Below are 54,292 nucleotides of genomic sequence, written 5' to 3' on the forward strand. Positions count from 1 at the left end.
GGCGGCGGCGACGAATGCCAGGCCGATGCCGGTGTTGCCGGAGGTGGGTTCGACAATGGTCATGCCCGGCTTGAGTTTACCGGTGCTTTCAGCGTCCCAGATCATGTTTGCGCCAATGCGGCATTTCACCGAGTAGCCTGGGTTACGCCCTTCGATCTTGGCCAGGATGGTCACACCACGCGGTGCGATCCGGTTGATCTGAACCAGGGGCGTGTTACCGATGGAGTGCGCGTTGTCTGCAAAGATGCGGCTCATGACGGGTCCTATGGGTCGATTCAAGGAAGGCAACAAGGGTATGCCTCGTGCCGCAAAGCGTCCAGTCGGAGGAACGTTGCGCCCTTCGCAACAGTCCATCCCCTATACGGACAGAGGACCCTACCCATGAAACGTCGCTACAGCTGGCCACTATGGACCGTCGCCGGATTGCTGGTGGTACTGGTCGCCCTGAGCATCGCCCTGCCCTACCTGGTGCGTAACTACTTGAATGACAAGCTCGCCAACATGGGCGACTACCGCGGCCACGTCACGGATGTAGACCTGGCCCTGTGGCGCGGCGCGTACAAGATCAACGGCCTGGAGATCATCAAGGTCGACGGCAAGGTGCCCGTACCGTTCGTCAAGGCGCCGCTGATCGACCTCGCGGTGAGCTGGCACTCGTTGTGGTACGACCATGCGGTGGTGGCCAAGGTGCTGTTTATCAACCCCGAGGTGAACTTCGTCGACGGCGGCGCCAACAAGCAGGCGTCCCAGACCGGTAAAGGCACCGACTGGCGCGAGCAATTGAGCAAGCTGGCCCCTATCACCCTCGACGAAGTGCGCATCGAAGACGGCAAGATCGCCTTCCATAACTTCAGCTCCAAACCACCGGTCAACATCAATGCCACCGAGGTCAACGCCAGTTTCTACAACCTGACCAACGTGGTCGATGTCAAAGGCAAGCGCGACGCCCGCTTCGAGGGCAAGGCGCTGCTGCAAGGCCAGGCGCCGCTGGAAGCCACAGCCACCTTTGACCCGCTGAGCAATTTCGAGAACTTCGAATTCCGTTTCCGCGCCAAAGACTTGCAGCTCAAGCGCATGAATGACTTCGCCTCGGCCTACGGCAAATTCGACTTCAAGGCCGGCACCGGCGACGTGGTGATCGAAGCCCAGGCGGAAAAAGGCCAGTTGACCGGCTATATCAAACCGCTGCTGCGCGACGTCGAAGTGTTCGACTGGCAGCAGGACGTGGAAAACAAAGACAAGAACATCTTCCGCTCGATCTGGGAGGCGGTGGTCGGCGCCAGCGAGACCGTGCTGAAAAACCAGGCGAAAAACCAGTTCGCCACCCGGGTCGAACTCAGTGGCAGCGTGCACCAGCAAAATGTCAGCGCGTTTTCCGCGTTTTTGGCGATTTTGCGCAACGGCTTCATCCAGGCGTTCAATGCGCGCTATGAACAACCCAAGCCCTCGGCGGACTGAAGGTGACTGGTCATTCAGAGACTGAATGAGCCGCCTGCGTTCACAGTCGCCGGGGCTGCGCGGTATAGTCCAGGCATTGATGAATGCGAGGAAACACCGATGAAGTTCGAAGGCACCCAGGCCTATGTGGCTACCGATGACCTGAAACTGGCCGTCAACGCCGCGATCACCCTGGAGCGGCCGTTGCTGGTCAAGGGCGAGCCCGGCACCGGCAAGACCATGCTCGCCGAGCAATTGGCCGAGTCCTTCGGTGCCAAGCTGATCACCTGGCACATCAAGTCCACCACCAAGGCGCATCAGGGCCTGTACGAGTACGACGCGGTCAGCCGCCTGCGCGACTCGCAGTTGGGCGTGGACAAGGTGCACGACGTGCGCAACTACCTGAAAAAGGGCAAGCTCTGGGAAGCCTTCGAATCCGAAGAGCGGGTGATCCTGCTGATCGATGAAATCGACAAGGCCGATATTGAGTTCCCCAACGACCTGCTGCAAGAACTCGACAAGATGGAGTTCTACGTCTACGAAATCGACGAGACCATCAAGGCCAAGAAACGCCCGATCATCATCATTACCTCCAACAACGAAAAGGAGCTGCCGGACGCCTTTCTGCGCCGCTGCTTCTTCCACTACATCGCCTTCCCCGACCGCACCACCCTGCAAAAGATCGTCGATGTGCATTACCCCGACATCAAGAAGGATTTGGTCAGCGAAGCGCTGGACGTGTTCTTCGACGTGCGCAAAGTACTGGGCCTGAAGAAAAAACCCTCCACCTCCGAACTGGTCGACTGGCTCAAGCTGCTGATGGCCGACAACATCGGCGAAGCCGTGCTGCGCGAACGTGACCCGACCAAGGCCATCCCGCCGCTGGCCGGTGCGTTGGTGAAGAACGAGCAGGACGTGCAGTTGCTGGAGCGTCTGGCGTTCATGAGCCGTCGCGGTAACCGCTGATGCTGCTCAACCTGTTCAATGAAATGCGCGCCGCCAAGGTGCCGGTGTCGGTGCGCGAGCTGCTCGACCTGATCAACGCGCTGAAAATGCGCGTGACCTTCGCCGACATGGACGAGTTCTACTACTTGGCCCGGGCGATCCTGGTCAAGGACGAGCGACATTTCGACAAGTTCGACCGGGCCTTCGGCGCTTACTTCAATGGCCTGGAAAAACTCGACGACCACCTGCAGGCGTTGATCCCCGAAGACTGGCTGCGCAAGGAATTCGAACGTTCGCTGACCGATGAGGAACGCGCGCAGATCCAGTCTCTTGGTGGCCTCGACAAACTCATCGAGGAATTCAAGAAACGCCTGGAAGAACAGAAGGAACGTCACGCCGGCGGAAACAAGTGGATCGGCACCGGCGGCACGAGCCCGTTCGGCTCCGGCGGCTACAACCCGGAAGGCATCCGTGTCGGTGACGCCGGCAAGCGCCAGGGCAAGGCCGTTAAGGTGTGGGACCAGCGCGAGTACAAGAACCTCGACGACCAGGTTGAACTGGGCACGCGTAATATCAAGATCGCTCTGCGCCGCCTGCGCAAATTTGCGCGCCAGGGCGCGGCGGAAGAGCTGGATATCGACGGCACCATCGACCACACCGCCCGCGATGCCGGCTTGCTAAATATTCAGATGCGCCCGGAGCGGCGCAACACCATCAAGCTGCTATTGCTGTTCGATATCGGCGGCTCGATGGATGCCCACGTGAAGATCTGCGAAGAGCTGTTCTCCGCGTGCAAGACCGAGTTCAAGCATTTGGAGTACTTCTACTTCCATAACTTTGTGTACGAGTCGGTGTGGAAGAACAACCAGCGCCGCACCTCCGAGCGCACCTCGACCCAGGACCTGCTGCACAAGTACGGCGCGGATTACAAAGTGATTTTTATCGGCGATGCGTCGATGGCGCCGTATGAAATCACCCAGGCCGGCGGCAGCGTCGAGCATTGGAATGAGGAGCCGGGGTATGTGTGGATGCAGCGCTTCATGGCCAAGTACAAGAAGCTGATCTGGATAAACCCGTACCCGAAGGACACCTGGGGGTATACCGCGTCAACGGGGATTGTGCGGGAGTTGGTGGAGGATCAGATGTATCCGCTGACGTTGCGGGGGTTGGAAGAAGGGATGCGCTTTCTCTCGAAATAGCGTTGCTGTTTTGTGGCGAGGGAGCTTGCTCCCGTTGGTCTGCGCAGCAGGCCCAATGCCGGGGGGCCGCTACGCGCCCCAACGGGAGCAAGCTCCCTCGCCACAGGTTTCACCCATTCAAAAAGCGCTGCAAAAAGTCGATGTGCTGGCGATGCGCAGTCTCCTGCACCACCGGCGCCAGCCGCACCTTCTCCCCCGGCAGGCACTGCGCCAGCCGCGCCAGCGACAACGGCGTCAACGCTCCAAGACGCGGATAACCGCCAATGGTCTGCCGGTCATTAAGCAACACAATCGGCTGCCCATCCGGCGGCACCTGGATCGCCCCCAGCGGAATGCCTTCGGAAATCAGTGAAGGCCCCTGATACTGCAACGGCGTGCCCAGCAGACGCATGCCCATGCGGTCGGCGCGGCTGTCGAGGGCCCATTCGGTGTTGAACGCATCAAACAGGCTTTGGCCGCTGAACTGGCCGATCTGGGCACCGACGATCACGTCCAATGCAGTTTTGGAAAGGCCTGGATCATTCAGCACTTTCATTGCGCCGCCGACGCCGGAATACGCCAAGCGCCCACCTTCGACCAGTGCCTTACCGAAACCGTCCACACCGCCCAGTTCCTCACGCACGACCGTGGCGCAACTGCCCAGCACATCCGGCGCATCGAACCCGCCCGGCGCCGCCAGATAGGCCCGCGCGCCGTTGAATGGCTGGGTAAAACGCAAACGCTGGCCCTTTTGCAGGATAAAACTGCGGCCTGGGCTGATGGCGCGTTCGTCGATATAAGCACCCAAGTCCGCACCGGCCAGGGCCAGCAGGCAATAATCCTCGGCCTGCACGGTAAAGCCGCCCAAGGTGATTTCCACCACCGGCGCGTTCAGCGCATTGTCCAGCAGCCAGTTGGCCCAGGACATCGATACCCAGTCCAGCGCCCCGCCCTGGGTTACGCCCAGGTGACGCACGCCAAAGCGGCCGGCGTCCTGCAACAGGCACAGCGGTGTGCTGGCCTCAATGATCAAGCGGCTCATGCCTGCGCCTCCAACGGCGTGTCATCGCCACCCAGTTTGATGAATTGCGCGTGATCGACGGGTTCGAAGCGTACCGTGTCGCCGGGCTGCATCAGGCTATAACCGTCGCGCTCACGGTCGAACAACTTGGCCGGGGTGCGGCCGATCAGGTTCCAGCCGCCCGGCGAGACCACCGGGTAGGCCGCAGTTTGCCGTTCGGCAATGCCGACGCTGCCCGCCGCCACGCGTTTGCGCGGGGTGTTGAGGCGTGGCGCGGCGAGGACTTCATCCACCAGGCCCATAAAGGCAAAACCGGGGGCGAAGCCGAGGGCGAACACTTGGTATTCGTGGGCGCTGTGCCGGCGGATCACGTCATCGACGCTTAGCCCGCTGCGCTGGCTGAGCAGGCTCAGTTCGGGGCCGACGCTCAGGTCGTACCACACCGGCAGCACGTGGCACTGGCCGCTGCCCTGGGTGTGCGGCTGCAGGTCGGTCAGGGCCTGGTCGATCAATTCCCGTGCCTGGGCCGGGTTCAATGCGCTGAGGTCGTAATGCACCATCAAGGTGGTGTAGGACGGCACCAGGTCGACCAAAGCCGCGCCGAAACCGCTGCGCAAGCGCTGGGTGGCGGCGAGCATCCAGGGCATGTTGGCTTCGGCGATTGCATCAAACAGACGCACCATCAGGCAGTCGATGGCCACCACTTCAATCCGTGGCTTCATGCTGGCTTCAATGCCTCGCGGATGCGCTGTACGGCGGCGATCGAGCTGGCGTTGTCCCCATGCACGCACAGCGTGTTGGCTTGCAGGACCAGCGAGCTGCCGTCGCTGGCGGTCAGCGCTTCCCCCCTGGAAATGGTCAGGGCTTGCTGCAGGATGGTGTCGGCATCGTGGTGCACGGCGCCGGGCAACTGCCGCGAGACCAGGTGGCCCTTATTGTCGTAGGCGCGGTCGGCAAAGGCTTCGAACCACAGGGTGACGCCATATTCATCGCCCAAGGCCTGCGCTGCGCTGTTGTCGCGGGTTGCCAGCAACATCAGCGGCAGGTCGCCGTAAGCTGCCACAGCCTGGATCACCGCGCGCAATTGAGCGGGCTTGGCCATCATGTCGTTGTACATCGCGCCGTGGGGCTTCACATAGCTGACCCGCCCACCTTGCGCCCGGCAGATGCCGTCGAGGGCGCCGATCTGGTAGTGCAGCAGGTCCTGGATTTCCTGGGGGGTGTAGGCCATGGAGCGACGGCCGAAACCTTGCAGATCCTGGTACGCCGGGTGCGCACCGACTTGCACGCCATGCTTGAGTGCCAGGCTGACGGTCTTGCGCATGATGCTCGGGTCGCCGGCATGGAAGCCGCACGCCACGTTGGCGCAATCAATGAACGGCATGACCTCGGCGTCCAGACCCATAGTCCAGTTGCCGAAGCTTTCGCCGATGTCGCAATTCAGTAGAAGGCGGCTCACGTTGGTCGCTCCTGTAGGCATTGTTATTTTGTAGTGTGGGATTTTTTACGCAGAACTCGCAACTTGTCCTGACACCCCAACGGCGCTTATCGTGGAATAGCTCGATTTTTGGCGCTGGCTCGGTGCGGCGTCCAACTAATAAAAACCGATCCATGCATAAGAAAAAGTTGATCCCATGAATTTGAAGTTCCTCGAAACCTTCGTCTGGGTGGCCAAGCTCAAGAGTTTCCGCCTGACTGCCGAGAAGTTGTTCACCACCCAGGCGTCGATCTCCAGCCGCATTGCCGTGCTGGAAAGCGAGTTGGGCGTGAAGCTGTTTCTGCGCGACTCACGCGGTGTGAGCCTGACCCCGGAAGGCTTGAAGGTGCTCGATTACGCCGAGCAGATGATGGTAACGATGCAGGGCCTGAAGCAGTCCTTGGAGACCACCAGCAGCAAGGTCGGGCGCATCCGCATCGGCGCGATGGACACGGTGATCCACACCTGGCTCAGCCCGTTGGTGGCGGAACTGATGGACCACTTCCCGCTGGTAGAGATCGAATTGGTCGCCGATACCGCGCTGAACCTCAGCGATCAGCTGCAAAAAGGCTTCCTCGACCTGATCCTGCAAACCGACCTGCTGCGCCTCGAAACCGTGCGCAGCCTGGAGCTGTGCAGCCACCCCATGGCCTGGATCGTCGCCAGCCAATCGATCTACCACCGCGATTACGCGTCCCTGGCCGAACTGGCGCAGGAACGCATCATCACCTACTCGAAAAACTCCCATCCGCACCAGGACGTGATCAGCCTGATGCAGGCCAACGGCGTGGCCGCGCCACGCATGAACTGCGTGAATTCGGTGTCGGCCATCACCCGTTTACTGCGCGATGGTTTTGGCATTGGCGCACTGCCGCCGGTGCTGGTCAGCGAAGAACTGGCGCGCGGGGAATTGGTGATGTTGCCAATGGCGCAGAAACTGCCGAACTTGCAGGTAGTGGTGTCGTGGCGCGTGGGGGTGGAGTTGGTGGAGGAGATTGTGGGGTTGTGCCAGAAGGTGGTAGCACGGTATGCCGAGGAAGTGGGTGAGGAGCGGATGGTGCTCGCTCACCCGTGAGGCTCAGAGCCCTTTGAGGTCCCGCTCTTCGATCGGCCGGCTCTGGCGCAGGCGCTTGCCGCCCAACACCACCCAGTCGATCAAACGGAACAGGCACTCCAGGCCAAACGACAACAGCATCGCCCCGCCCAACCCCCAGCCCATGGCCTCGGGCGTCAGCAGGATCTGGTAGCTGTAGCCGTTCCACGTCTCCTGACGGATATCCGGGTCCGCCGCCACGGCCACTTGCAGGGCGCGGATGTACCACGGGCCTTGCATGGCCTGAAATTGCTTGTCCAACGCCACTTGGCGGTCAAGCATGGCGCCCAGGCTGTTGGCGTCGCTCTGGAACACCGGGTCATCACTGGCGCGGTAATGCGCGACCAACGCCTTCAAGTCACCGTTGAAGAATTGCCGTGCAGTGTTTTCAAACCCGCTGAGGCCGGTCTGGGCCTCGATCAGATGAGCTTCGACGCGCTTGGCGTAGTCGTTGATGAAGCCCGGCACTTGCACGCCGACCAACAGGCCAATGGCAAACAGCACCAACCGCAGATAACTGAGCAACATGGTCGATATCCTTACTCGGTGATGCCTTGGCTGACGCATTCACCGCGTCGCCACAGGCTCCATTGGCCCGGTTCGTAGCGGGTCCAGTTTTCGTTGTCGGTCAAAGGTTCGGTGGCGATCACGGTCACCACGTCATTGGGCGTGGTTTCGGCTTGAAAATCGACGATCACGTCGACATCTTTCAAGCGTGCCGGGCCAAACGGGGCGCGACGGGTGATTTGCGCCAGCTTGGTCGAGCAATAGCAAAACAGCCAGTCGCCGTCGCTGAGCAGGCAGTTGAACACGCCTTTGCTACGGTATTCGGAGCAGGCGGCGATCAGGTCCGGCAGGACTTTTTCAATGTCCACCGGCTCCGGGAAGGCTTCGCGCACGCGGTTGAGCAGATCGCAAAAGGCCGCTTCGCTGTCGGTATCGCCCACCGGGCGGTAGAAAGTGGCGCGGGGATTGAAGTCGGCCAACTGGCCGTTATGCGCAAAGCACCAGTTGCGGCCCCACAGTTCTCGCACAAACGGGTGAGTATTGGCCAGGCTGACCTTGCCGACGTTGGCCTGGCGGATATGGCCGATCACCACTTCGCTCTTGATCGGGTAACGCTGCACCAGCAGCGCGACTTCCGATTCGCTGCTCGCGGCCGGGTCCTGGAACAGGCGCAGGCCACGGCCTTCATAGAACGCGATGCCCCAACCGTCACGGTGGGGACCGGTGCGCCCACCGCGCTGCATCAGCCCGGTGAAGCTGAACACGATATCGGTGGGGACGTTGGCACTCATGCCCAATAATTCACACATGCCAGGGCTCTCGCAGCAGGGCGGACAACGTTAAAGGCGCGGTTCGACGCGCAGACCGCTCACAGGTGCCGGACGGCGAAAAGGCACGTCATCGTCGTCTTGATCCGGTTCGGCGGCCAGGGCGGCATCGGCGGCAGCCTTGCGCTCACGGCGGGCGTTGGCAGCGCGCTCGATGGGCCAGCGGATCAGCACGAACACCAGGTACACGCCAAAGGCGATCATGCTGTACATGAACAGATCGGAAATGGCCCGCCAGGCGTTATTGCCGACCTTGAGTACCAGGTCCAGGGCGGTGATGGCCACGGCCGGCGCGAACTGGGTCTTGACCGGGTCGACGATGGTCGGGCTGAACAGCAACACCGCCATCAGCAACAGCAGCGGCTCGCGCAGCCAGCGCCAGATCCAGCGGGTCATGCGCCACCACACCAACAGGCAGCCCAAAGCGGCGAAGGCGTAAAGGCCCCAAGCGGTCAGATAGTCGTTCTCGGTCATGGTGTCCATGGCAAGGTTGGCAAACAGGCGGCTATGATAACGGCTTTTGCGTGTCGCGGCTGCAATGCCTGCCACCGTCCGCCCGATAGAGATTAATCCCATGCCTACATCGACCGCTCCGATTGCCCGCAAGGCCCAAGGCTCAGATCCGTACGCCTGGCTGCAAGAGCGCGACAGCGCTGAGGTGCTCGATTACCTCAAGGCCGAAAACGCCTGGCAGGAAGCGCAACTCGCCGATCAGGCAGCGCTGCGCGAAACCCTGTTCGAGGAGATCAAGGGCCGCATTCTCGAAACCGATCTGTCGCTGCCTTCGCCGTGGGGCCCGTATCTGTATTACACCCGCACCACCGCCGGTGACGAATACGCCCGCCACTACCGCTGCCGTCGCCCGGCCGACGACAGCAACCAGGTGGATGACAGCAGCGAAGAGTTGTTGCTGGACCCGAACGTGCTGGCCAATGGCGGTTTCTTCTCCCTCGGCGCGTTCAGCATCAGCCCCGACCACCAACGCCTGGCCTACAGCCTCGATACCAGCGGTGAAGAGATCTACACCCTGTACGTGAAGGAATTGGCCACCGGCAAAGTCAGCGAACTTGCGTTTGAAGACTGCGACGGCAGCATGACTTGGGCGAATGACAGCCTGACCCTGTTCTTCGGCGAACTGGACGACACCCACCGCCCGCACAAACTGTATCGCTATCGCCTGGACGGCACGGCGGCGCAGGAAGTGTTCCATGAGCCCGACGGACGTTTCTTCCTGCATTGCTACCGTTCCAGCTCCGAGCGCCAGCTGCTGCTGTCACTGGGCAGCAAGACCACCAGCGAAGTCTGGGCGCTGGACGCCGACCAGCCACACCTGGACTTCACCTGCCTGGCGCCACGGGTCGAAGACCATGAGTACGATGCCGACCACGGCCAGCTGAATGGCGCGTGGACCTGGTTTATCCGCAGCAACCGCGATGGCATCAACTACGCGTTGTTCGTCGCGACCGACATTGGCGACGTACCGACCGAAGCTGAATGGCAGAACCTGATCCCGCACAGCGATGAGGTGATGCTCGACGGCGTGAGCCTGAACACCCACGCCATGACCCTGAGCCTGCGCATCGGTGGCCTGCCGGTGATCGAAGTGCACCCACAGGGCTTGCCGGCCTATCGCGTGGAATTGCCTGACGCCGCCTACAGCCTCTACGTACAGAACAGCCTGGAATTTGTCAGCGACAAGATCCGCCTGCGTTACGAAGCCCTGAACCGTCCGGCCCAGGTGCGTCAGCTGGAACTGGCCAGTGGCGCGCAACAGGTGCTCAAGGAAACCCCGGTACTCGGCGTGTTCAATGCCGACGATTACGTGAGCCAGCGCCTGTGGGCCACCTCGGCAGATGGCACTCAGGTGCCGATCAGCCTGGTGGTCAAGCGCGACCAGCTGGGTAAACCAACGCCTCTGTATCTGTACGGCTACGGCGCCTACGGTTCGAGCTTGGACCCGTGGTTCTCCCACGCACGCCTGAGCCTGCTGGACCGAGGCGTGGCGTTTGCCATCGCCCATGTGCGCGGCGGCGGTGAGCTGGGCGAGGCCTGGTATCGCAACGGCAAGCAGGAACACAAGCAGAACACCTTCAGCGACTTTATCGCCTGCGCCGAACACCTGATCGCCCAGGGCCTGACCACGTCCAAACAACTGGCCATCAGCGGCGGCAGTGCCGGCGGCCTGTTGATCGGCGCGGTGCTCAACCAGCGCCCGGAGCTGTTCCAGGCAGCGATTGCCGAAGTGCCGTTCGTCGACGTGCTCAACACCATGCTCGACCCGGAACTGCCGCTGACCATCACCGAGTACGACGAGTGGGGCAACCCGGAAGAACCGGACGTCTACGAACGCATCAAGGCCTACGCGCCTTACGAAAACGTTCGTGCCCAGGCCTACCCGCACCTGCTGGTGATCGCCGGCTACAACGACAGCCGCGTGCAATATTGGGAAGCCGCCAAGTGGGTGGCCAAGCTGCGCGACACCAAGACCGACGATAACCTGCTGTTGCTCAAGACCGAACTGGGCGCCGGCCACGGTGGCATGAGCGGTCGTTACCAGGGATTACGTGACGTAGCACTCGAATATGGCTTTGTGTTCAAGGCGCTGGGGTTGGTTTAAGGAACTTCGTAGGGCGGTTCTGTCTGAACACAGGACCGCCTACTGATTGATGGACCAAGATTGCAGCCATGGCACTACCGACGCTAATGAATACCGAAATCCGCGACATGCTCATGGATTGCGGCCTGTTCGACCCGCTGTTGCCGGAAGACTTTCACGTCGCCGCCGGCTATTTCAATATCAGCAGCATTGCCCGCGATGAGGTGATTTTCCTTGAGGGCGATGCTGGCACCTTCATGTGCATCCTCCACAGCGGCCAGGTGGCGGTGCAGAAAACCAACCACGACGGCCAGCGCCTGACCATCGCCACCCTGCGCAGTGGTCGGGCCTTTGGTGAAATGGCTGTACTCGACGGCGAGCGCCGCTCGGCCAGTTGCGTGGCGGCCAGTGACTGCGTGCTGTTGAACCTGGGCAAGGATTCCCTGGAAAAGATGCTCAACGAAGCGCCCAGGGTCGCCGCCAAGATCATCCGCGCCATTGCCATCGCCCTGTCCAAGCGCCTGCGCATGGCCGACGGGCAATTACTTTCGCAACAGTTTTAGCCGCCCGGCGTCTTCGGCTTGCTGTCATTTTGCAGCAGGCCCGGCACCGTCTGATCCTTGGGTGGCGTGGGCAGCACGATGGGCACCAAGGGCGGCGAGCCGTTGGTCTTGGGCACGGCCGGTGGGGTGACTTGCGGGTACAACGTCGGCGTCGGGGTGCCCGGTGCGCCTGGCGTTGGGGCGGGCGCGACCGGTACGGTTTGCAACTCCTGAGCCTGCGCCGCACCAGAGGCGAGCGCGCTCAACACAATGACCGTTAGAATGCTGCACTTCATCGATGGCTCCATGGCCTGACCGGAATGTCGTAAGGCTACTCCCAACCGCGCAAGAATGCCCTTCCCAATGAGATTTCCATGAAACGTTTCGTTCTGCTGGACACCACCCCGATCCCCGACAACGGCGGTGCCTTGTGCCTGTTCGAATACGGTGAAGATTTCGTCATCAAGATTCAGGGCGGTGATGGCGGCCAGCTGATGAACACGCGCATGCACGGTTCCGAAGATGCGCTGGCGGAGATCCCCTGCCGCAAAGTTGCCGGGCGTGCGGATTCACGGGTGTTGATCGGTGGCTTGGGCATGGGCTTTACCCTGGCGTCAGCGCTCAAACACCTGGGCAAGACTGCCGAAGTGGTCGTGGCAGAACTGGTACCAGGCGTCGTGGAATGGAACCGTGGGCCACTGGGCGAAAAATCCGGCCGCCCGCTGCTGGACCCGCGCACGGTGATCCGCCTGGAAGACGTGGCCAAGGTGCTGCAAGCCGAGCCCCAGGGCTTTGACGCGATCATGCTGGACGTGGACAACGGCCCCGAAGGTCTCACGCAAAAGGCCAACAGTTGGCTCTACTCCGCCGGAGGCCTGGCGGCCTGCGCCAAGGCCCTGCGCCCCAAAGGCGTGCTGGCCGTGTGGTCGGCCAGCGCGGACAAGCTGTTCAGCGACAAACTGCGCAAGGCCGGTTTCAAGGCCGAGGAAGTGCAGGTATTCGCCCATGGCAACAAGGGCACCCGACACACCATCTGGATTGCGCAGAAGGTGTGATCGGTTAGCGCAGGGAATTGCGGTAATCGATCACATAGGGGACTTTTTTGTCGAAGGTCTTTTCCAGCTCACTGCGGTCGAGTTTGGTCATGCCGCCCAGTTGATGGGCGGTGAAACCGCTGTCACCGACCTGTGAGCCCGGCGCCAGGCTGACCATGCGCTTGGCCACGGCCTCAATGGCGTCCTTGTAGCCACCCTTCTTGTTCAGGTTGTACTTGCCCAGGTCAATTTGAGTACGCAGCCAGTTGCCCCAGTAGAACTCCAGGAACTCCGGCGCGATCTCGCCCGCCTCGGGCTTGCCATACGCGGCCTTGCGGGTGAAATACACCAGGCTGCGGAAGGTATCGTCCTGCAGGTTCTTGAAGCCCAGGTGCGCCGGCAGTTGCTCGGGCGGCAGGGTCTGGCCTTGATTGTCCTTGAGCCAGACCTTGCGCGCGGCCTGCATGCGCTGCCAGAAGTTGGCCAGGGTGGGGCTGTTGCTGAAGTCGTCGGTGACCTTGACCCACATGTTCAGGCGAGGCCCGCCGCCGGGCACTTCCCACAAGGTGGTGAAGCTGTGGTGACCGTCGGTCAGGTACAACTGGCCGCCGGGGCCGACTACCACGGTCTTCATGTCGTCGGGATGGGTGCCCACCGGGTCCTTGCAGCTGAAGCTCGCCGGCTTGTGCAGGTCCGCGCCCTTGGGCACGTTGTCGGCTTCGCCCTGGCCGTTGGTTTCGCAGTATTCATCGAAGACCTTGGCGGGTTTGTCGGCGAACAGGCCGAGGCTGTAGTAGATCTGGTCGAACCCCACCACGGCCTGGGTCGGGTGCAATTGATCGAGGGCAACCTCGATCACCTGGCCGGGTTGGGGTGTAGAAAACGCTTGGGCTTGGGCCGTGAGCCCACACAACAACAGTGCAACAGTCCATGAATGCAGACGCATGAGTTTCAGTCCTTATGAGTAAAGTGAAGCGGTTATTTGCAACGCGAGCGGCTAGAATCAACCCTATCCGTGAACCCCAAAATAGCCAGGAGCCATGATGAGCTCGACCAACCCGCCCTCCCACACCGCCAAGCTGGACCGCATCCTTGCCGATGCCCAGCGCGACCGGGAAATGGGCTACCGCGATAAAGCGTTGAAAATGTACCCCCACGTGTGCGGCCGCTGCGCCCGTGAGTTCGCCGGCAAACGCCTGAGCGAACTGACCGTACACCATCGAAACCACAATCATGATGACAATCCCCAGGACGGTTCCAACTGGGAGTTGCTCTGCCTGTATTGCCATGACAACGAACACTCGCGGTATACCGACCAGCAGTACTTCGGCGAAGGCTCCACCAGCAGCCCGACGATTGCCAAGGCCACGCATAACCCGTTTGCGGCGTTGGCGGGGTTGATGAAGAAAGACGACTGAAGGTTTCGAGCGGCAAGCGGCAAGAAAAAGCCACGCCGCTTTTACTTGCAGCTTGCCGCTTGCCGCTTGCCGCTATACTGCTGCCTTTTTAAGGCACTCCCGTGGGCAATAAACGCTACAGCTGCATCGGTTTGTATAACCCCAAATCCCCCGAAAACGTCGGTTCGGTCATGCGTGCCGCCGGCTGCTACGGCGTGGCCTCGGTGTTCTACACCGGCGTGCGTTACGAGCGCGCGCGGGACTTCATCACCGACACCAAGAAAGTCCACCACGACATTCCGCTGATCGGCATCGATGACCTGAAAAAGATCCTGCCCCTGGGCTGCATCCCCGTCGCCGTGGAACTGGTAGAAGGCGCTCGCCCCCTGCCCGAATACACCCATCCGGACCGCGCGCTGTACATCTTTGGTCCGGAAGACGGTTCCCTCGACAAAGAGATCCGCGACTGGTGCGAGGACGTGGTCTACATCCCGACCACCGGCTGCATGAACCTCGCCGCCACCGTCAACGTGGTGCTCTACGACCGCCTGGCCAAGGGCAACAACACCCGCTCGGGCCCCAAGTACTGATCTTTTGGGAACATCCGACGCCTGCGGGCAGTCAGCTACTTATCAATAGCCCTCGTTGGAGACAGATCATGAGCGACAGCAAAACCTTGCGACCTATCATCGAACACACGCCTTTCGAGACCCAGCCCACGCAGAACGTGCACGGCTGGGAGCGCATCGGCTCGGTGGCCGGTGGCGTGATGATGGTGGGCAAAGGCCTGCGCCGTGGCGGGATTTTCGGCTTGATCCAGGTGGCGATCGGCGGCGTGGCGCTGGCCCGTGGTTTTACCGGGCACAGCTCGCTCAAGGACAAGCTGGAACAGGGCCGCCAGGAAATGAATACCGTGCGCACGAAGATCGAACGCGCCGGGGCCGAGCTGAAGAACCTGAAGACCAAGGCCGAAGTGGCGGCCGAGAAGGCCACCAAAACCACCGGCTAACGCAGCAGCTTGTTGTCCAGCACCACCGACGACTCGCCAATGATACTTTCAGCCAGTTGCACGAACTCCGCGGTGGTGATGCTGTTGGCCCGCATCACCGCCTGCGCGAGGTCATCCAGCGAGCGTTTGTTGTGGGTCTTTACGCGAATCTCGCGGTCCAGCTCCTGCAACACCACCACCGCCCGTGACACCGTCGCACCGCTAACGTGTTCGCCGCGCAGGCTGGTCACGTCCTTGCCTTCCTTGTTCAGTCGCGCCTGTATCGCCTGATACCGTTCGTCGGTGATGCCACCTGCCCGACGCACCAGCTCGATGGCGTAGTACTCGGCCAGGCCCTCGCTGATCCAGTCACTGGTGTCGTGGTCATTGAAGCGCCCAATCGCCTGCACCACTTCGCGGATCAACGGGCTGCTGCCGTTTTCGCTGACCAGCGGCGTGCGGCTGTTGAGGTAGACCGAATCCCGCGCCGCGAACGCGCCACGGCGCATCGGGTCACTGGCGCCCACCACCAGCAGCTTGGCCGGATGGCGTGGGAAGGCCGCTTCCACTTGCGGCCAAACGAAGGTCAGCAACGTCAATACATCCATGCGGCGCATGGCCTGGCCTTTGGGCGAAGCCACGGTGACTTCCGTCTCGCCCAGGCGCACGCGGCGGCTGCCGAGGTTGCCGGCGAGCATCCAGCCGGTGGGCCGGTCGAACAGGCGGGAGACGTTGTCGATGCGGAACTTGTTCTTGCCGATGCGCGGCCAAGCGGTTTCGACGCTTTTCCAGCCGGCCGGCAGTTCGAACACCAGGCGTGAGACCAACTCGACGCCGTCCTGCTGGTCGAGCCGCGCGGTCGGCACCAGGTCTTCGCCGCGAAACAATGCCCAGCTCGGCGTCACCCGCGCTTCATAGAGACCGGCCTTGCGTGCATGGGTGAGGCGTACGCGGTAAGTCAGGCTTGCTTTGTTGGCGCTGGGTTGCCACAGGCCACGATGCTCGGTGATGCGCCACTGGCCGTCGGCCTTGAAGTCGCTGTAGTCACCGTCGGGGCCGAGGTCGAAGTTCAGGCTGCGCACCGCCGAGCCTTGGGACAGGCTCACCCGCACCTCGGCCTGATCCGTCTGGGGCAACAGTTTGACGTGATAATCCAGGTCGACTTTCTTCGCGCACCACGCGGATGTACTCAGCGCCAGCAACACCACAGATGCCGCCAGCTTGATTGCCCCCCTCATACCCACTCCTTGTCAGCCCGCGCGGAAAATCAGGTAATCCTCCCAGTCATCCTCAGGCACGCTGCCTTCGCTGAGCATGCGCCCGGACTGGGAAATGCGTTCGTGGTGCACGGCATCGCGGTCGCCGCAGACCAGGTGGTGCCACAGTGGCAGGTCCTTACGTTCGCTGACCAGGCGATAGCCGCAGGTGGGCGGCAACCATTTGAACTGGTCGGCCTGGCCCGGCGTGAGCTGGATGCAGTCCGGCACCGAGGCGCGACGGTTGGGGTAGTCGGTGCACTGGCAGGTTTTCAGGTCGAGCAGTTTGCAGGCGATCCGCGTGTAATAGACGCTGTTGTCGTCTTCATCCTCAAGCTTTTGCAGGCAGCACAGGCCACAGCCGTCGCACAACGACTCCCACTCCTCCTGGTCGAGGTGTTCAAGGGTTTTGCGTATCCAGAAAGGTTCGACTTTGGCGGCCATGGCTCTACATCAGTATCGGTAGGTGAAAAGGCCGCCAGTCTAGTGCCCAAGGCCCCTGGGGCCAAGCGCTTACGACTGGCGGTGTAACAACACTTGTCAGTCTAGTGGCCGCGCAGTAGTTTTGAGCGCCGAATTGACGATCAGGAACTGCTCCATGACACGTGTTGCCGATTATCCGATCCACACCCAGTTCACCGACCGTTGGTCGCCCCGCGCCTTCACCGGCGAGAGCATTGACCAGGAAACCCTGCTGAGCTTCTTCGAAGCCGCGCGCTGGGCGCCGTCCGCCTACAACTCGCAGCCATGGCGCTTTCTCTACGCGCGCCGCGACACGCCGGACTGGGAGCGTTTCCTGGGCTTGCTGAATGAATTCAACCGCAACTGGGCGCAGCATGCGTCGGCCCTGGTGATCATCGCCTCGAAAACCGACTTCACCGCCCCCGGCGCCAGCGAAGAAACCCCGGCGCTGTGGCATACCTTCGATACCGGCTCAGCCTGGGGCCACCTGGCGCTGCAAGCCAGCCTCAGCGGCTGGCACACCCACGGCATGGCCGGTTTCGATCAGGAGCTGACCCGCAAAGAGCTGAAAATCCCGGAAGGTTATGCCCTGCATGCCGCTGTTGCGGTTGGCAAGCTGGGGGACAAGTCGACCTTGCCGGAGTACCTGCAAGGTCGTGAGGCGCCGAGCCCGCGTCGTCCGTTGAGCGAGTTGGTCTCGGAAGGTGATTTCAGCCTGTAATGCCAAGAGGAGCCGGCATGCCGGCTCCTTTGCTGTCAGTAACCGCGCTCGAAATCCACGCTCCCGCGCAAGTCTTGCTTGGCCTGATACGCCCGCACATTTTGTACGAACAGCTCTACCATCAATGCCGGTGACGTCGGCGCCGAACTGTGACCCGTCAGCAGAAGGCCCCACGCCGTCCAGAACGGATGACGTTGCGGCAACGGTTCCTGGCGGCACACATCGATCACCGCACCGGCCAGATGCCCTTCTTTCAAGGCCTCGACCAGGTCGGCGTCCACTACCGACACACCACGGCCGACGTTGATAAACAACCCGGTCGGCTTGAATTGCTTGAACAGCGCCGCGTCGTACAGGTCATGGGTGCTTGGCGTGTTAGGCAGCAGGTTGATTACGTAGTCCACCTCCCCCACCAGGCGACCCAGGGCTTCAAGCCCGGCCACTTCGATAAACGGCGCCTGTTCCCGACTGGAACTGGCGATGCCGTACAGCTTCACACCGAAGGGCACCAGGAACTCGGCAACGCTCTGGCCGATGTCGCCGGTGCCGACGATCAGCACCTTGCGCCCCGCCAGGCTCTGGCCCATGCGGTTGTCCCATTTGCGCTCGACCTGGCTGACCAGGCGCGCCAGTACTTCGCGTTCATGGCCGAGCATATAGGTGAGCACGAATTCGGCCATGACCTGGCCATAAATACCGACCGCACGGGTCAGGCGATAGTCGCGTGGCAAACCTTCAGCCAGCAGCGGTGTTATGCCGGCCCAAGTCGATTGCAGCCATTGCGGCTGATGGCCTTGGCGCAACAGCGTCGCCAGCAAGTCCGGCTGGCCCAGCCAGACCGGGCAATCGGCGGCCAGGCGCGACAGTTCGGCCGAGTCACCGCTGGTCAGCACTTCAAGGTCCGGTGCCGCTTCGCCGAGCAATTGGGCGTAGAGCGGGTGATCCTGTTCAGCAATCAGAACACGCATGCATAAAACCTTTCAAAACAGTACGGACGGCTGCCCGCATCCTTACGGCCACCGCCCACTTATACGATTCCATTGAAGCACGTGCCCCGGACGGAGCACGGGTCGATCACATCGGGTCGTTGCGACGCAGCAGCTCTTCGGGCAAGTGTTCGATGTACTCGTCCTCGGGTGGCGGCATTTGCAGGTGGTAACCCTGTTTGTCGAGGTTTTCCAGCACCTGCACGATGTCTTCCTGTTGCAGCTTGCGCTCAGGCGTCAGCACCAGGTTGAACGCGTGTACCGGCTTGCCGAATACGGTGAGCAGGCCTTCAGGCACGCGCTCAAGGGCATCGCTTTTCAGGACGTAAAGGTACATGCCGGCGCGTTTAGGGCTGCGGTAGATGGAGCAAATACGTTTCAAGGCTGTTCTCCGGCGGTGGCCAGGCTGTCGAGCAGCGCCTGGCCCATCAACTCGCGGCGCCAGCCACGCAGCGAGTCTGGCAATTTATAAGGCCCATCGGGGTAGCCACTTTTGACCAGGGCTTCGAGGGTTTTCTTGCGCAGCATCAGTTCCGGCGCCATCTCCAGGCGTTCGGCTTCAGCTTGGCCAAGGGCACGCAATTGCTTGATCAGTGCGGCGGCATCCACCGGCAACGGTTCGGCAACGGCGGGTGGCCATTGGTCCATCGGCACGCTGCCGGCACGTTTGATCAGGTCCAGCAGGAACTGGCCGTCCTGACGCACGGTGCGCGGGTGCATGTCTTCGATCTTGCCCAGGGCGGCGAGGTTATCCGGCTGGGATTTGGCCAGGGGCCACAATGAGTGTTCTCGAATGATGCGGTTGCGCGGCAGGTCACGGGCGCGGGCCTGCTGCTCGCGCCAGGCGCAGAGTTCACGCAGCACGGCGAGTTGGGCGCGGGACAGTTTCCAGGCCAGCTTGGCGTCGCGGTACACCTCGTACGGGTCGACTTCGCGGCGCAGGTTGGCGACCAACTCCGCGCCGTCTTCCAGCACCCAGGCGTACTTGTCGTCCGACAGTTGGGGACGCAGGCGGGTGTAAACCTCGGCCAAGTGCACCGCGTCTTCGGCGGCGTAGCTGACCTGCGTCTCGGACAAGGGCCGCTGCAGCCAGTCGGAACGGGTCTCGCCCTTGGGCAACTCGATATCCAGCACGGCTTGCACCAGGCGCGAGTAGCCCATGGAGAAACCAAGATTCAGGTAAGCGGCGGCCAATTGGGTGTCGAACAACGGCACTGGCAGGCTGCCGGTCAACCGCAGCAACACTTCGAGGTCTTCGCTGCAGGCATGCACCACCTTGATCACCGCCGGGTTCTCCAGCAAGGCGGCCAAGGGTTGCCAGTTGTCGATGGTCAGGGGATCGATCAGGTAAGCGCGTACGCCATCACCAATCTGGATCAGCCCGGCAATGGGATAAAAGGTGTCGACCCGCATGAATTCGGTGTCGAGGGCGACGAATGGCAACTGCTGCCATTCGGCGCAATGCTGGCCGAGGCTATCGTTGTCGCAGATCCAGTGAATATCGATGGCCACACGGCTCTCCCTTGAAGAATGGCGCGCAGTATATATCGCGAAAGGGGCTAGCGAGCATCCGCAGTGCACAGGCGACCATGAAAACTCAGACAGGAGTTGAAGAATAGTCCGACAGGCGGGACTTATCCTCTCTTACGCAGCACGTAGACCCGCCACAGGCTTGAGCCTGGCATGAATTCCTGATGATGCAGAACCTTGAAGCCCGCCTGGCGGAACTCATCTTCGACGGCAGTGCGGGAATGGACCGAGACAATCACCGTGTCGCGGCTGACCCGGTGGAACTCCCGCAGCAGGGCCGAGCGCCCTTCACTGCTGGGCACATGGCGAAACAATTCCAGGCAGAAAATGCAGTCCACCGCATTCGCCGACAAACCGATGGAAAACGCTGAGCCCTGGAACGTCTTGACGCGCTTGAGCAACGACGCCGGGTGATGGGTGCGGGCATGGTCGAGCATGTCCTGGGAGTTGTCCGACGCCAGGATCACCCGATTGACGTGTTCGGCCAGCACGGGCCAAAAGCGCCCCGAGCCACAGGCCAGGTCCAACACCAACCCAGGCTCGCCCGCGACTTTCAGCGCCTGGCGCACCATCCACTCGTCGCGCCACGACGCCAGGCGCTGCCGCAGCCCTGGCGGGCGTGTATCGCCGCAGACCCTGGCGTGTTCGCGGTCACAGCGCTCGGCGTATTCGATCTCGATGGATGAGGGTGGTTGTGGCGACATCGCGGGCTCATGTGGGTGGAACGGCAGTGAACGACCTTGATTTGCAGCTTAACCAGTGCAATGTCAAAAAAAGGTCGAAACGTTCACCACCGAAGCCGGTTCACGCCTGATGCAGATACCAACGCCAATCCTGCTCGCCCACCTCGCCCATGAACTGGCGGTATTCGGCGCGCTTGACCGCCAGGTACACGCCGAGGAATTCACTGCCGAACGCGTCCCGCGCCCAGCTCGACCCTTCCAGGGCGCGCAAGGTGGTCAGCCAGTCGGTGGGCAGCAACTCCTTGGCCTGGGCGTAGCCGTTGCCTTCTACCGGGGCGCCAGGGTCGCGCTGTTCGCGGATACCGCGATGGATGCCGGCCAGGATCGCGGCAGCGGCCAGGTAGGGGTTGGCGTCGGCGCCGCAGATGCGGTGCTCGATATGCCGGGAATTCGCCGGGCCGCCCGGCACCCGCAGGCTGACGGTGCGGTTGTCCACGCCCCAGGTGGCGGCCAGCGGGGCGTAGCTGTTGGTCTGGAAGCGGCGGTAGGAGTTGGCATTCGGGCAGAACATCAGCAAGGAATCGAGCAGGGTGCTGAGCATGCCGCCCACGGCGTGGCGCAGCAGCGGCGTACCGTCGGTGGCTTCGCTGGCGAACAGGTTGTTGCCCTCGGCGTCTGCCAGGCTGACGTGCATGTGCATGCCGGTGCCGGCCAGGTCGTCGAACGGCTTGGCCATGAAGCAGGCGGTCATCCCGTGTTTATGCGCCACGCCCTTGACCAGGCGTTTGTAGCGCACCGCTTCGTCCATGGCTTGCAGGGCGTCGGCGCGGTGTTCCAGGGTGATTTCCACCTGGCCAGGGGCGTATTCGGAGATGGCCGTTCGCGCCGGGATGCCTTGCAGTTTGCAGGCGCTGTAAAGGTCAGCGAGGAAGGGTTCGATCTGCTCCAGTTCGCGCAAACCATAGACCTGAGTCGAGCGCGGGCGACCGCCGTCCACATCCCGCGCCGGCTGCGGACGGCCGTGGCTGTCGGGTTTCTGGTCGAGCAGGTAGAACTCCAGTTCCGCCGCCATCACCGGGTAGTAACCGTCGGCCTTGAGTCCATCAATCACCTTGGCCAGCAAGTGCCGGGGGTCGGCGACGGTTGCGGGCAGGCCTTCGGTGGGGTGCATGCTGACTTGCACGGCCGCTGTCGGAATCAGGCGCCACGGCATGCGCTGCAAACTGCCGCTGATCGGGTAGGCGCGGCAATCGATATCACCCACTTCCCACACCAGCCCGGAGTTTTCCACGTCGTCGCCATTGATGGTCAGGCCAAGAATGGTACTGGGCAAAGGCCGGCCACTTTCATACACCGCCAGCAACTCATCACGGTGCAGCAACTTGCCGCGTGGCACGCCATTGTTATCGAGGATAAACAGCTCGAACATCTCAATGTCCGGGTTCTGTTCAAGGAAGGACTGGGCTTCGTGCAGGCAGGCAAAGACACTCATGGGCATTCTCATACGTGTGGGTCAGGCAGGCGCGCAGGTGCGCGCCATCCAGGGGATGGATCAACGTAGGAATGCAGTATCTGGTGGGCGTGCGTGTCGGCAGTGGAACAGGGCCCAGAACGCGAGATCGGACGGCAGTGTCGCGGGGTGGGTGTCGGAAGAGCCGTCCATGCGGGGATCACAGTGCTAGAGATAACCGCCAGCGTCACACGCCAGCACAGGTGATTAAATTCAGGGTTGGCGGAGTTTGGTTGCGACTTGGCTAAACATTCGCTGCGCCTTGCTACCGTGCCCGGTGCTGGAAATAATGAGCGCCCACGCCCATGCCCCAAGGACTCGACCGCATGAAAGCTCCCTTCGCCCTCTGTGTACTGGCAAGTCTGGCCACCGGCGCCCTGGCCGACACCGCGCCGTCGCGCCTTGACCAGGTGTTGCAACGCGGCACGCTGACGGTCTGCACCACCGGCGACTACAAGCCCTACACCTCGCTGCGCGCCGATGGCCGCTACGAAGGCATCGACATCGCCATGGCCGAGTCCCTGGCCAAGAGCCTCAACGCAAAAATCCAATGGGTGCCGACCACCTGGAAAACCCTGATGCCGGACTTCCTGGCCCAGCGCTGTGACATCGCCGTAGGCGGCATTTCGGTGTCGCTGGAGCGCCAGAAAAAAGCCTTCTTCAGCCAATCCCTGGGCGTCGACGGCAAGATCCCGTTGGTACGCTGTGCCGATGTGCAGCGCTACCAGAGCGTCGAACAGATCAACCAGCCCCAAGTGCGCGTGATCGAACCGGCCGGCGGCACCAACGAAGTATTCGCCCGTGCCCACTTGGGCCAGGCGCAGATCCGCCTGCACGACAACGTGACCATTTTCGACGAACTGCTGGCGGGCAAGGCCGATGTGATGATCACCGACGCCAGCGAAGCGCGTTACCAGCAGAAGCTCAAGCCGGGGCTGTGTGCGGTGAACCCCGAGCGGCAGATGCAGTACAGCGAAAAAGCCTTCCTGTTGCCCCGTGATGATGTGGCCTGGAAAAGCTACGTCGATCAATGGCTGCACCTGAGCCAGGCCACGGGGGTCTATGACGCTATCGTCAGCCAGTGGCTGGCCGCGCCTTGATCAACGCCACGAAGGCGCGACACGCGGCACTGCGATAGGCGCCCTTGCGGCTCAGCAGTGCCACGGTGCGTTGGGGTAATGCCGGGCTGATCGCCACCGCGTTCAACCCTGGCTGGGCCTCGGCGATCGCGCTGGGCAGGATGGTTGCCAGCGCCGTGCTGCGCACGATTTCGATGATTGCGCTGATGGAGTTGGCCTCCATCGCAATCAACGGCCTTATCCCCTGGGCACGGCAGTACTCATCGATGTAGCGGCGGGTCGCAAAGCCGGTGTTCAACAACACCAGGGGTTGCGCCAGCCACTGCCGACTGTGCAACCCCGGATGGTTGGCGCCGACCACCCCACTCAGCGTTTCAACAAACAGCCCTTCGCACTCGATGTCCGGCAGATGCTCGCCGGTAAAGCCAATGCCGATATCCAGCGCGTCTTCCGCCAAGGCGGTTTCCATGCGGTCCTGGGTCAGTTCCTCGATGCTCACGGTAATGCCCGGATAGCGCTGATTGAACTGCGCCAGCAACGGCCCGATCAGGTAGGCGGTAAAGGTCGGCGTCATGGCCAGGCGCAGGTTGCCTCGGCTCAAGTCCTGCACGTCATGCATGGCGCGGGTGCCGGCCTGCAGGTCCTGCAAGGCCAGCCGCGCAAAGCGCACATAGGCTTCACCGGCATCGGTCAGGCTCACGCTGCGCCCGGAGCGGTCCAACAGCGGCGCACCCAAGGTGTCTTCCAACTGCTTGATCTGCTGCGACAAGGTCGGCTGCGACACATGCAGCGCCTCGGCGGCACGGGTGAAATTGCGGTGTTCAGCCACCGCCAGCAGGTAACGGATATGGCGCAGCAGCATCGAAGCCCCCAACTATAGGAATGACCAATAGAAACCATAATAAGCCGGTCTTGGACGCTATAGCTGAAAACTTCCATCCTTGCCCCATCAGCGACGCAAGGAGAACTTCCCATGCAACATCTCATCGACGGCTTCCGCAAATTCCAGGCCGAAGCCTTTGCCCAACGCAGCGACCTGTTCAAACACCTGGCGACCACGCAAACCCCGGGCACGCTGTTTGTGTCCTGTTCCGACAGCCGTGTGGTTCCCGAGCTGCTGACCCAGCAGGAACCGGGCGATCTGTTCGTGATCCGCAACGCTGGCAACATCGTGCCGTCCTACGGCCCGGAGCCGGGTGGTGTGTCGGCCACCGTCGAATACGCGGTGGCGGTGCTGGGGGTCAGTGACATTGTGATCTGCGGCCATTCCGACTGCGGCGCGATGACCGCCATCTCCACCTGCAAATGCCTGGATCACCTGCCGGCCGTGGCCAACTGGTTGCGCCATGCCGAGTCAGCCAAGGTGATCAACGCCGCACGCCAGCACACATCCGATGCCGCCCGCTTGAGCGACTTGGTGCGCGAAAACGTGATCGCCCAGTTGGCCAATCTCAAGACCCACCCCTCCGTCGCCCTGGCCTTGGAACAAGGTCGGCTGACGTTGCACGGCTGGGTGTACGACATCGAAACCGGCGCCATCGACGCCCTGGACAGCCGCAGCGGGCGCTTCGTGTCGCTGCTCAATCAGATCCACGCGGCCTGACCCCATTTCAACCCAGAGGACATCACCATGTTGCAATCCAACTTCTCCCAAACCCCACGCCTGGCCCTGGCCGACACTATCATCGACCTCAAGGCCCGCAAGAACCTGTCCTGGCAGGACCTCACCGACGGCACCGGGCTCAGCCTGGCGTTCGTCACCGCCGCCCTGCTCGGCCAGCACCCGCTGCCCAAGGACGCTGCGGATGCGGTGTGCGACAAGCTCGGCCTGGACCAGGACGCCAGCCGCCTGCTGCAGAGCGTGCCCCTGCGCGGCAGCTTCCCCGGCGGCGTGCCGACCGACCCGACGATGTACCGTTTCTACGAAATGCTCCAGGTCTACGGCACCACCCTCAAGGCGCTGGTCCATGAGCAATTCGGCGACGGCATCATCAGTGCGATCAACTTCAAGCTGGACATCAAGAAGGTCGAGGACCCGGACGGCGGCTCTCGCGCGGTAATCACCCTGGATGGCAAGTACCTGCCGACCAAACCCTTCTGAGTCGCCCGCGACGGTCTACGCTCTTGTCACACCAACAAGAACGAGGGACGGATAATGAAGGCAGTGTTCCGACTCACCTGGCTGCTGCTGTTGTGTTTCAGCCAGGTGCACGCCGCAACGACTCAGGATGAAGACGCCCAGGCGGCCAAGGCGCTGCTGGAAAAAGCCTTGGCCTACTACCAGAGCAACGGCGACAAGGCGTTTGCCGCCTTCAGCCGACAGGGCGAATTCGTCGACCACGACCGCTATGTGTTCGTGGTCGACACCCAAGGCGTCCTACTGGCCAGCGGTGGCCCCTCCTCCGCCTTGATCGGCCGCGATGTATCCGAAGTGCTCGGGCCGGATTTGCGCCAGTCCTTCAAGGATGCGCTCAAGGTACCGGAAGGCCAGGGCATCCAGCAGGCCGACTATCGCTGGCAGAACTGGAACGATGGCAAGGTCGAACACAAGCATGTGTTTTATCAGCGCGTGGGCGAACGCATTCTCGCGGTGGGTTATTACCTGCCACGGGCCACGCCGGAACAGGCCCGGGCCCTGCGCAACAAGGCGGCAACCGCCTTGCTCAAGGATGAAACCGGCACACTCAAGGCCATCAACTCATTGCAGGGCGGTTTCCTGCAGGATGACCTTTATGTGTTCGTGGTGGACCTCGATACCCAGCGCTATGTAGCCCACGGCACCAACCTGCGACTGGTCAACACCGACTTCAGCAAGATCAAGGACCCGGACGGCAAGCCGGTGGGCGAGCCGATCCTCAAGTTGATGGCCGAGCAGGATCAGGGCGAATACAAATACCGCTGGAAAAACCCGGTGACCGACAAGGTCGAGAACAAGCATGCGTATGTGCGCAAGGCCGGGCATTTCATGGTGGCGGTGGGTTATTACAGCCCCTGAGACTACTTGGCCTTGTCTTCACGGCCACGCAGCACCCGATTGGGCATCGCGATTGCCGCCGCCAGCCCCAGCAGTGACACCGCCGCACTGACCATCAACAAATGCCGGAATGTCACCGCCAACTCCCCGCGCAGGGCATCCTGCGCCGGGCCGGGGGCGGCGTTGAGGCCGTCGAGCAGCACGTTGCCGGAACTGCCTTCGGCCACCAACGCGCCGCTGGCCAGGTGGGCGAAGCTGGAATCCTGCAACAGCGCCAGCAACAGCGCCGACATGCACGCCACCCCCACCGCCCCGCCCAGGGAACGGAACAGGTTGGTGGTGCTGGTGGCGACGCCGATATCGCGCTGTTCCACCGAGTTTTGCGTACCCACCAGTGAGGTCGGGAACTGCATGCCAGCGGCGATGCCGCACAGCAGCATAAACAGCGCCGTCAGCCCCACTGCCTGGGGCGCGCTCAAGGCCATGCCGAGAATCGCGAACGGGCTCAGCAATGCGCCGCTGAGGATCATTGGCTTATAGCGCCCGGTCACCGAGGTCATGCGCCCGGCAAAATAAGCCCCCATCGGCAAGCCCATGGCCAACGGCAACAGGTGCAACGCCGCGCTGTCCGCACCCGAACCGGTCACTGTCTGATACCGCAGCGGCATCAGCACCGTCAGGGAAATCGCCTGGAAGCTGGTGAAAAAGATCGTGCACCAGCACAACACCGCACTGCGGTTGGCAAACAAATGCATCGGCAACAACGGCTCTCGCGCCCGGCGCTCGTGCCAGACAAACACCGTCAACGCCACCAGCGCACACACCAGCAAGCCCAGCACCTGACTGTCACGCCAGTGATGGCCCTGGCCGATTTCGGTGATGCCCAGCAGCAAGGCGGTCAAGCCGATGATCATCAGCACAGTGCCGAGGTAATCGATGATCGGCTTGCGCTGCGGCACCGGCAGGCCCACCAGCGTGCGATGGGCGACGTACCAGGCGCCGGCGCCCAAGGGCAAGTTGATCAGGAACACCCAGCGCCACGACAGGTATTCGGTCATGTAGCCGCCCAGCACCGGCCCGGCCACGCTGGCCACCGCGTACATGCTGCTGAAATAGCCTTGGTAGCGGCCGCGTTCGCGGGGCGGGATGATATCGCCGATGATCGCCTGGCTCACCGAGATCATGCCGCCGGCGCCGATGCCCTGGAGGATCCGCGCCAGCACCAGTTGCTCCATGCTTTGCGCCATGCCGCAGAACAGTGAGGCCAGGGTGAACAAGCCCATGCCGATCAGCATCATCGGCCGCCGCCCGTACAGGTCGCCGAGCTTGCCGTAGATCGGCACCGCCACGGTCATCGCCACCATGTAGCCGGAGATGACCCAGGCCAGCAGGTTGACGTCGTGGAACTGGGCGGAAATAGCGGGCATGGACACGGCGACAATGGTCTGATCCAACGCCCCCAGGAAGATCGCCATCATCAGTGAGGCGAGAATACTGCGCACAGCGGGCAGTGGCGGAGCAGGCTGATTGAGGTGCGTCACGGCAAGACCTTCGAGCAAGGCCCGTGGGAAAAGGCGGCCCACGGGAATGCTCGATACGATAGCAGGCTATTCGATAGCTTCGTAAGGAAGTCCGACGTAATTTTCTGCGATGGTCTTGCGCCCCGCCTCGGAGTGGATGAAGTAGTCAAGTTCACTCTCGGCGATGCGCTGGCTGAACCCATCCGCCTCGGGAAACTGGTGCAACATTGAGGTCATCCACCAGGAAAACCGCTCGGCCTTCCACACCCGCCGCAGGCAGATGGCGGAGTAACGCTCCAGCAGATCCACGCGCCCTTCGCCGTAGACCTTGAGCAGAATCCGGTACAGCGTACTCACATCACTGGCCGCCAGGTTCAAGCCTTTGGCCCCGGTCGGCGGCACGATATGCGCCGCGTCGCCGAGCAGGAACAGGCGCCCGTACTGCATCGGTTCCACTACAAAACTGCGCAGCGGTGCGATGCTTTTTTCGATCGATGGACCGGTGACCAGGTGTTCTGCAAGGTGGCTGGGCAGGCGGGTTTTCAGTTCATCCCAGAAGCGGGCGTCGGACCATTCGTCAATCGGTTCCTCCACCGGCAACTGCAGGTAATACCGGCTGCGCGTCGGCGAACGCATGCTGCACAGGGCGAACCCGCGCGGGTGTTTGGCGTAGACCAACTCAGGGTGAACGGGCGGTGTGTCGGCGAGGATGCCCAGCCAGCCGAACGGGTAGACCCTTTCAAAGACCTTGAGCGATTCAGCCGGGATCGATTGGCGCGCAATGCCGTGATAACCGTCGCAACCGGCGATGTAATCGCACTCCAGGCGGAACGCTTGGCCCTGATGTTCGAAGGTCAGCCAGGGTCGATCACTTTTGAGAGCGTGGGGCTGCACATTGCGCGCTTCATACAGGGTGGTGGCACCGGCGGCGGCACGGGCGGCCATCAGGTCGCGGGTGACTTCCGTCTGGCCGTAGATCATCACCGATTGACCGCCGGTCAGCCCCTTGAGGTCGATGTGGGTCAACTGGCCGTTCAGCGCCAACTCGAAACCGTCATGCACCAGGCCTTCGTTGTCCATACGCTGGCTGACGCCGGCCTGCCGCAGCAGGTCGACCATGCCTTGTTCCAGCACGCCGGCACGGATGCGGCTTTGCACGTAGTCGGCGCTCTGACGCTCTAGGATAAGGGTCTCGATCCCTGCCTGATGCAGCAGTTGGCCAAGCAGCAGTCCGGAAGGACCGGCGCCGATAATGGCGACTTGGGTTTTCAGCGTTTTCATTATTTTTATGGCCCGCAAGTTCCACTCGAACGGATCGGGTGAAAGAGTTGTCATTGGTCTTGTTGCTGACATTTTTCACTTGAGTGAGCGGCATAAGAAGGTGAAAACTGCGCCAAAGCCTGCGCTTTTTGCCAATCGGGGCGATTACCGCACCACTCTTCCGAGTATCGGGTTGAAACCATGACCAAAACCGCAATTCCGGTCTTCAAGCTTTACGGGGAACACCAGCAATGGCCCACCCCCGATTTGTTGCACTGCGAAACCATTTCCCGGCGCAGTCGGGAATACCAGTGGGAAATCCAACCCCACCGGCACGCGGATCTGTGCCAGTTGCTCTACGTGCACAAAGGCCAGGCACAGTTGGAAATCGAAGGCCAGCGCACCACCCTGAACGAAGCAACCCTGCAAGTCCTGCCGCCCTTGTGCGTGCACGGGTTCCGTTTTCCTGAGGACGTCGAAGGCTACGTAGTGACGCTTTCGGCGCCGTTGGTCAGCCACCTGCAAACACAGTTGGGCTCCACCGTGGACGGTTTGCAGACACTCGGCAGTTACCCGGCGGGCAAAGACAGTGATTACCTGAACAGCCAGTTCGCCCGCTTGCAGGATGAATACGCCGATGAACAACCGGCACGGGACATGATGATGCACGCGCTGGTCAGCGTGTTGCTGGTATGGATCAGCCGCCAGGCCATCCAGCGCCGTCACCCACGTGCGCCACGGGGGCGTGAATACTTCCGGCGCTTCACCCAGTTGGTCGAGCAGCATTACCGCGAACACCCCAAGATTGAGGATCTTGCCCACAAGCTGGGCATCTCGGTCTCACACCTGAACGGGACGTGTCGGGAATTGGGTGGGCAACCTGCGTTGCAGATCATGCATGACCGCCAATTGCTGGAAGCCAAGCGTTTGCTGACGTACACCAGCATGACCATCAATGAGATGTCGGAAGTGCTGGGCTTTTCCGACCCGACCAACTTCTCTCGGCTGTTCCGCCGACGGGTCGGGTTCTCACCCAAGGCGTTTCGCGAGCAGTTGAAAGCCGAACCATCGGCTACCTGAGCGCGCTGAAACTGCCGGTGCGGGGCACGCATTGGTCCTGATGGCAGCTGATCGCAAAGGTCGGCTGCATACGGGTCTGCTCCACGCGGTAGGCGGCGGTCCCGTAAAGTGCGCTGGCAATGGCGCACAGGCTGAAAATCATCAGGTACTTTCTGGTTTTAATGCTCATGGCACAGACCTCTGCGGATCTACAGGGTGCTGTCTAAAGCATAGGTCAACCAGGCCAAGTTGCCATTATCGGACGACATTCAACCGGTTGATTCCAGCCTAGAGCCCGACATCCCACGCCGGCTCTTCCGGAAACCTCAGCACCAGGAAATCCAGCAAGCTGCGCAGCGCCGACGGCATGTGTTTGCGCGAGGCGTACACCGCATAGATGTTCATCTGCCGCGGCTCGGCGTCAGGCAGCAGGCGCACTAGTTCGCCGCGCCGGATGTAATCGCCGGCCTGATAAGTGGGCAACATCGACACTCCGGCACCGGCCAACGTCACGCGTAACAACGTACTGGCCTCGTTGGAGGTGATGTTGCCGATGATCGGCACCGAGACCGGCTCGCCCCGCTCCTCGAAATGCCACAGGCTTTTGCCGAAGTAGGAATGGGTGAGGCAATTATGTCCGGCGAGGTCTTCGACCTTCTGCGGCGCAGGATGCTCCAGCAAGTAGGCCGGCGAGGCACACACCACCGAGCGGCACACCGTCAGGCGCCGGGCAATGAGGTTGGGGTCCAGGTCGTTGCTGGTGCGGATAGCCAGGTCGATGCGCTCATCCACCAGGTTCACCGTGCGATCGAGCATCTGTAGGTCGACCGTCACCAGCGGGTAGCGCTTGACGTATTCGGCAATGGCCTGGGCCAATTGCGCCTGGCCGAACGACGTGCTGACGCTCAAACGCAGCAAACCACGGGGCGCTTCATCGGGCTCGCTGACGGCGGCTTGCATGTCGCAACACAATTCCAGCAATTGCCGACAGCGTGGCAGGGTTTCACCGCCCGCTGCCGTCAGGCTGAGCTTGCGCGTGGTGCGGTGCAACAAGCGGGCGCCGACCCAGTCTTCCAGCTCCGCCAAATAACGCGACACCACCGGCCGCGACAGGTCCAGATGATCGGCGGCGGCGGACTGGCTGCCCAGATCCACCACCGTGACAAACACGCGCATTGCTTGAAGACGATCCATGATCTGCCCGCTTTCAGAAACAAACTATGTCCCAGCATCGCATTTTTAGTCTGGTTTTGTGCAACTAAGCTCTGTGCATCCTTTACCGATGCTGGAGCTGCCCGATGTTCTCAACCTTCAAGCGCCTGACCCTCGCCACCGCCGCCCTGGCGTTCGCCGCCCATGCGTCCGCGGCCGAGCTGAAGCTGGATGTGTACAACCCTGGCGAAGCCGCGATCTTCCCGGTCAGCTCGGTGCTGGTCAGCGGCGCCAAGGACGCGATCCTGGTGGACGCCCAATTCGGCAAAGGCCAGGCCGAGCAATTGGTGCAGAAAATCCGCGCCAGCGGCAAGCACCTCACCACTATCTACATCAGCCATGGCGACCCGGACTACTACTTCGGCCTCGACACCCTCACCGCCGCCTTCCCCGACGCCAAGGTGCTGGCGCCACAACCGGTGGTCGACCACATCAAGGCCACCGTGGCCGGCAAGCTGGAGTTCTGGGGCCCGAAAATGGGCGCCGACAGGCCGTCTAAAACCATCGTGCCGCAGGTCCTCGAAGGTCACAGCCTGAGCCTGGAAGGCCAGCCACTGGAGGTCATCGGCCTGGATGGCGCGCAGCCGGATCGCAGCTTTGTGTGGATCCCGTCGATCAAGGCCGTGGTCGGTGGCGTGGTTGTCTCCGAAAACATCCATCTGTGGATGGCCGATACCCAGAGCGCGCAGTCCCATAAAGACTGGCTGGCGACACTGCAACGCATCCAACAGCTGAAACCAAAGACCGTGATCCCGGGCCACTACCTCGGCACACCGACGCTGCAATCGGTGGCCTTTACCGCCGACTACATCAAGGCCTTCGACGCCGAGACCGCCAAGGCCAAGGATTCTGCCGCCCTGATCGCGGCCATGAAAAAGCGTTACCCCACCCTCGCCGACGAAAGCTCGCTGGAACTGAGCGCCAAAGTCGCCAAGGGCGAAATGAAGTGGTGAACCGTTTCAAACCCTAACGTACTGGAGAACGTCATGAGCAAGATTGCAATTATTGGTGCCACTGGCCGTGCCGGTAGCCAACTGCTGGAAGAAGCGCTGCGTCGCGGGCACACCGTCACCGCCATCGCACGCAATACCGACACGCTGGCCGTACGCCCTGGCGTCACCGTCAAACAAGTCGACGCCCTGGATGCCAACGCCCTGCAACAGGCGGTGAGTGGCAGCGACGTGGTGATCAGTGCGGCACACTTCGCCACCCTGCCCGCCAGCGCCGTGATCGAGCCGGTGAAAAAGGCCGGGGTAAAACGTCTGCTGGTGGTGGGCGGCGCCGGTTCGCTGCTGCTGCCGGGTGGCGGGCGGGTCATCGACAGCGTGGGTTTCCCTGAGGAATACAAAGCGGAAGCCACCGCGGGTGCGGCGTTTCTTGACGCACTGCGCCAGGAGAAGGAACTGGACTGGACGTTCCTGTCGCCGTCGGCGGAGTTCGTCGAGACCGAGCGCACCGGTCAATTCCGGGTGGGCCAGGATGACTTGTTGGTGAGCAGTGAAGGTCGCAGTTGGATCAGTTTTGCGGACTATGCGATTGCGTTGATCGACGAAGTGGAATCGCCGAAACACTCACGCCAGCGTTTCACCGTAGGTTACTGATACGCCCCATCCCTGTAGGAGCACGGCTTGCCGGCTCCTACAGGGGCGACTTGGCGTTCATGACCAACCAATCCATCAGAGCTTTAAGACCCGCCGAAGGCTCGGTCCCCGGCGGATACACCAAGTAATACCCCATCCCCGTCGGCACCCGCAGCTCAAACGGCATCACCAACCGCCCCGCCTTCAAATCCTCGCCAATCAACGCGCTGTCGCCAATCGCCACGCCGGAACCTTGCGACGCCACCGTCATCGCCAAATCCAGCGTTTCAAAATGATGGCCCTGGCTCAAATTGCCCAGCCGCGTCTGCGCCGCCTTGAGCCACAATGCCCAATCCCGTTCATCCCGCGTGGGGTGCAGCAAGACCTGTTGCTGCAAATCTTGCGGTCTGTGCAAGCCCGCGAGCAGTGCCGGTGCGCAGACCGGCGTGAGTTGCTCATCGAACAGATGCCGCGCCTCGGCCGATTGCTCGGCGATGGGCGCATAGATCACCGCCGCGTCGAATTGCTCGCGGCGAAAGTCCACGGTGTAGGCCACGGTGGTGGTGAGTTCCACCGGCACGTCCGGGCGTTCCTTTTGCCACTGCATCAGGCGCGGCAGCAGCCAGCGCATCACACAGGTGGACGCCTTGAGCTGCAGGACCTGACGCCGACTGCCGATCTGCTCCACCGCCTCGCCGAGCAGGCCAAACACCTGCTGTGCGCGCAGTGACCACTCGCGGCCCTCTTCGGTCAGGCTCAAGCCACGCGCCTGGCGCTGGAACAGCGCGTAGCCCAGATGACTTTCGAGCCCGGCAATCTGCCGGCTCACCGCGCCCTGGGTGATGTGCAGTTGCTCGGCGGCGCGGGTGAAGTTGCAGCACTGGGCCGTGACCCAGAAGGTGTGCAGCGCGGGCAGTGGCGGGAGGCGTTTCATCGGGGCGCAGCCATGACGTGAGGACATGGCTAGTATGACTTTTTATCGATTGTTGCCGCTACAGGCCAGCCGGTCCAATAACGCCTTACCTCAACAATAAGAGCGACCTATATGGCGACCTGCGGCGAAGTATTGGTCAACCTCCTGGAAGGCTACGGCGTGGACCAGGTGTTTGGCATCCCCGGCGTGCACACCGTGGAGCTGTACCGCGGCCTGGCCCGTTCCAGCATCCGTCACGTCACCCCGCGCCACGAACAGGGCGCCGGCTTCATGGCCGACGGTTATGCGCGCACCAGCGGAAAACCCGGCGTGTGCTTCATCATCACCGGCCCCGGCATGACCAATATCACCACCGCCATGGGCCAGGCTTATGCCGACTCGATCCCGATGCTGGTGATTTCCAGCGTGCAGTCGCGCAGCCAATTGGGCGGCGGGCGCGGCAAGCTGCATGAGCTGCCCAACCAGGGCGCGATGATGGCCGGCGTGGCGGCGTTCTCCCATACCCTGATGTCGGCGGCGGAGCTGCCCGGCGTGTTGGCGCGGGCGTTTGCGTTGTTCCAGGCCGGGCGGCCGCGTCCGGTGCACATCGAAATCCCGCTGGATGTGCTGGTGGAAAATGCCGATGCACTGCTGGGCAGTGAACCGGTCAGCGTGGCCCGTGCCGGTGCGGCGCCGTCGGCGGTCAAGCAAATGAGCCAGTTGCTCGCAGCCGCCAAGACGCCGTTGATCCTGGCCGGTGGTGGCGCCATCGACGCAGCGCCGGAACTGACCCGACTGGCCGAAGCCCTCGGCGCGCCGGTGGCCCTGACCATCAACGCCAAAGGCATGCTGCCTGCCCGCCACCCACTGCTGATCGGCTCGACCCAGACCTTGGTCGCCACCCGCGCACTGGTGGCCGAAGCGGACGTAGTATTGGCCATCGGCACCGAGCTGGCGGAAACCGACTACGACGTGACCTTCGCCGGCGGTTTCGAGATTCCCGGCGCGCTGCTGCGCATCGATATCGACCCCGACCAGATCGTGCGCAACTACCCGCCGCAAGTGGCCTTGGTGGCTGATGCACAAATCGCCGCCGAAGCGCTGTTGGCCGAGTTGACCAGCAAGTCTTTGCCACCGCGTAACAGCGCGTGGGGCGCTGAACGCGTAGCGCGCCTGTGGGCGGAACTGACGCCCAGCTGGGACGCAGCCACCCGCGCGCAAACCCTGTTCCTCAAGACCGTCCTCGAAGAATTGCCCAACGCCGTGCTGGTGGGCGACTCCACCCAACCGGTGTACAGCGGCAACCTGACCCTGAACCTCGACCACCCGCGCCGCTGGTTCAACTCGTCCACCGGCTACGGCACCTTGGGCTACGCCCTGCCCGCCGCCATCGGCGCCTGGCTGGGGCGTGGCGATGGGCAGCCGGTGGTGTGCCTGATCGGTGACGGCGGCCTGCAATTCACCCTCCCGGAACTGGCCAGCGCGGTGGAAGCGCGCACGCCGGTGATCGTGTTGCTGTGGAATAACCACGGCTATGAAGAGATCAAGAAATACATGGTCAACCGCGCCATTGAGCCGGTCGGCGTGGACATCTACACGCCGGACTTTATCGGCGTGGCCAAGGCACTCGGTTGCGCCGCCGACAGCATCCAAGGGATTGAGTCGCTGCGCGCGGCACTACGCGCAGCGGCTGATCGCCAAGGGCCGACGCTGATTGAAATCGAACAGGGGCTGTGGATGAAGGCGGTGGCGGAATGAGCGCGGTATTGAACGGTGTGTATATCAATGGGGCATGGCGTGCCGGACTGGCCTCGCTTGAGGTGATCAACCCTGCGACGGAAGCCGTCCTGGCCCACGTCAGCGTCGGCGATGCGAGCACGGTCACCCAGGCGGTCGACGCCGCCAGCGCCGCGTTCATCGACTGGTCAAAAAGCACCGGCCGCGACCGCGCCGCGCTGTTGCGCAAGATCGCCCAAGGCGTCAGCGAGCAGCGCGAACAGCTGATGCACCTGCAATCGAGCAACAACGGCAAACCGCTGTTTGAAGCCGCGATTGATGTGGACGATGTGATCGCCACCTTCGACTATTACGCCAGCGTGGCCGAGGCGATGGACGCCAGCCAGGATAGCCCGGTGGAACTGCCCAGCGCGGACTTCAGTGCACGTCTGCGTCGTGAGCCGTGCGGTGTGGTCGGGCTGATCGTGCCGTGGAATTTCCCGATGGTGACCACCGCCTGGAAACTCGCTCCCGCCCTGGCGGCCGGTTGCTGCGTGGTGCTCAAGCCATCGGAAGTCACGCCATTGGCGGAACTGCAACTGGCGCGGATTATCGCCGAGGCGGGCTTGCCGACCGGGGTGTTCAACCTGGTGTGCGGTACGGGCCTGGAAGTGGGCGCGCCGCTGGCGGCGGATCGCCGCGTGGCGAAGATTTCCTTCACCGGCAGCAACGCCGTCGGCGTGCAAGTGATGCAGCGCGCCGCAGAAACCATCAAGGGTGTGAGCCTGGAACTGGGCGGCAAATCCTCCTTGCTGGTGTTGGCGGATGCCGACCTGGACCTGGCGGTGGAACTGGCCTGTGGCGGTGGGTTTTTCAACGCAGGGCAGATGTGTTCGGCCACCAGTCGCGTGCTGGTAGCCGACAGCCTGGCGGATGAATTCCTGCAACGTATACAGGCACGGGCTGAAGGCATTCGCGTGGCTGACCCGTTTGCCGATGACGTGGAAATGGGCGCGTTGATCAACCGCGTGCAATATCAACGCGTGTTGGGGCATATCCAGCGCGGTGTTGAGGACGGCGCACGTTTGCTGTGTGGCGGTGACCGACCTGCGGACCTGCCGAAGGGCTTTTTCATCCGCCCGACCGTGTTCACCGACGTACCGCTGGACAGCGCGTTGTGGAACGAAGAGATCTTCGGCCCGGTGCTCTGTGTACGACGTTTCACCTCGCAAGCCGAGGCCATTGCCCTGGCCAACGACAGCGATTTCGGCCTGGTGGCGAGTGTGGTCAGCGCCAGCCATGAAACCGCTGAGCGCGTGGCAAATGCCTTGCAGGCCGGGCTGGTGTGGATCAACGCACCGCAGGTGATCTTCCCGCAGGCCGCGTGGGGCGGTTACAAGCAGAGCAGCATTGGCCGCGAGTTGGGGCCGTGGGGGTTGGCGGCGTTTCAGGAGATCAAGCATGTGATCCGGTCCCTTTAGCCGATAAGAATCTTTTGTGGCGAGGGAGCTTGCTCCCTCGCCACAAAGTCATCCGCATTTTTTAGATAGCCCCTGCGACTTTCTCATTTGCCCCCTCCTCCCGCCCATGGCCTGATTCGCCCTTGTTCACTCAAGGCCGTCCCATGGAAACCGTTCACACAAAACCCGCCACCGCCGTCTGGCTGATGATCAGCGTCGTGCTGGTCGCCCTCAACCTGCGCCCGTCGATGGCTGCTGTCGGCCCACTGTTGTCCTCGATTCGCGGCGACGTGCCCTTGAGCTTCAGCAGTGCTGCGTTGCTGACCATGTTGCCGGTGATGGCCATGGGCTTGGCGATGTTTTTTGGCATGGGCGTGGCCAAGCGATTTGGCGAGCACCGCAGCATCGTGGTGTCGCTGCTGGTGATTGGCGTGGCGACGTTGTCGAGGCTGTTCCTCGATTCAGCACTGGAATTAATTATCAGCGCCATCGCCGCCGGTGTGGGGATTGCGATGATCCAGGCGTTGATGCCGGCACTGATCAAGTCGCGGTTCAGTGACAATGTCTCGCTGTTCATGGGCCTGTACGTCACCGCGATCATGGGCGGCGCGGCGCTGGCGGCGTCGTTTGCACCGTTCGTGCAGGTGCAGACTGGCAGTTGGCGCATCGGCCTGGCGATCTGGGCAGTGCTGGCGCTGTTGGCATTGGTGTTTTGGTACGCGCAGCGCTCGGTGTTGCCGCCACTGCCCCAAGCCGCTGCGGGCCCTCAAGAATCATTCTTCGGCAACGGTCGCGCCTGGTTGCTCGCGGTATTTTTCGGACTCGGTACCGCGTCCTACACCTGCGTACTCGCCTGGCTGGCGCCGTACTACGTGGAGCAAGGGTGGAGTGAACAGAACGCCGGCTTGCTGCTGGGTTTCCTGACGGCCATGGAAGTCGTCTCCGGCCTGATCACCCCCGCCATCGCCAACCGTCGCCAGGATAAACGCGGCGTGGTGGCGGTGTTGCTGGTACTGATCATCCTGGGTTTCTGCGGCCTGATACTCAGTCCGCAACACCTGAGCCTGCTGTGGCCTTGCCTGCTCGGCCTGGGCATCGGCGGCCTGTTCCCGATGAGCCTGATCCTGTCCCTCTACCACCTGGACAACCCGCGCCGCGCCGGTGGCCTCACCGCATTTGTGCAAGGTATCGGCTACCTGATTGCCGGCCTGTCGCCGCTGATCGCCGGGATGATCCGCGATCAACTGGGCAGCTTCGAATGGGCCTGGTGGTCGCTCACGGCGGTGATCGTGGTAATGCTGTTGATCGTGACGCGCTTCAACCCAAAGCATTACGCACGACATATCCGCTGAGGTCGTGTTGGAAACAGTATTTGTCTCACACCAAACATAGAAACGCCCTACAGAGCATTCTATTGGCACGCTCGTTCCGTTAAGCTTTTGTGCTGTCTTGTACTGAGTTCGGTACAAAGGGTTTACGGACGAAACCGATGCTAAACAGTAACTTGCTCAGAAAGCTCGATATGCAGGACTTGATGGTGTTTATCGCCGTCTATGACCAGAGCAGCGTTACCGAGGTGTCTGAAACGCTGTTTGTCAGCCAGTCCACCGTGAGCTACAGCCTGAAGAAGCTGCGCACCAGTTTTGAAGACGAGCTGTTTATCAATACGCGCGCCGGCATGCGCCCGACGTACAAGGCCACCACCATGTACGGCCATGTGCAGAAGATCCTCGAAAGCATCAACCTGTGCCACGCCGGCAGCCAAGCCTTCGATCCGACGCTGAAGGCCGTGACCTTCAACGTGTGTGCGCCGGAATATTTCGAACAGTTGATCCTGCCGCGCCTGTTGAAAAACTTCGACCGCGCCGACCTGCCGGTGATCGTCAATGTGCAGAAGCTGGAAACCGACATCCCCGCCGGCGACCTGCGCGAAGGTCGCCTCGACCTGGTGATCTGCTTCGGCCCCAACTTCCACCGCGCCCACAAAGACTTCCGCACCCAGATGCTGCTGGAGGACGACTTGGTGTGCGTATTCGACAAACGCTCGGCGCCACGGGAGCCAGCCTTCAGCCTGCAATCCTTCGTCGAGCGCCGCCACGTGTTCCCCACGCCGTGGACCTCCGACACCAACATGATCGACGGCTGGCTCGCACGCCAGGCCCACAAGCGCCAGGTCATCGCCCGTGCCAACAGCTACAGCGCAGCCTTGAAGATGATCACCGGCACGGACTTCATCGTCACCTTGCCCCGTCGCGTGCAAAAGTTGCTGGCGCCGTCCACGGTGTTCGGCCATTGCGAAGCGCCGAACGGCTTGCCGGGGTTCACCCTGGAGATGCAGTGGAACGAAACCAGTGGACAGGACAGTGCCAATACCTGGTTTCGTGAGCAGGTGGTGAAGGTGTGTGAGGGGCAGCTACAAGCTACAAGCTAAAAGCTGCAAGGCGCGCCACGCTCGCTTTTAACTTGAAGCTTGCAGCTTGTCGCTCGCGACTGCTTCTTTGCTGTAGGAATCGCGGTCCATGTCGACCAACAGGACACTCAGTTGAACCTGCACGCCCGCTGGCCAGTCGCCCAGATCCTGCAAGGCCGCCAACAGGCTTTCCGACAACTGCTTCTTGACCTGCGGCGACCGTCCGCTGAGCAGTGACAACTTCACCGCGATAAAACCACGAGGGTCGAGGGAGGTGCCCACCTGGAACGTCTCGACCTTGACCGCACGGCTTTTGATATCGAACTCGGAACCGAACTGGCCAGACACCATCAACACGTTGTTGAGCCGTAGCAGGGTTTTCTCAACGGCCAGGTTCGTCAGGTTGGCGGTGTATTCCAGGTGCAGGTGTGGCATGTAGGGCTCCGAGTCTTTGGTAGGAAGAATCCTAGATATACCACGGAGTCAGGCCTTGGTCGCCAACCCACGATCACTCATGAACGCTTCGAGTCGCGAGCGTACCCAGCGCTCGGCCGGGTCCGTGTCCACATGGCTGAGCCAGACCATGGACAAATCCAGGGTCGGCGTCTCGAACGGGAATGGCTCGCAGAACAGGTGGCCCGACACGGCCATGGCCTCGGCGGTGTAGTCCGGCAGGCTGGCGATCAGGTCGGTGCCGGCGAGCAACGCCGGCAGTGCGCTGTATTGCGGCACCGACAACACCACGTGGCGCTTGCGGCCGATTTCCGCCAGCCATTCATCCGCGAACCCCGCCACGTTGGCGGTGTGGGACACCAGCACGTGGGGCCGTGAGCAGTATTCGTCAAGGGTCAGCGGTGTGTCCGAGGCATCGGCACGCAGGATGCGCGGGCGGATATGGCGCAGCAGCTTGCGCTTGGCATTCGCTGGCAGGCCACGGGTCTGGGTGATGCCGACGGTGATATCGCCAGAGGCCAGCAGATCCGGGATGCGCCAGTAGTCCACATGTTGCACCACGAACACCACTTGCGGCGCTTCCTGGCGCAGGGCGCGCAGCAACGGCGGCAACAGGCCGAACTCGACATCATCGGACAGGCCGATGCGGAAGGTCATGGTACTGATCGACGGGTCGAAGTCATGGGTCAGGCTCAAGGCCGAGGACAACGAGTCCAGCGCTGGCGACAAATGCTGGATGATTTCCTCGGCCCGCGCCGTGGGCTCCATGCGGTGGCCGACGCGAATGAACAGCGGGTCATTGAACAAAGTACGCAAGCGGTTGAGGGCCGAGCTGATGGTCGGTTGGCCGAGAAACAGCTTCTCTGCCACCCGCGTGACGTTGCGTTCCAGCATCAGTGCTTCGAACACCACCATCAGGTTGATGTCGGCCTTGCGTAATTCATTGCGATTCATCGGCGCCTGCCCCTTTCCCCAAGACAAGCCGCAGTGTAGAAAGCCGCGTTGCCGGCGTCTACGTGTAGGACGCTTCGCTGGCTTGTGCGCCACGCTCAGGCTCGTGCCCCATGCGCAACCGCAGCGCCGCAATCGCCGCCACCACCAATACCAGCGCAATCACCTTCAGGCCGTTCATCGCATTGCCGGTGCTTTGCTCGATCACGCCCATCACCGAGGGGCCGACAAACCCGCCGAGCAGCCCGCAGGCGTTGACGAAACCCAGCCCGCCAGCCAGCGCAACGCCCTTGAGGCGCGAAGCCGGGTACAGAAAGATGATCGACTGCACCACAAAGAACATCACCGCCGACAGGCAAAAACCGAGCAGGCTGAACACCGGCCCCGATATCGACGCGATGCCCAGGCCCAACGCCATGGTCAGCAGCCCTGTGACCAGCAACCGCCGACAGCGTCCGGGCGTCGTGGCGAAACGCGGAATCAGCAAGGCACCGAGTGCCGCCGCGATCCACGGTAACGAAGTCAGCAGGCCGACGTTCATGGTGCTCAGCTCGCCGTATTTGCTGATGATGCTCGGCAGGAAAAAGATCACCGTGTAGATGGTGATCTGGTGACAGAAGTACACAAAGATCGCCAGCAGGATTTGCGGGGTCAGCCAGTTTTTCAACGAGTGACCACCCTCGCCCGCGCCCTCTTCGGTTTCCTGGGCGATGCGCTGTTCGATGCCGCGCGCTTCCTCGGCCGACAACCACGGCGCCTTGCTCGGACGGTCCGGCAGTTTGCGCCAAACCACCCAGGCAAACGCCACCGCCGGCAGTCCTTCGAGCATGAACATCCACTGCCAGCCGTGCCAGCCGAGCATGCCGTCCATGCGCATCAAGGCCGCGCCCACCGGGCCGCCGATGATGTTGGCGAAGCAAACGCCGAGCAGGAAATAACCGGTGGCGCGTGCCCGCTGTTCGCGGTTGAACCAGTAGGTGAGGTAGAGCATGACGCCGGGGAAGAGTCCGGCTTCGGCAATGCCCAGCAACAGGCGCAGCACATAGAACGACGTCTCGCCCTGCACAAAGGCCATGGCCGCCGAGATCAGGCCCCAGGTCACCATGATCCGTGCGATCCAGAACCGCGCGCCGACCTTGTGCATGATCAGGTTGCTAGGGATTTCCGACAGTGCATACGTCAGGAAAAACAGCCCCGCGCCCAACCCGTACGCCGCGGCGGAAATGCCCAGGTCGACGTCCAGGTGATGCTTGGCCAGGGCGATGTTGGTGCGGTCCAGGAAGCTCAGGATGTAGGCAATGATCAGCAAGGGCATCAGCTTGACGAACATCAGTTTATTCAACGCCTGCGGGGTGCGGGCGGAAGTCGCGGTAGTCATCGGCAATTCCTCTTGGCGCCCCGCCAGCCGGGCTGGGGGGCGCATCGGTGTTGTTCTAGGAGTCGAGTTGCATAGCCAACGCCTGGGGGCGATGGGAAAACAGTTGCAGCAACGCGCCGCCCAGGGCGCAGCCGGCCATCACGAAGAAACACACGGTGTAGCCGTGCAGCGTGGTCCAGCCGCCGCCCATGGCGATCAAGCTGCCCATCAGCACCGGCGCCAGGCCGCCACCGATAAACATCGCGGTGGTGATGATGCCGTTGGCGGTGGACGTCGCCGACGGTTCGGCCGAGTCGCAGGCCACGGCGTAGTAGATCGGCCACACCGCATTGGCCACCAGGCCGAACAGCAGTTGCACGACGACGATCAGCGTCAGGGTGTTGGCGAAGTAGAACGCGCCGACACTCGCCGCCATCCACACGCCGCAGATGATCAGGGTGGTGCGTCGGCCGATGATGTCCGACAGCGACGGCCACACCAGTTGCCCGAGGATGCCGGTGAGGGTGAACACCACGCTCATCCCCGCCGACTCGGCCAGGGACAGCCCGGCGATGTTGTAGAGGTAGGCCGGCAGCACGATGTTGACGCCCATGTACACCACTTGGGTCAGCATCGTATTGCCCGCCGTGAGGGCGATGTTGCGGTTGCGCAAGGTGGCGACAAAGGTGCGCCAGGCTTCGCCTTTTACCGAGCTGGCCGGGGCATTGTCGGGCGGGGTCATGCCTTTGGCGGCGATGTCGACGTACAACGCAGTGATGCGCTCGGCCGTGGAATAACGCGCCCAGAAAATCATCAGCGGCAGCGCCACCACGAAGGCAAAGAAGAACACATAACGCCAGTTGTCCTCACCAAACACGGTGATGACAAAACTCGCGACGATACCGCTGAGCATCGCGCCAATCGGGTAACCCGTATGGTGTGCACCCAGGGCAAAACCGCGACGCTCAACCGGCCACCATTCGGCGGTGTTGCTCACCCCCACCGGCTCGCCCCAGCCAGCGCCGAGGTTGACGCCGACGCGTAGGGCAATGAAGGTGGCGAGGTTGCCGCTCAACGCCTTGAAGCCGGACAGAAACGAGATCGCGGTGTAGCCCAGCACCAGCGGCACCTGGAAGCGCGCACGTTTCCAGCCGCCACCATAACGGTCGCTCCACATCGAACCGGGAATATCCAGCAGCGCCAGGGCCAGCATCACCACCGTGGCCACGGTGCCCCATTGGTCGGCGGATAAATCGAAATGCTTGGAAATGGTCGGCCCCAGGCGCAGCACGATCTCACGGTCGTAGGCGTTGAGGATCCAGATCATCCAGCAGACCAGCAGCGACACCCAGGAATGCCGGTGAATGCTGCGCAGCGACGCTTTTTTAATAGTTGCCATGGGCCTCTCCAGGCGCGCGAGGGCGCGCACTGACACAAGGTTGCGAAGGAATATGCCTTGTCACACACACGCGCTAGCTGGCGAACCGTCGCTCGGCTATTCCTTGCACGCCCAACCCGGTAATGGCGAACAGCGCTCCGCGCTGCTGGCCGTCCGCCGGAAAACGCGGTAGCGGCGGCTTGGCCATGGAGGTCACAAACAGGGTGTCCAGGTTCGGCCCGCCAAAGGTCAGGCTGGTGACCTTTTTCACCGGCATCTGGATGATGCGATCGACATGGCCGTCGGGGGTGTAGCGCACCAGTTTTCCGGCGTAGACCAGCGCCTGCCACAGGCAGCCTTCGGCATCCACGGTGCAACCGTCGGCGGCGCCACCGCCGGAGGTATCGACCTTGGCGAACGTGCGGCGATTGCTCACGTTGCCGGTGGCCAAGTCGTAGTCGTAGGCCCAGATCTCGCCGGACCAAGTGTCGCAAAAGTAGAAGGTGTCACCCGACGGGCTCCAGCACGGGCCGTTGGACACGATGATGCCTTCGTCCAACGTGTGCAGGCTCAGGTCGGCGTCCAGGCGGTAAAGCTTGGCGCTGGCGTTGTCTTCCAACGTGTCCATGGAGCCGAAGATAAAACGGCCTTGGCGGTCGATCTTGCCGTCGTTGAGGCGGTTGTTGGGCAGGTGCGGTTCCGGATCAGCGACAAGGTCGAGTTCGCCGCTGTTGAGGTCGAGGGTGTGCACGCCGTTTTGCAGGGCGACGATGGCCGACTCGCCGTCACGGCGCAGGGCCATGGAGCCGATTTTCTGGCCCACGTCCCAGGCCCGCAGCTCGCGACCGTCGTCGGTGCAGCGCAGGATGCGGCCGTCGGCGCTGTCGATCCAATACAGGCGTTGTTGCTCGACGTCCCACACCGGGCCTTCGCCCAGGGTGGTCTTGACGTCGACGAGCACTTCGATATGCATGGTGATCCCCTTATTGTTGTTGTGCGGGATGCAAGCCGCGCCTTGACGCGGCGGTTTGTTGGGTTAGAAGTTGACCTGATCGCGCCCCTTGAGCCCGAGGATTTCCCGCGCTTCATCCGGCGTGGCGACGCGGTGACCGAGGGCTTCGATCACAGTACGAATACGCCGGACCTGATCGGCATTCGACGCCGCCAGTTTGCCCGGCCCGTCCCACAGCGAATCCTCAAGCCCCACTCGCGCGTTGCTGCCCATGGACAGGCCCATGGTCGCCAGCGGAATCTGCCCACGCCCAGCGCCGAGGATCGACCACACGTAGTCGTCGCCAAACAGACGGTCGGCGGTACGGCGCATGTGTGCCAAGTCTTCCGGGTGCCCGCCGATGCCGCCGCGCAAGCCGAATACCGACTGGATAAACAACGGTGGCTTGAGCAGGCCGCGTTCCAGGAAGTGCGCAGCGGTGTAGAGGTGGCCGATGTCGTAGCACTCGATCTCAAAACGCGTGCGGTTTTCGGCACAGGAATTGAGGATGTGGGTGATGTCGCGGAAGGTGTTGCGGAAGATCCGGTCGTCACTTTCTTCGAGGTACGGCCGCTCCCAGTCGTGCTTGAAATCGGTGAAGCGGTTGAGCATTTCGTACAGGCCGAAGTTCATCGAGCCCATGTTCAGCGAAGCCAGTTCCGGCTTGAACTGCATCACCGGCTGCAGGCGTTCTTCCACGCCCATGGTCGGTGCGCCGCCGGTGGTGATGTTGATCACCACGTCGCTGGCGGCCTTGATCTGCGGCAGGAATTCGGCGAACAGCGCCGGGTCCTGGCTGGGGCGGCCGTCGTTGGGGTCACGGGCATGCAGGTGCACAATCGCGGCGCCGGCTTCGGCGGCACCGATGGCGGCATCGGCAATTTCCTGGGCGGTGATCGGCAAATGCGGTGACATCGACGGCGTATGAATCGCACCGGTAACGGCGCACGTAATAATGACAGGACGATTTTTGGACATGACAGATCTCCGACTTTTATTCTTATGAAAAAAATCCTGGGTACAGCGCGATGTGTTCTTGCGTGGCTTACAGGTACTCGACGTTACCGTCGACGCTGATCGCTTGGCCGGTCACGTTGCGTGCGGCGGGCGAACAGAGGAACAACGCCATGGCGGCCACGTCTTCGGCGGTGACCATGCGCTTAAGGGAAATCTTGTTGAGGTATTCCTGGCGCATCTCGGCTTCGGGCACGCCAACCTGTTCGGCACGGGCGCGGATTACGCCGTCCATGCGCGGGCCTTCGACGATGCCGGGCAGCAAGGCGTTGACGCGGATATCACTCTCGCCCAGCTCCGAGGCCAGGGATTTCATCAAGCCGACAATCGCCCATTTGGTCGCCGCATAGGGCGTGCGCGACGCGTAGCCCAAGCGCCCCGCCACCGAGGCGATATGCAGCAAGTGGCCGTGGGAAGACTCCTTGAGCATCGGCACGCCGTGGTGGGCAAAGCGGTATTGTGCGGTGAGATTGATATTGATGGTGGCTTGCCACTCGGCGTCGCTGATCGCATCGATCCCACCGGTAGGCCCGGCGATCCCGGCATTGTTGACCAGCACATCGAGGCCGCCGAACTGCTCGCGCTGCACCTGGAACACCGCCTCGATCTGCGCGGCATCGCTGACATCCGCGCGGGTGGCGACGGTGCCTGGGTATTTGTCGCGAAACGCAGCCAGGGCCGGCTCACTCACATCACACACATGCACCTGCGCACCGGCTTCCAGATACGCCGCTGCCAGCACTTCACCAATGCCGGCAGCCCCGCCGGAAATCAACACACGTAACCCAGGATAGGGCTGCAGCCGTTGTAGGACACTCATGCACGTTTACCTCCTGAAGCAGACGACCGCGAACGGTCGTTCTTGACGAGCAGGCGCGCCAGGGAATCGGCGGCCTGCATGATGTCATCGGTCACCGCTGCGCGTGCGCCGGCGCCGTCGCGGGCAGCCAGGGCTTCGACGATGCGCGTGTGCGCCTCCATCGAACGTTGCAGGTGAGCTTTATCCGGGGCGACCAGCGCAAAACACGGGCCCATGTGCAGCCAGAAGTTTTCCACGGCAGCCATGGTCAACTCGGCCTGGGCCACGGCGTAGATGCGCCGGTGAAACGCGAAGTTGGTCCACAGGTAACGCGACACGTCGACTTCGTCGGCGGCGTGTTGCATCTGCTGGCAGAGGTCGGTGATTTCATCGAGGTCGGCTTTTTGCAGGAGCAGCACCGCCTTTTCGGCGAGCAAACCTTCGAGGGCGACCCGCGCATCACGGATTTCGCGCAGGCGTTCGACCGTCATCAGGCGCACACGCAGACGGGAGGTTTCGGTGACTTCAAAGGCGTTTTCGGCGCTGAGGCGTTGCAGCGCTTCGCGCACTGGCATCGGGCTGGAACCGAGCGCTTCGGCGAGACCGCGGATGGTGAGCTTCTGGCCAGGCTGGAAACGGCCACTCATCAAGGCTTCGCGGATCTGGCGGTAGACCTGGTCTTGCAAGGTATCGCGGGACACCTGGCGCAGGGTGGGCAGGAGGAGCGGACCATCTGTCATGAGGCAAAACCTGTGTTGTCGTTCTTATGGCCTCAATATGTGATCACAAATCAAATATGTCAAATAATTTCCCGACGAAAAAATGGGAGTTATCGAATGACACATCGATAACTCCCATCGGAATCGCCTTTAGACCGTCGCATTGATCAGGGCTTGAGCGGACGCTCCTGATCCCGCTCGGAAAGCTCCGTTCCATCATCCGGATGCTTCCAGGTCTGCGGTTTTTCTTCCTCCCGCTGTCGGGGTTGTTCACGCTCCGGCTCGTCCCGCCGTTTCTGTTGGTCAGTCATCGCCACCTCCCATCCGTAAGAATTGGTCACACCTTAAGCATAGAACAGCGAACGCATTTTTGACCGCGCCACTGATTGATAGCCAATGCGCATCAATCTATCCAAATTTGTCACTTATCATTTCTAAATGTGTCAGCCACTATTCTCGGTCTTAGGCGAAACAAGCACTTTAAAAAGAACGCTGGAGACACAAAACCATGACTAGCCCTACCCGACCCGACTCTGCCCGCTCGAAAGTGGGCGCGGTTTTCCGCGTGACTTCGGGCAACTTCCTCGAACAGTTCGACTTCTTCCTGTTCGGTTTTTACGCCACCTACATCGCTGCCGCGTTCTTCCCTGCCGCTAATGAGTTTGCGTCATTAATGATGACCTTCGCGGTGTTCGGCGCAGGCTTCCTGATGCGTCCATTGGGCGCGATCATCCTGGGTGCCTACATTGATGACGTCGGTCGCCGCAAAGGACTGATCGTGACCCTGTCGATCATGGCCAGCGGCACGCTGCTGATCGTGCTGGTGCCGGGTTATCACACCATTGGCCTGTGGGCACCGCTGCTGGTGCTGCTTGGCCGCCTGTTGCAAGGCTTTTCGGCCGGCGCGGAACTGGGCGGTGTGTCGGTGTACCTGTCCGAAATGGCCACGCCCGGCCGCAAAGGTTTCTACACCAGCTGGCAATCGGGCAGCCAGCAGATCTCCATCGTGGTCGCCGCCGCACTGGGTTATGGCCTGAACGTGTGGATGGAACCCGCCGTGGTGGCCGATTGGGGCTGGCGCATTCCGTTCGCCATCGGCTGTGTGATCATCCCGTTCATCTTCATCCTGCGTCGCAACCTGCAGGAAACTGAAGAGTTCGCCAACCGCAAGCATCGCCCGACCATGCGTGAAGTGCTGGCGACCCTGGTGAAGAACTGGACCGTAGTCATCGGCGGCATGCTGATGGTGGCCATGACCACCACCGCGTTCTACCTGATCACCGTGTACGCGCCGACCTTCGGCAAGACCGTGCTGCAATTGAGCACCTCCGACGCGCTGTTGGTGACCCTGCTGGTGGCGGTGTCGAACTTTGTCTGGCTGCCGATCGGCGGCACCCTGAGCGACCGTTTCGGCCGCAAGCCAGTGCTGATCGCCATGACCGTGCTGACGGTTCTGACCGCTTATCCAGCATTGTCCTACGTGGTAAATGCGCCGAGCTTTGCCCACATGCTGGAAACCCTGCTGTGGTTCTCCTTCCTCTACGGCATGTACAACGGCGCCATGATCCCGGCCCTGACCGAAATCATGCCGGTGGAAGTGCGTGTGGCAGGTTTCTCCCTGGCCTACAGCCTGGCGACTGCGATTTTCGGCGGCTTTACCCCGGCGATCTCCACCTGGTTCATCCACATCACCGAAGACAAGGCCTCGCCCGCCTACTGGATGATGTTCGCCGCCGCCTGCGCATTGTGTTCAACCCTGGCGCTGTATCGTCGCGCCAATACCCGTGGCCAGGTGATGCAGGAGGCGGCGTGATGAAGCCGTTGCTCAAGACCCTGACGGCCCTGGCCCTCGGCGCCCTGGCGCTGTCGGCCCAGGCCGAACAGCTCAAGGTGATGACGTCGGGTGGTTTCACCGCCGCGTATAAGTTGCTTGGCCCGCAGTACGCCAAGCAAAGCGGTGACAGCCTCGACACCATTCTGGGTCCGTCCATGGGCAAGGCGCCGGAAGCGATTCCCAACCGTCTCGCCCGTGGCGAACATGCCGACGTGGTAATCATGGTCGGCTACGCCCTGGATGACCTGATCAAACAAGGCAAGGTCGACCCGGCTTCCCGTGTGGAACTGGCGGACTCGCGCATCGGCCTGGTGGTGAAGGCCGGCGCGGTCAAACCTGCAATCGGTACGGATGCCGAATTGAAAGCCGCGCTGAGCAAGGCCAAATCCGTGGCTTACTCGGACAGCGCCAGCGGTGTGTATGTCGAGAAGGAGTTGTTCAAGAAGCTCGGCATGCCGGCCAAAGGCACCATGATCGAACGCCTGCCGGTGGCCGAACAGGTCGCCAAGGGTGACTACGAAGTGGGCCTGCAGCAGGTCGCGGAATTGCTGCCGGTGGCGGGTGTGACCTACGTTGGCAAGATCCCGGAGGATGTGCAATCGGTGACCCGTTTTGCCGCCGGCATTCCGGTGAATGCCGAACACCCTGAGCAGGCCAAGGCCTTGTTGCAGTACCTGGCGTCGCCCCAAGCGCAACCGGTGGTGCAAGCCACCGGCCTGGACTCGGTGTCACGCTGACCGAAACGGCATCTCCCGCACCAACCGTTCCAACTCCAGCGCCGCTGGCGGCAAGGTCCGCCCGCGGCGTTTTATCAAGCCCACATTGCGCATCACCTGCGGCTCCACCAGCGGCACACTCACCAGGATCGGATGCTCGCCGGCCGGCATCGCAATCGACGGCACCATCGCCACCCCCAACCCTGCCTCCACGAGCCCGATCATCGTCGTTACGTGGTGCGTTTCGCAGATACTCGGCTTTTTCACCCGCACGCCGCGCAACGCCTGATCGAGCAGGAAGCGGTTGCCGGAAGTCTTGTCCACGGTGATGTAGTCGTGTTCGTAGGCCTCGGACCAGGTCACGCTGTCACGCTGGGCCAGGGGATGATCGCGGCGACAGGCCAGCACATAACGCTCCTGCAGCAGCAATTCGAACTCCACTTCATCGGCCAGGCTGCCGCTGAAACTCACGCCGAAATCCGCCTCGCCACTTTCTACGGCATTGCACACTTCACCGGCGCTGGCATCCAGCACCCGCAGGCGAATTTTTGGATACAACTTGTGGAATTCAGAGATCACGTGGGGCATGAAGTAGTACGCAGTGGACGGCACGCAGGCGATGGTGACATTGCCCATGCGTGTGGACGCGACATTGCTGATGCCCATGAGCGCGACATCGAGATCGTCGAGCATGCGCTCGACCTGCGGCAGGAATGCGCGGCCGACCATGGTCAGGCTGACGCGCCGCGTGGTGCGTTCGAACAGCTTCACATCCAGGGCGGTCTCAAGCTTTTCGATACGCCGGCTGAGGGCCGGCTGCGAGATCCGGATAGCTTCGGCGGCACTGCGAAAACTACCCTTGTCTACCACGGCGCGGAAGGCTTGGAGGTCGTTGAGGTCGAAGTTGATGATCACGGGAGTGCCAATATGGTCGAGGTGGCGGGCATTATCGTATGGGAGCCGATGGCGCGCCATGCATGCCGGGAGCGGCTTGTCGTAATGACCCTGCTACAAATATGAAGTCATACATATCAGTGGGTTATTGGGTTTTTTGCGGCCACGCAATCGCCGAAATGGGTCAATACTTGCGGCCTGACCTTCACAACGGGAGATGTAGCACGCATGGAAACCCCTTACTTCTGGACAGACGACGAGATGCTGGATATCGGCATCGATCAGTTGCTTCTTGCATCACGCCAGTGGTCAAGTAGGATTGAATCCTACCCTCCTTCGGCGGACATCTACATGCGCTCAACCCAGCAAATGAGCATTACCTTGCCCATCGAAATGGCGGCCCTGGTCAAAGCCAAGGTCGCGGCCGGTGAATATGCATCCGAGAGCGAAGTGATCCGCGACGGCCTGAGAGTATTGCTGGCACGTGATCGCGCCATGGAAGACTGGCTGCGGGACGAGGTGATCCCAGCTGCGGCAGCCCTCAAGACCAAGCCCGAGCGCGCGCTGTCCGTCGAACAGGTTCGAGAACACATGGCAGCCAAGTGTCAGCGAAAAGGCACCGGGAAAGCGTGAGTTACGCGGTAGCCTTTTCGCCTGAAGCCTTGGCGCAACTCGACGCCCTTGAAGACTACATCAGCGATGCCAGTTCCCCAGTTATAGCTGCACGCTTTATCGACAGCCTCATCCGCTACTGCGAAGGCCTTTGCCTGTTTCCCTTGCGCGGCACCCGCCGTGATGACCTGCTCAAAGACTTGCGCATCACTCACTATCGGCGCACCACGGTCATCGCGTTCGTGCTGAACGCTGCCAGCGAAACGGTGTCGATCCTGGGCCTGTATTACGGCGGCCAGGATTATCTGGCGTCGCTGGAGTGCAGCGAAAGCTGATCGAAATCAAATGCTGGATTCGCCATGGGTGTGACCTGTCCGTTTATGTTCGGAAAATTCGGCGAAATACTTCAAAACGGTTCTATTTAGTATAAATTGCGTGAAGTTCATCTAAGGCATTCAAGGAGGTTACCCGTGGCAACTTTGCAAACGAACACAATTCAGGCTCTGCTGGATAATCGAAGCGCCCTCCTTGACGAATGGAATGCCAGCCTCGAGGCCTCGGGCGCTACGCGCAACATCAAAGGCGACGATATCAAACAGCAGACCCATGAGTTCCTGAATCTGCTGACTGAGGCCCTGCAACTGGGCGGTTCCCAGAATACCGACCACGAAAACTGGGCGCAAACCCGTGTATTCCTGGAAAAACTTTCTCACAGTCGCGCCCTCGCCGGTCAGGACTCGCAACAAACCGCCAGTTTTATCTTCGCCCTTAAAGGCCCCCTGTTCGCCCTGCTCCAACAGGTATATGCCGATCAACCTGTGCAGTTGGCAGAACAGCTGTTGAAGATATCGGAGCTGCTCGACGCACTGGGCATGCACACCATCCGCACGTTTCAGAAGTCCCGCGAATCGGTGATCAAACGCCAACAGGAAGAATTGCTGGAACTCTCCACCCCAGTCGTCAAGCTGTGGGACGGCGTGCTGGCCCTGCCGATGATCGGCACCCTGGACTCGCAGCGCACACAGGTGGTGATGGAGTCGCTGCTGCAACGTATCGTCGACACCGGCGCGGAAATCGCGATTATCGACATTACCGGTGTGCCGACTGTCGACACCCTGGTCGCCCAGCACCTGCTCAAGACCGTGACCGCGATCCGCCTGATGGGTGCCGATTGCATCATCAGCGGCGTGCGCCCGCAAATCGCCCAGACCATCGTGCACCTGGGCCTCGACCTGCAAGGCGTGGTCACCAAGGCCAACCTGGCCGACGCTCTGGCCCTCTCGCTCAAACGCCTCGGCGTCACCGTCACCAAGGCTGTCTGAGCATGGAACGCATCCCTATTTTGCAGATGGGCGAGTTTTTGCTCGTGACCATCCAGGTGGACATGCACGACCAGCTTGCACTGACCTTGCAGGACGACTTGTCCGAGCGCATCAGCCGCACCTCGGCCAAAGGCGTGTTGATCGATATTTCGGCGCTGGACATGGTCGACTCGTTCATCGGGCGCATGATCGGCACCATTTCCGGCCTGTCCAGCATCATGGATGCCCAGACCGTGCTGGTGGGCATGCAACCGGCCGTGGCTATCACCCTGGTAGAACTGGGTATGACCCTGCCCGGCGTGGCCACTGCATTGAATGTCGAGCGCGGCATGAAACTGCTGCGCGACCGGGTAGAACGCTCATGACCCAAGCCAGCAATGGCACCCACCCGGTGCTGATCGAACAGGATGTCGTGCTGGCTCGACAACTGGTGCGCAAGTTGGCCCAGGACTGCGGCATGCGCCTGATCGACCTGACCAAGCTGGTCACGGCGGTCAGTGAACTGGCCCGTAACACGGTGGTGTATGGCAAGGGCGGCCACATGGACTGGGCGGTGATCGAAAAAGACCACCGCTTCGGCGTGCGCCTGACCTTTCGCGATGAAGGCCCGGGCATTCCCGATCTGAAGCTGGCGATGACCGACGGCTGGACCTCCGGCAGCGGCTTGGGACTGGGACTGACCGGCGCCAAGCGCCTGGTGGATGAATTTGAACTGGACACCGCACCCGGCAAAGGCACCCGCGTGACGATCACCCGATGGGCCTGAACATCCCCAGCGTCCTGACGCATGTGTTGTTGATTGAAGACACCAGCCAGATCGGCCATGCCCGGCGCACCGCGCAGCAACTCGCCGAAGGCCTGGGCTTCGACGATACCGACGCCGGACGCGTGGCCCTGGTGGCCACGGAACTGGCCAGCAATGTCCTGAAGCACGCCGACCATGGTCAATTGCATCTGCGCGCCACCGGTAACGGTGGTGTCGAGTTGGTGGCCATCGACCGTGGCCAAGGCTTCGACCTGAACAGTTGCCTGGTGGACGGCTACTCCACCGGCGGCACCCAGGGCATTGGCCTGGGGGCGATTTCACGCCTGGCCCAGGTGTTCGATGTGTACGCCGACCCTCGTGGCACGGCGATCCTGGCCAGGTTGTACTCCCGCGGCTCACTGGCCAAGGACATTCGCTACGGGGTCAGCCAGCATTCACTGCACGAGGATCCGCATTGCGGCGACGCCTGGCACCTGGCAATCGAACCTGGCCGCTTCAGTGTGATGGTGGCCGACGGACTCGGTCATGGCGAATTTGCCGAGCGTGCCGCCCGAGCAGGAGAGACGGTATTTGCCCAGAACGCGTTTCTGGACTCGACGATTCTGATGAACGATATACACATCGGCATGAATGGCACCCGTGGCGGCGCGCTGGCCGTGGCCCAGTATGATGCCGAAGCCGATAACCTGAAGTTCACTGGCGTGGGCAATATCGGCGCCAGCCTGGTCGCGCCGGACAAGTCCCGTGGCCTGGCCTCACACCCCGGCATCGTGGGCGTGCAGTTTCGCAAGGCCCATGCCTTCGACTACGCTCAGGTGGGCGGCCAATTGCTGATTCTGTACAGCGACGGCCTGCAATCACGTTGGAATCTCTTGGACTACCCTGGACTCGTCCACCGCCACCCTGCCCTGATCGCCGCTATCCTGCACCGTGATTTCTGTCGCGGCCGGGATGATGTCACGGTCTTCGTGATTGCCTTGGAGGCCATTGATGGCTGACACCCCTGCCTCGCTCGCCGCAGAAGTGCAACGCCTTCGCCTGGAGACAGATGCCCTGCGCACTGAACTGGACGAAACCAACCAGGGCGTTCTAGCGCTGTATGCCGAACTGGAC

Annotated in this window: 63 protein-coding genes (2 of these 63 only partly in view); 31 read left to right on the forward strand and 32 right to left on the reverse strand. The window is 61.9% G+C overall.

Features of this window, described 5'->3' with window-relative positions; genetic code table 11:
• A protein-coding gene (cysK, locus tag H096_RS28225; protein WP_010212098.1) for a cysteine synthase A crosses the window boundary here: on the reverse strand, positions 1-255 show its 5' portion. 720 nt of this gene lie to the left of the window's left edge; 255 of the gene's 975 nt are visible here — the first part of the coding sequence; its start codon is at positions 253-255; its stop codon lies off the left edge, out of view.
• Between the two features lie 126 nt (positions 256-381).
• Here cysK and H096_RS28230 point away from each other — a divergent pair, with 126 nt between their 5' ends.
• The 3 genes from H096_RS28230 (at position 382) to H096_RS28240 (ending at position 3,581) form a co-directional block, all read left to right on the forward strand.
• Positions 382-1,458 carry a DUF748 domain-containing protein gene (locus tag H096_RS28230; protein ID WP_033902592.1) on the forward strand — a complete coding sequence of 359 codons (1,077 nt, stop codon included), beginning with the start codon at positions 382-384 and terminating at the stop codon, positions 1,456-1,458.
• A gap of 99 nt (positions 1,459-1,557) precedes the next feature.
• Positions 1,558-2,403 carry a MoxR family ATPase gene (locus H096_RS28235; RefSeq protein WP_033902593.1) on the forward strand — a complete coding sequence of 282 codons (846 nt, stop codon included), beginning with the start codon at positions 1,558-1,560 and terminating at the stop codon, positions 2,401-2,403.
• Complete coding sequence (locus H096_RS28240; protein ID WP_016975243.1) at positions 2,403-3,581, forward strand: VWA domain-containing protein; 1,179 nt, start codon at positions 2,403-2,405, stop codon at positions 3,579-3,581. The genes H096_RS28235 and H096_RS28240 overlap by 1 nt, the downstream gene beginning before the upstream one ends.
• Before the next feature lie 109 nt (positions 3,582-3,690).
• Here H096_RS28240 and H096_RS28245 read toward each other — a convergent pair whose 3' ends face one another.
• From H096_RS28245 to H096_RS28255, 3 genes are read right to left on the reverse strand one after another with little or no spacing between them, the layout of a single operon-like run.
• Entirely contained in the window at positions 3,691-4,602 is a 912-nt protein-coding gene (locus tag H096_RS28245; protein ID WP_033902594.1) for a biotin-dependent carboxyltransferase family protein, read from the reverse strand.
• Positions 4,599-5,303, reverse strand: a complete 705-nt coding sequence (gene pxpB / locus H096_RS28250) for a 5-oxoprolinase subunit PxpB (protein ID WP_033902595.1) — start codon at positions 5,301-5,303, stop codon at positions 4,599-4,601. Before pxpB ends, H096_RS28245 begins: the two co-directional genes overlap by 4 nt.
• Positions 5,300-6,040, reverse strand: coding sequence for a 5-oxoprolinase subunit PxpA (locus H096_RS28255; protein WP_033902596.1), 741 nt, complete (start codon positions 6,038-6,040; stop codon positions 5,300-5,302). The genes pxpB and H096_RS28255 overlap by 4 nt, the downstream gene beginning before the upstream one ends.
• Positions 6,041-6,215: 175 nt before the next feature.
• On the opposite strand from H096_RS28255, the gene H096_RS28260 reads away from it, so the two are divergent.
• Positions 6,216-7,133, forward strand: a complete 918-nt coding sequence (locus H096_RS28260) for a LysR family transcriptional regulator (protein WP_033902597.1) — start codon at positions 6,216-6,218, stop codon at positions 7,131-7,133.
• A 3-nt stretch (positions 7,134-7,136) separates the two neighbouring features.
• Here the strand turns inward: H096_RS28260 and H096_RS28265 are convergent, their stop codons facing one another.
• The 3 genes from H096_RS28265 to H096_RS28275 are packed head-to-tail and all read right to left on the reverse strand — an operon-like array spanning position 7,137 to position 9,034.
• Positions 7,137-7,679 carry a DUF2937 family protein gene (locus tag H096_RS28265; RefSeq protein ID WP_016975238.1) on the reverse strand — a complete coding sequence of 181 codons (543 nt, stop codon included), beginning with the start codon at positions 7,677-7,679 and terminating at the stop codon, positions 7,137-7,139.
• Positions 7,680-7,690: 11 nt separating this feature from the next.
• The gene (locus tag H096_RS28270; RefSeq protein ID WP_016975237.1) at positions 7,691-8,467 is read right to left on the reverse strand and encodes a class II glutamine amidotransferase; all 777 of its coding nucleotides are present in this window, start codon (positions 8,465-8,467) and stop codon (positions 7,691-7,693) included.
• 30 nt (positions 8,468-8,497) lie between these two features.
• Positions 8,498-9,034, reverse strand: a complete 537-nt coding sequence (locus tag H096_RS28275) for a hypothetical protein (RefSeq protein ID WP_033902598.1) — start codon at positions 9,032-9,034, stop codon at positions 8,498-8,500.
• Between the two features lie 25 nt (positions 9,035-9,059).
• On the opposite strand from H096_RS28275, the gene H096_RS28280 reads away from it, so the two are divergent.
• Both H096_RS28280 and H096_RS28285 read left to right on the forward strand, forming a co-directional pair.
• Positions 9,060-11,102: a S9 family peptidase gene (locus H096_RS28280; RefSeq protein WP_033902599.1), complete on the forward strand. Its 2,043-nt coding sequence runs from the start codon at positions 9,060-9,062 to the stop codon at positions 11,100-11,102.
• 68 nt (positions 11,103-11,170) lie between these two features.
• A complete protein-coding gene (locus H096_RS28285; RefSeq protein ID WP_033902600.1) occupies positions 11,171-11,644 on the forward strand; it encodes a cyclic nucleotide-binding domain-containing protein in 474 nt (157 codons plus the stop codon).
• Here H096_RS28285 and H096_RS28290 read toward each other — a convergent pair.
• Entirely contained in the window at positions 11,641-11,919 is a 279-nt protein-coding gene (locus tag H096_RS28290) for a hypothetical protein (protein WP_025999649.1), read from the reverse strand. The genes H096_RS28285 and H096_RS28290 overlap by 4 nt on opposite strands.
• Before the next feature lie 78 nt (positions 11,920-11,997).
• Here H096_RS28290 and H096_RS28295 point away from each other — a divergent pair, with 78 nt between their 5' ends.
• Positions 11,998-12,678, forward strand: coding sequence for a hypothetical protein (locus H096_RS28295; protein ID WP_028619395.1), 681 nt, complete (start codon positions 11,998-12,000; stop codon positions 12,676-12,678).
• 4 nt (positions 12,679-12,682) lie between these two features.
• On the opposite strand, the gene H096_RS28300 is transcribed toward H096_RS28295, so the two are convergent.
• Positions 12,683-13,603 (reverse strand): ParB/Srx family N-terminal domain-containing protein, encoded by a 921-nt coding sequence (locus tag H096_RS28300; RefSeq protein WP_033902601.1) that lies wholly within the window; start codon positions 13,601-13,603, stop codon positions 12,683-12,685.
• A 97-nt stretch (positions 13,604-13,700) separates the two neighbouring features.
• On the opposite strand from H096_RS28300, the gene H096_RS28305 reads away from it, so the two are divergent.
• From H096_RS28305 to H096_RS28315, 3 genes are all read left to right on the forward strand, one after another.
• Positions 13,701-14,075 carry a YajD family HNH nuclease gene (locus H096_RS28305; protein ID WP_003210675.1) on the forward strand — a complete coding sequence of 125 codons (375 nt, stop codon included), beginning with the start codon at positions 13,701-13,703 and terminating at the stop codon, positions 14,073-14,075.
• Positions 14,076-14,176: 101 nt separating this feature from the next.
• Complete coding sequence (locus H096_RS28310; RefSeq protein ID WP_003189607.1) at positions 14,177-14,644, forward strand: RNA methyltransferase; 468 nt, start codon at positions 14,177-14,179, stop codon at positions 14,642-14,644.
• 68 nt (positions 14,645-14,712) lie between these two features.
• Positions 14,713-15,063: a DUF2892 domain-containing protein gene (locus H096_RS28315; RefSeq protein ID WP_033902602.1), complete on the forward strand. Its 351-nt coding sequence runs from the start codon at positions 14,713-14,715 to the stop codon at positions 15,061-15,063.
• Here the strand turns inward: H096_RS28315 and H096_RS28320 are convergent.
• A complete protein-coding gene (locus H096_RS28320; protein ID WP_033902603.1) occupies positions 15,060-16,280 on the reverse strand; it encodes a hypothetical protein in 1,221 nt (406 codons plus the stop codon). The two genes, H096_RS28315 and H096_RS28320, sit on opposite strands and share 4 nt — an antisense overlap.
• Positions 16,281-16,292: 12 nt before the next feature.
• Complete coding sequence (locus H096_RS28325; protein ID WP_003172524.1) at positions 16,293-16,742, reverse strand: YcgN family cysteine cluster protein; 450 nt, start codon at positions 16,740-16,742, stop codon at positions 16,293-16,295.
• Between the two features lie 154 nt (positions 16,743-16,896).
• Here H096_RS28325 and H096_RS28330 point away from each other — a divergent pair, with 154 nt between their 5' ends.
• A complete protein-coding gene (locus H096_RS28330) occupies positions 16,897-17,481 on the forward strand; it encodes a nitroreductase family protein (protein ID WP_033902604.1) in 585 nt (194 codons plus the stop codon).
• A 35-nt stretch (positions 17,482-17,516) separates the two neighbouring features.
• Here the strand turns inward: H096_RS28330 and H096_RS28335 are convergent, their stop codons facing one another.
• The 5 genes from H096_RS28335 to H096_RS28355 form a co-directional block, all read right to left on the reverse strand.
• On the reverse strand, positions 17,517-18,449 hold the full coding sequence (locus H096_RS28335) for a D-2-hydroxyacid dehydrogenase (RefSeq protein ID WP_033902605.1): 933 nt from the start codon (positions 18,447-18,449) through the stop codon (positions 17,517-17,519).
• A 106-nt stretch (positions 18,450-18,555) separates the two neighbouring features.
• Entirely contained in the window at positions 18,556-18,849 is a 294-nt protein-coding gene (locus H096_RS28340; protein ID WP_033902606.1) for a YcgL domain-containing protein, read from the reverse strand.
• A complete protein-coding gene (rnd, locus tag H096_RS28345; RefSeq protein ID WP_033902607.1) occupies positions 18,846-19,979 on the reverse strand; it encodes a ribonuclease D in 1,134 nt (377 codons plus the stop codon). The genes H096_RS28340 and rnd overlap by 4 nt, the downstream gene beginning before the upstream one ends.
• Before the next feature lie 122 nt (positions 19,980-20,101).
• Entirely contained in the window at positions 20,102-20,701 is a 600-nt protein-coding gene (locus H096_RS28350; protein ID WP_033902608.1) for a class I SAM-dependent methyltransferase, read from the reverse strand.
• Between the two features lie 100 nt (positions 20,702-20,801).
• Positions 20,802-22,172 carry a glutamine synthetase family protein gene (locus H096_RS28355; protein ID WP_033902609.1) on the reverse strand — a complete coding sequence of 457 codons (1,371 nt, stop codon included), beginning with the start codon at positions 22,170-22,172 and terminating at the stop codon, positions 20,802-20,804.
• A 344-nt stretch (positions 22,173-22,516) separates the two neighbouring features.
• Here H096_RS28355 and H096_RS28360 point away from each other — a divergent pair, with 344 nt between their 5' ends.
• Positions 22,517-23,290: a transporter substrate-binding domain-containing protein gene (locus tag H096_RS28360; RefSeq protein WP_033902610.1), complete on the forward strand. Its 774-nt coding sequence runs from the start codon at positions 22,517-22,519 to the stop codon at positions 23,288-23,290.
• Here H096_RS28360 and cynR read toward each other — a convergent pair.
• Complete coding sequence (gene cynR / locus H096_RS28365; protein WP_033902611.1) at positions 23,265-24,131, reverse strand: transcriptional regulator CynR; 867 nt, start codon at positions 24,129-24,131, stop codon at positions 23,265-23,267. The two genes, H096_RS28360 and cynR, sit on opposite strands and share 26 nt — an antisense overlap.
• A 111-nt stretch (positions 24,132-24,242) precedes the next feature.
• On the opposite strand from cynR, the gene H096_RS28370 reads away from it, so the two are divergent.
• Genes H096_RS28370 through H096_RS28380 form a run of 3 tightly spaced genes read left to right on the forward strand, consistent with a single transcriptional unit; the run spans position 24,243 to position 26,264 of the window.
• Positions 24,243-24,872: a carbonic anhydrase gene (locus H096_RS28370; RefSeq protein WP_033902612.1), complete on the forward strand. Its 630-nt coding sequence runs from the start codon at positions 24,243-24,245 to the stop codon at positions 24,870-24,872.
• 27 nt (positions 24,873-24,899) lie between these two features.
• Positions 24,900-25,370, forward strand: coding sequence for a cyanase (gene cynS / locus H096_RS28375; protein ID WP_033902613.1), 471 nt, complete (start codon positions 24,900-24,902; stop codon positions 25,368-25,370).
• Positions 25,371-25,424: 54 nt separating this feature from the next.
• Entirely contained in the window at positions 25,425-26,264 is an 840-nt protein-coding gene (locus tag H096_RS28380) for a cache domain-containing protein (protein ID WP_033902614.1), read from the forward strand.
• A 2-nt stretch (positions 26,265-26,266) separates the two neighbouring features.
• Here H096_RS28380 and H096_RS28385 read toward each other — a convergent pair whose 3' ends face one another.
• Together H096_RS28385 and pobA are read right to left on the reverse strand one after the other, a co-directional pair.
• A complete protein-coding gene (locus H096_RS28385; protein WP_051422247.1) occupies positions 26,267-27,784 on the reverse strand; it encodes an MDR family MFS transporter in 1,518 nt (505 codons plus the stop codon).
• Between the two features lie 66 nt (positions 27,785-27,850).
• A complete protein-coding gene (gene pobA / locus H096_RS28390; protein ID WP_191983026.1) occupies positions 27,851-29,035 on the reverse strand; it encodes a 4-hydroxybenzoate 3-monooxygenase in 1,185 nt (394 codons plus the stop codon).
• Between the two features lie 189 nt (positions 29,036-29,224).
• Here pobA and H096_RS28395 point away from each other — a divergent pair, with 189 nt between their 5' ends.
• Positions 29,225-30,103, forward strand: coding sequence for a helix-turn-helix domain-containing protein (locus tag H096_RS28395; RefSeq protein ID WP_033902616.1), 879 nt, complete (start codon positions 29,225-29,227; stop codon positions 30,101-30,103).
• On the opposite strand, the gene H096_RS34295 is transcribed toward H096_RS28395, so the two are convergent.
• Both H096_RS34295 and H096_RS28400 read right to left on the reverse strand, forming a co-directional pair.
• A complete protein-coding gene (locus H096_RS34295; protein WP_016975214.1) occupies positions 30,096-30,272 on the reverse strand; it encodes a hypothetical protein in 177 nt (58 codons plus the stop codon). The two genes, H096_RS28395 and H096_RS34295, sit on opposite strands and share 8 nt — an antisense overlap.
• A gap of 98 nt (positions 30,273-30,370) precedes the next feature.
• The gene (locus H096_RS28400) at positions 30,371-31,276 is read right to left on the reverse strand and encodes a LysR family transcriptional regulator (protein WP_033902617.1); all 906 of its coding nucleotides are present in this window, start codon (positions 31,274-31,276) and stop codon (positions 30,371-30,373) included.
• A gap of 104 nt (positions 31,277-31,380) precedes the next feature.
• Here H096_RS28400 and H096_RS28405 point away from each other — a divergent pair, with 104 nt between their 5' ends.
• Both H096_RS28405 and H096_RS28410 read left to right on the forward strand, forming a co-directional pair.
• Positions 31,381-32,247 (forward strand): MBL fold metallo-hydrolase, encoded by an 867-nt coding sequence (locus H096_RS28405; RefSeq protein ID WP_033902618.1) that lies wholly within the window; start codon positions 31,381-31,383, stop codon positions 32,245-32,247.
• Between the two features lie 33 nt (positions 32,248-32,280).
• On the forward strand, positions 32,281-32,895 hold the full coding sequence (locus tag H096_RS28410; protein WP_033902619.1) for an NAD(P)-dependent oxidoreductase: 615 nt from the start codon (positions 32,281-32,283) through the stop codon (positions 32,893-32,895).
• A gap of 37 nt (positions 32,896-32,932) precedes the next feature.
• Here H096_RS28410 and H096_RS28415 read toward each other — a convergent pair whose 3' ends face one another.
• Positions 32,933-33,808: a LysR substrate-binding domain-containing protein gene (locus tag H096_RS28415; RefSeq protein ID WP_033902620.1), complete on the reverse strand. Its 876-nt coding sequence runs from the start codon at positions 33,806-33,808 to the stop codon at positions 32,933-32,935.
• Between the two features lie 111 nt (positions 33,809-33,919).
• Here H096_RS28415 and H096_RS28420 point away from each other — a divergent pair, with 111 nt between their 5' ends.
• The 4 genes from H096_RS28420 (at position 33,920) to H096_RS28435 (ending at position 39,394) form a co-directional block, all read left to right on the forward strand.
• Entirely contained in the window at positions 33,920-35,545 is a 1,626-nt protein-coding gene (locus H096_RS28420) for a 5-guanidino-2-oxopentanoate decarboxylase (protein ID WP_033902621.1), read from the forward strand.
• Positions 35,542-36,984, forward strand: a complete 1,443-nt coding sequence (locus H096_RS28425) for an aldehyde dehydrogenase family protein (protein ID WP_033902622.1) — start codon at positions 35,542-35,544, stop codon at positions 36,982-36,984. The genes H096_RS28420 and H096_RS28425 overlap by 4 nt, the downstream gene beginning before the upstream one ends.
• Before the next feature lie 143 nt (positions 36,985-37,127).
• A complete protein-coding gene (locus H096_RS28430) occupies positions 37,128-38,315 on the forward strand; it encodes a cyanate transporter (RefSeq protein WP_033902623.1) in 1,188 nt (395 codons plus the stop codon).
• 137 nt (positions 38,316-38,452) lie between these two features.
• Complete coding sequence (locus H096_RS28435; RefSeq protein ID WP_033902624.1) at positions 38,453-39,394, forward strand: LysR family transcriptional regulator; 942 nt, start codon at positions 38,453-38,455, stop codon at positions 39,392-39,394.
• Between the two features lie 27 nt (positions 39,395-39,421).
• On the opposite strand, the gene H096_RS28440 is transcribed toward H096_RS28435, so the two are convergent.
• The 9 genes from H096_RS28440 to H096_RS34300 form a co-directional block, all read right to left on the reverse strand.
• Positions 39,422-39,808: a 5-carboxymethyl-2-hydroxymuconate Delta-isomerase gene (locus H096_RS28440; RefSeq protein ID WP_033902625.1), complete on the reverse strand. Its 387-nt coding sequence runs from the start codon at positions 39,806-39,808 to the stop codon at positions 39,422-39,424.
• A 48-nt stretch (positions 39,809-39,856) separates the two neighbouring features.
• A complete protein-coding gene (locus H096_RS28445; RefSeq protein ID WP_033902626.1) occupies positions 39,857-40,780 on the reverse strand; it encodes a LysR substrate-binding domain-containing protein in 924 nt (307 codons plus the stop codon).
• A gap of 58 nt (positions 40,781-40,838) precedes the next feature.
• A complete protein-coding gene (locus H096_RS28450; RefSeq protein WP_033902627.1) occupies positions 40,839-42,155 on the reverse strand; it encodes an MFS transporter in 1,317 nt (438 codons plus the stop codon).
• 55 nt (positions 42,156-42,210) lie between these two features.
• A complete protein-coding gene (locus H096_RS28455) occupies positions 42,211-43,533 on the reverse strand; it encodes an MFS transporter (RefSeq protein ID WP_033902628.1) in 1,323 nt (440 codons plus the stop codon).
• 73 nt (positions 43,534-43,606) lie between these two features.
• Positions 43,607-44,485 carry an SMP-30/gluconolactonase/LRE family protein gene (locus H096_RS28460; RefSeq protein WP_033902629.1) on the reverse strand — a complete coding sequence of 293 codons (879 nt, stop codon included), beginning with the start codon at positions 44,483-44,485 and terminating at the stop codon, positions 43,607-43,609.
• 63 nt (positions 44,486-44,548) lie between these two features.
• Positions 44,549-45,481, reverse strand: coding sequence for a 3-keto-5-aminohexanoate cleavage protein (locus H096_RS28465; RefSeq protein ID WP_016975200.1), 933 nt, complete (start codon positions 45,479-45,481; stop codon positions 44,549-44,551).
• A 67-nt stretch (positions 45,482-45,548) separates the two neighbouring features.
• Complete coding sequence (locus tag H096_RS28470; RefSeq protein ID WP_033902630.1) at positions 45,549-46,337, reverse strand: SDR family oxidoreductase; 789 nt, start codon at positions 46,335-46,337, stop codon at positions 45,549-45,551.
• Positions 46,334-47,056: a GntR family transcriptional regulator gene (locus H096_RS28475; RefSeq protein WP_016975198.1), complete on the reverse strand. Its 723-nt coding sequence runs from the start codon at positions 47,054-47,056 to the stop codon at positions 46,334-46,336. The genes H096_RS28470 and H096_RS28475 overlap by 4 nt, the downstream gene beginning before the upstream one ends.
• A 146-nt stretch (positions 47,057-47,202) precedes the next feature.
• Positions 47,203-47,346, reverse strand: a complete 144-nt coding sequence (locus H096_RS34300) for a hypothetical protein (RefSeq protein WP_167351253.1) — start codon at positions 47,344-47,346, stop codon at positions 47,203-47,205.
• 197 nt (positions 47,347-47,543) lie between these two features.
• Here H096_RS34300 and H096_RS28480 point away from each other — a divergent pair, with 197 nt between their 5' ends.
• Together H096_RS28480 and H096_RS28485 are read left to right on the forward strand one after the other, a co-directional pair.
• On the forward strand, positions 47,544-48,848 hold the full coding sequence (locus H096_RS28480) for an MFS transporter (protein WP_016975196.1): 1,305 nt from the start codon (positions 47,544-47,546) through the stop codon (positions 48,846-48,848).
• Positions 48,848-49,606, forward strand: a complete 759-nt coding sequence (locus H096_RS28485; RefSeq protein ID WP_033902631.1) for a substrate-binding domain-containing protein — start codon at positions 48,848-48,850, stop codon at positions 49,604-49,606. Before H096_RS28480 ends, H096_RS28485 begins: the two co-directional genes overlap by 1 nt.
• Here the strand turns inward: H096_RS28485 and H096_RS28490 are convergent.
• The gene (locus H096_RS28490) at positions 49,598-50,500 is read right to left on the reverse strand and encodes a LysR family transcriptional regulator (RefSeq protein ID WP_033902836.1); all 903 of its coding nucleotides are present in this window, start codon (positions 50,498-50,500) and stop codon (positions 49,598-49,600) included. The genes H096_RS28485 and H096_RS28490 overlap by 9 nt on opposite strands.
• 330 nt (positions 50,501-50,830) lie before the next feature.
• Between H096_RS28490 and H096_RS28495 the strand changes: the two genes are divergently transcribed.
• From H096_RS28495 to H096_RS28525, 7 genes are all read left to right on the forward strand, one after another.
• Positions 50,831-51,112 carry a type II toxin-antitoxin system ParD family antitoxin gene (locus H096_RS28495; RefSeq protein WP_033902837.1) on the forward strand — a complete coding sequence of 94 codons (282 nt, stop codon included), beginning with the start codon at positions 50,831-50,833 and terminating at the stop codon, positions 51,110-51,112.
• Positions 51,109-51,426 carry a type II toxin-antitoxin system RelE/ParE family toxin gene (locus H096_RS28500; RefSeq protein WP_033902632.1) on the forward strand — a complete coding sequence of 106 codons (318 nt, stop codon included), beginning with the start codon at positions 51,109-51,111 and terminating at the stop codon, positions 51,424-51,426. Before H096_RS28495 ends, H096_RS28500 begins: the two co-directional genes overlap by 4 nt.
• 135 nt (positions 51,427-51,561) lie before the next feature.
• Positions 51,562-52,413 (forward strand): STAS domain-containing protein, encoded by an 852-nt coding sequence (locus H096_RS28505; RefSeq protein WP_033902633.1) that lies wholly within the window; start codon positions 51,562-51,564, stop codon positions 52,411-52,413.
• Between the two features lie 2 nt (positions 52,414-52,415).
• Positions 52,416-52,778 (forward strand): STAS domain-containing protein, encoded by a 363-nt coding sequence (locus H096_RS28510; protein WP_033902634.1) that lies wholly within the window; start codon positions 52,416-52,418, stop codon positions 52,776-52,778.
• Positions 52,775-53,179 carry an ATP-binding protein gene (locus H096_RS28515; protein ID WP_033902635.1) on the forward strand — a complete coding sequence of 135 codons (405 nt, stop codon included), beginning with the start codon at positions 52,775-52,777 and terminating at the stop codon, positions 53,177-53,179. The genes H096_RS28510 and H096_RS28515 overlap by 4 nt, the downstream gene beginning before the upstream one ends.
• A complete protein-coding gene (locus H096_RS28520) occupies positions 53,170-54,177 on the forward strand; it encodes an ATP-binding protein (RefSeq protein WP_191983024.1) in 1,008 nt (335 codons plus the stop codon). Before H096_RS28515 ends, H096_RS28520 begins: the two co-directional genes overlap by 10 nt.
• Positions 54,170-54,292: the 5' portion of an ATP-binding protein gene (locus H096_RS28525; protein WP_033902636.1), read on the forward strand. Its footprint extends 741 nt past the window's final position; the window shows 123 of its 864 coding nt (coding positions 1-123); it begins with the start codon at positions 54,170-54,172; the stop codon falls past the right edge of the window. Before H096_RS28520 ends, H096_RS28525 begins: the two co-directional genes overlap by 8 nt.

Origin of the sequence: Pseudomonas sp. FH1 (genome assembly GCF_000510895.2) — a bacterium.
Taxonomy (GTDB): Bacteria; Pseudomonadota; Gammaproteobacteria; order Pseudomonadales; family Pseudomonadaceae; genus Aquipseudomonas; species Aquipseudomonas azotoformans_A.

Excerpts from the sequence above, each read along its gene's own strand:
- H096_RS28360 (WP_033902610.1), top strand. The coding sequence starts at position 22,517 with ATGAAAGCTCCCTTCGCCCTCTGTGTACTGGCAAGTCTGGCCACCGGC.
- H096_RS28350 (WP_033902608.1), bottom strand. The coding sequence starts at position 20,701 with ATGTCGCCACAACCACCCTCATCCATCGAGATCGAATACGCCGAGCGC.
- H096_RS28260 (WP_033902597.1), top strand. The coding sequence starts at position 6,216 with ATGAATTTGAAGTTCCTCGAAACCTTCGTCTGGGTGGCCAAGCTCAAG.
- H096_RS28405 (WP_033902618.1), top strand. The coding sequence starts at position 31,381 with ATGTTCTCAACCTTCAAGCGCCTGACCCTCGCCACCGCCGCCCTGGCG.
- H096_RS28285 (WP_033902600.1), top strand. The coding sequence starts at position 11,171 with ATGGCACTACCGACGCTAATGAATACCGAAATCCGCGACATGCTCATG.
- H096_RS28495 (WP_033902837.1), top strand. The coding sequence starts at position 50,831 with ATGCGCTCAACCCAGCAAATGAGCATTACCTTGCCCATCGAAATGGCG.
- H096_RS28325 (WP_003172524.1), bottom strand. The coding sequence starts at position 16,742 with ATGGCCGCCAAAGTCGAACCTTTCTGGATACGCAAAACCCTTGAACAC.
- H096_RS28315 (WP_033902602.1), top strand. The coding sequence starts at position 14,713 with ATGAGCGACAGCAAAACCTTGCGACCTATCATCGAACACACGCCTTTC.
- H096_RS28440 (WP_033902625.1), bottom strand. The coding sequence starts at position 39,808 with ATGCCACACCTGCACCTGGAATACACCGCCAACCTGACGAACCTGGCC.
- H096_RS28465 (WP_016975200.1), bottom strand. The coding sequence starts at position 45,481 with ATGTCCAAAAATCGTCCTGTCATTATTACGTGCGCCGTTACCGGTGCG.
- pxpB (WP_033902595.1), bottom strand. The coding sequence starts at position 5,303 with ATGAAGCCACGGATTGAAGTGGTGGCCATCGACTGCCTGATGGTGCGT.
- H096_RS28230 (WP_033902592.1), top strand. The coding sequence starts at position 382 with ATGAAACGTCGCTACAGCTGGCCACTATGGACCGTCGCCGGATTGCTG.
- H096_RS28415 (WP_033902620.1), bottom strand. The coding sequence starts at position 33,808 with ATGAAACGCCTCCCGCCACTGCCCGCGCTGCACACCTTCTGGGTCACG.
- H096_RS28270 (WP_016975237.1), bottom strand. The coding sequence starts at position 8,467 with ATGTGTGAATTATTGGGCATGAGTGCCAACGTCCCCACCGATATCGTG.
- H096_RS28435 (WP_033902624.1), top strand. The coding sequence starts at position 38,453 with ATGCTAAACAGTAACTTGCTCAGAAAGCTCGATATGCAGGACTTGATG.
- H096_RS34295 (WP_016975214.1), bottom strand. The coding sequence starts at position 30,272 with ATGAGCATTAAAACCAGAAAGTACCTGATGATTTTCAGCCTGTGCGCC.
- cynS (WP_033902613.1), top strand. The coding sequence starts at position 24,900 with ATGTTGCAATCCAACTTCTCCCAAACCCCACGCCTGGCCCTGGCCGAC.
- H096_RS28265 (WP_016975238.1), bottom strand. The coding sequence starts at position 7,679 with ATGTTGCTCAGTTATCTGCGGTTGGTGCTGTTTGCCATTGGCCTGTTG.
- H096_RS28455 (WP_033902628.1), bottom strand. The coding sequence starts at position 43,533 with ATGGCAACTATTAAAAAAGCGTCGCTGCGCAGCATTCACCGGCATTCC.
- cynR (WP_033902611.1), bottom strand. The coding sequence starts at position 24,131 with ATGCTGCTGCGCCATATCCGTTACCTGCTGGCGGTGGCTGAACACCGC.
- H096_RS28320 (WP_033902603.1), bottom strand. The coding sequence starts at position 16,280 with ATGAGGGGGGCAATCAAGCTGGCGGCATCTGTGGTGTTGCTGGCGCTG.
- H096_RS28420 (WP_033902621.1), top strand. The coding sequence starts at position 33,920 with ATGGCGACCTGCGGCGAAGTATTGGTCAACCTCCTGGAAGGCTACGGC.
- H096_RS28470 (WP_033902630.1), bottom strand. The coding sequence starts at position 46,337 with ATGAGTGTCCTACAACGGCTGCAGCCCTATCCTGGGTTACGTGTGTTG.
- H096_RS28460 (WP_033902629.1), bottom strand. The coding sequence starts at position 44,485 with ATGCATATCGAAGTGCTCGTCGACGTCAAGACCACCCTGGGCGAAGGC.
- H096_RS28395 (WP_033902616.1), top strand. The coding sequence starts at position 29,225 with ATGACCAAAACCGCAATTCCGGTCTTCAAGCTTTACGGGGAACACCAG.
- H096_RS28305 (WP_003210675.1), top strand. The coding sequence starts at position 13,701 with ATGAGCTCGACCAACCCGCCCTCCCACACCGCCAAGCTGGACCGCATC.
- H096_RS28245 (WP_033902594.1), bottom strand. The coding sequence starts at position 4,602 with ATGAGCCGCTTGATCATTGAGGCCAGCACACCGCTGTGCCTGTTGCAG.
- H096_RS28425 (WP_033902622.1), top strand. The coding sequence starts at position 35,542 with ATGAGCGCGGTATTGAACGGTGTGTATATCAATGGGGCATGGCGTGCC.
- H096_RS28355 (WP_033902609.1), bottom strand. The coding sequence starts at position 22,172 with ATGAGTGTCTTTGCCTGCCTGCACGAAGCCCAGTCCTTCCTTGAACAG.
- H096_RS28335 (WP_033902605.1), bottom strand. The coding sequence starts at position 18,449 with ATGCGTGTTCTGATTGCTGAACAGGATCACCCGCTCTACGCCCAATTG.
- H096_RS34300 (WP_167351253.1), bottom strand. The coding sequence starts at position 47,346 with ATGACTGACCAACAGAAACGGCGGGACGAGCCGGAGCGTGAACAACCC.
- H096_RS28510 (WP_033902634.1), top strand. The coding sequence starts at position 52,416 with ATGGAACGCATCCCTATTTTGCAGATGGGCGAGTTTTTGCTCGTGACC.
- H096_RS28380 (WP_033902614.1), top strand. The coding sequence starts at position 25,425 with ATGAAGGCAGTGTTCCGACTCACCTGGCTGCTGCTGTTGTGTTTCAGC.
- H096_RS28430 (WP_033902623.1), top strand. The coding sequence starts at position 37,128 with ATGGAAACCGTTCACACAAAACCCGCCACCGCCGTCTGGCTGATGATC.
- H096_RS28235 (WP_033902593.1), top strand. The coding sequence starts at position 1,558 with ATGAAGTTCGAAGGCACCCAGGCCTATGTGGCTACCGATGACCTGAAA.
- H096_RS28330 (WP_033902604.1), top strand. The coding sequence starts at position 16,897 with ATGACACGTGTTGCCGATTATCCGATCCACACCCAGTTCACCGACCGT.
- H096_RS28475 (WP_016975198.1), bottom strand. The coding sequence starts at position 47,056 with ATGACAGATGGTCCGCTCCTCCTGCCCACCCTGCGCCAGGTGTCCCGC.
- H096_RS28410 (WP_033902619.1), top strand. The coding sequence starts at position 32,281 with ATGAGCAAGATTGCAATTATTGGTGCCACTGGCCGTGCCGGTAGCCAA.
- H096_RS28370 (WP_033902612.1), top strand. The coding sequence starts at position 24,243 with ATGCAACATCTCATCGACGGCTTCCGCAAATTCCAGGCCGAAGCCTTT.
- H096_RS28485 (WP_033902631.1), top strand. The coding sequence starts at position 48,848 with ATGAAGCCGTTGCTCAAGACCCTGACGGCCCTGGCCCTCGGCGCCCTG.
- H096_RS28445 (WP_033902626.1), bottom strand. The coding sequence starts at position 40,780 with ATGAATCGCAATGAATTACGCAAGGCCGACATCAACCTGATGGTGGTG.
- H096_RS28400 (WP_033902617.1), bottom strand. The coding sequence starts at position 31,276 with ATGGATCGTCTTCAAGCAATGCGCGTGTTTGTCACGGTGGTGGATCTG.
- H096_RS28290 (WP_025999649.1), bottom strand. The coding sequence starts at position 11,919 with ATGAAGTGCAGCATTCTAACGGTCATTGTGTTGAGCGCGCTCGCCTCT.
- H096_RS28300 (WP_033902601.1), bottom strand. The coding sequence starts at position 13,603 with ATGCGTCTGCATTCATGGACTGTTGCACTGTTGTTGTGTGGGCTCACG.
- H096_RS28280 (WP_033902599.1), top strand. The coding sequence starts at position 9,060 with ATGCCTACATCGACCGCTCCGATTGCCCGCAAGGCCCAAGGCTCAGAT.
- H096_RS28295 (WP_028619395.1), top strand. The coding sequence starts at position 11,998 with ATGAAACGTTTCGTTCTGCTGGACACCACCCCGATCCCCGACAACGGC.
- H096_RS28450 (WP_033902627.1), bottom strand. The coding sequence starts at position 42,155 with ATGACTACCGCGACTTCCGCCCGCACCCCGCAGGCGTTGAATAAACTG.
- H096_RS28515 (WP_033902635.1), top strand. The coding sequence starts at position 52,775 with ATGACCCAAGCCAGCAATGGCACCCACCCGGTGCTGATCGAACAGGAT.
- H096_RS28520 (WP_191983024.1), top strand. The coding sequence starts at position 53,170 with ATGGGCCTGAACATCCCCAGCGTCCTGACGCATGTGTTGTTGATTGAA.
- H096_RS28480 (WP_016975196.1), top strand. The coding sequence starts at position 47,544 with ATGACTAGCCCTACCCGACCCGACTCTGCCCGCTCGAAAGTGGGCGCG.
- H096_RS28240 (WP_016975243.1), top strand. The coding sequence starts at position 2,403 with ATGCTGCTCAACCTGTTCAATGAAATGCGCGCCGCCAAGGTGCCGGTG.